The following is a 52,147-nucleotide window of genomic DNA, read 5'->3' on the forward strand; positions in this document are numbered from 1 at the left end:
AGCGCATCCACGCGGCGGAGCCGCAAAGTGTCACTGCGGGAAGGGGCGGGGTGGGGAAATGGCCCGCGCAGCGGCTCGGCCCGTGCCCCCGACGTACCCGCCGAGCACCCGCGCCAGGCAGACTGAACTCATGGCCATTCACAAAGATCTGCTCGGGGGCCCGCCCCCGACCCACCTGCCCGACGACCCGGAGCCGCGCGAGCTCCTCGCGAACGGATCCGCGCCGACCGACGTCGCCGCGAAGTACCCCGCGTCCTCCCTCGCCTGGGCCCAGCTCGCCGACGAGGCGTTCGAGAACGGCCGGGTGATCGAGTCGTACGCCTACGCCCGTACCGGCTACCACCGCGGCCTCGACGCCCTGCGCCGCGCCGGCTGGAAGGGCCACGGCCCCGTGCCGTGGGACCACGAGCCGAACCGCGGCTTCCTGCGCGCGCTGCACGCGCTCGCCCGCGCCGCGCAGTCGATCGGTGAGCAGGAGGAGTACGAGCGCTGCTCGACCTTCCTGCGGGACTCCTCCCCGGCGGCGGCCGAAACCCTCGGCTGAGCAGGCTCGGCTGAGCTGGGGTGACAGCCGTGGAGGCCCGTGCCGACCGGTGCGGGCCTCCCATGTTTCCCGGCTACGTCTTATGATGCCGGGAAGGGACCGGGGCTCCATGGCCACAAGGAAGGGGCGGACCGCTACCTGGAAGTTCGTATCGAGGAGACAGCGATGTCGCAATACCCCGATGCCCAGGCGGCAGGTTCGGACACCCCGAACCTCGATTTCGCGGGCACTACCCCCTACGAGGACTACGTCCAGGCGGACGTCCTCACCCACCTCCAGCACACCCTCTCCGACGACCCCGGAGAGATGGTCTTCCTGGTGACGACCCAGGTCATGGAGCTGTGGTTCACCGTCATCGTCCACGAGTGGGAGACCGCGGCGAAGGCGCTCGGCGCCGACGACCTGCCGGTCGCGACGGACGCGCTCAAGCGCTCCCTGCGCGAGCTGGAGGCCCTCAACGCCTCCTGGCGGCCGCTCGCCCACCTCACCCCCGCCCAGTTCAACTCGTACCGCAGCGCACTCGGCGAGGGCTCCGGATTCCAGTCCGCGATGTACCGCCGGATGGAGTTCCTGCTCGGCGACAAGTCCGCTTCGATGCTCGTCCCGCACCGCGGCGCCCCGCGCGTGCACGCCGAGCTGGAGAAGGCGCTGCACGAGCCGAGCCTGTACGACGAGACGCTGCGGCTGCTCGCACGGCGCGGCCTGCCGATTCCCGCCGCCGTACTGGACCGCGACCTGTCGCAGAAGTACGAGCCTTCGGCCGAGGTCGAGGCGGTCTGGACCGAGCTCTACCAGGGCGACCAGAACTCCGAACTGGTGCGCCTCGGCGAGCTGTTGACCGACGTCGGCGAGCTGGTCTGGCGGTGGCGCAACGACCACCTCGTCGCGACCCGCCGCGCCATGGGCTCCAAGGTCGGCACCGGCGGCTCCGCCGGTGTGGCCTGGCTGGAGAAGCGGGCCACCAAGAACGTCTTCCCCGAGCTGTGGACGGCGCGCAGCCATGTCTGACGCACTCAACGATCTTCAGCGGCGGGCCGTCGCCCTCGACTCCGCCGACCCGCTCGCCAAGCACCGCGAGCTGTTCGCGCTCGACGACGCCGGCACAGGCACCGACACCGACACCGATACCGCCACCGTGTATCTCGACGGCAACTCGCTCGGCGCCCTGCCCCGCCACGTACCGGAGCGAATAGCCGACGTCATCACCCGCCAGTGGGGCGAGCTGCGCATCCGCTCCTGGGACGAGAGCGGCTGGTGGACCGCGCCCGAGCGGATCGGTGACCGGATCGCGCCGCTCGTCGGTGCGGCCGCCGGTCAGGTCGTGGTCGGCGACTCGACAAGTGTCAATGTGTTCAAGGCGGTTGTGGGGGCTGCTCGACTCGCACCGGAGTCGCGGGACGAAATCCTCGTCGATGCCTCCACCTTCCCCACGGACGGTTACATCGCCGAGTCCGCCGGGCGGATGACGGGCCGGCGGGTCGTCCCCGTCGCCCCGGCCGACCTGCCGGCCGCCCTCGGTCCGCGTACCGCCGCCGTCCTCGTCAACCACGTCGACTACCGCACCGGCCGCCGCCACGACCTGCCCGGCCTCACCGCCGCCGCCCACGAGGCCGGGGCCCTGGCCGTCTGGGACCTGTGCCACAGCGCGGGCGCGCTGCCGGTCGGGCTCGACGCGCACGGTGTCGACTTCGCCGTCGGCTGTACGTACAAGTACCTCAACGGCGGGCCCGGTTCGCCCGCCTACCTGTACGTCGCCGAGCGCCACCAGGCCGCCTTCGACTCCCCGCTCCCGGGCTGGAACTCGCACACCGACCCCTTCGGCATGACGCCCGCCTACGCCCCGGCGGACGGCGCGGCGCGGGGCAGGGTCGGCACCCCCGACATCCTGTCGATGCTGGCTCTGGAAGCGGCGCTCGACGTGTGGGAGGGGGGCTCCGTCGAAGACGTACGCGAAAAGTCACTCGCTCTGACGGACTTCTTCCTGGAATGTGTGGACGCGTACGTGCCCCGGGGCCGGGTCACCTCGGTGACTCCCTCCGCGCATGAGGAGCGCGGCAGCCAGGTCTCGCTGCGCTGCGAGCCGGCGGCCGGTGGCATGGAAGCAGCCGAAGTCATGCGGGAATTGATCGCACGCGGTGTGGTGGGCGACTTCCGCCGCCCCGACGTGCTGCGTTTCGGCTTCACGCCCCTGTATGTCGGCTTCGCGGACGCCGAGCGGGCGGCGCGGGTGCTGGGGGAAGTACTGGTGAAGTCCTGAGTCGAGTTACGGGGCGGGACCTGGCGGAAGCGCAGGCCTGAGGGCTGGTAGCGTCCCGACAGCTAGATCAATTGGCTGTACGTACCGAAGGGTTGGTCCCCGCATGCCGGACCCCTCAGCCGAACGGGACGCTGTCGAGGCGGAGTCGGCCTTTTCCCACCCGGCCGTCGCGCCTGATGCCACTGCCGCGTACGGCGAACACCCCGACCAGGTGATCGACTTCTACGCGCCTCGCGACGGCCGGGACCGGGCCCCGCTGGTTGTCGTCCTGCACGGCGGCGCCTGGCGGGCCCGGTACGACCGGCAGCACATCTCGCCGTTCGCGGACTTCCTGGCCCGCCGGGGCTTCGCCGTTGCCAGCGTCGAATACCGGCGGGGCAGCGAGCCGGCCACGCAGGGTGGTACGGACCACGACCCGGCCGCGGGGCGCTGGCCGGAGACGTTCGACGACGTGGCCGCGGCGATGGACCTGCTCCCCGGTCTCGTACGGGAGGCCCTGCCCGGCGCCGACACGCGGCGCATCGTCGTCACAGGCCACTCGGCCGGCGGCCACCTCGCGCTGTGGGCCTCCGCCCGGCACGTACTGACCCCGGATTCGCCGTGGCACCTGCCGGCGGCGCCCGCGCTGCGCGGCGTCGTCGCGCTCGCGCCGATCGCGGACTTCGTGGTCGCGGACGGGCTGGGGGTGTGCGCGGGCGCGACCGCCCAGCTCCTCGGCGGCAAGGAGCACTTCGACGAGCGCCGGCCGTACGCCGATCCGGCCGCGCTGCTGCCGACGGGTATCGCGACTGTCGTCGTGCAGGGCCGCACCGACATCGTCGTACCGCAGGCCGTCGCGGAGGCCTACACCGAAGCGGCGGCGAAGGCGGGCGAGACGGTCGGCCTGACGCTGCTCGAAGACGTCGGGCACTTCCCGCTGATCGACCCGGCGGCGGACGCGTGCGCGGTGGTCGCGGAGGAGATCGAGCAGCTCGCGTACTGAGTAGTGGTTGCGGTGAGGATCGGGGACAGAACCTGTCCGCAAGGGTTCCTACGGTCGTCGTACCAAGCCGAGCAGAGGAGCCCGTAATGACGATTCTCGTAACCGGAGCGACAGGGACCGTGGGCCGCCAGGTGGTCGCCGAGCTGGTCCGCAGGGGCGAGCACGTGCGGGCACTGACCCGTGACCCGGCGAAGGCGGACTTCCCGGCGGGAGTCGAGACCGTACGGGGAGACCTGACCGACCCCGACACGCTGGTCCCCGCGCTCAAGGGCGTCACGGGCCTGCACCTGATCACCTTCGGCGGAGCGTACTTCGCGCCGCTGACCACCGGTGCCGAAATCGTCGCGCTGGCCGCGAAGGAGGGCGTACAGCGCATCACGGTCCTCAACGGGGGCGGACCGAGCCTGCTCCAGGACGCGGTGGAGGCCGGGGACGTGGACTGGACGCTGGTGATGCCGGTCGAGTTCATGGCGAATGCCCTGGAGTGGGCCGACGAGGTCCGTACGGCGGACAGGGTGGCGGAGCCCTTCGTCGACCGGCTGAGTGCGATGGTCCACGAGGCCGACATCGGCGCGGTCGCGGCGGTGGCGCTCACCGAGAAGGGGCATGAGGGGCGTACGTACACGATCAGCGGTCCCGAGACGCTGACCGTGCGCGACAAGGTGCGGATCCTGGCGGCGGCGCGCGGCCGGGACATCACGCTGAGCGAGCTGACCGAGGCGCAGGCGGCCGAGCGGTGGCAGCAGGCGGGGATGGACCCGCAGACCGTCGGCTTCCTGCTGGATGTGTACGGGAACACCCCGCCGGTGGGCCGCACCGTCGTGGACACGGTCGAGCGGGTCACGGGGCGCCCGGCGCGCACCTTCGCGCAGTGGGCGGCGGATCACGCGGACGCCTTCCGGACCCGGGACTGACGCGGGACTGGGAAGGGAGCGCGTAGTACCTGGGACGGACGCGGGAGGATCCCCATGGGGGCGGACGCCCGCGGCCGTCCCTGCGCCTACCGTTCTGTACGTGACCGAGAAGACCCGCAGTCCCGAGTTCCGCCTGGCCATGGGCGCCCTGAGCGGCCTCCGCCAGGACCTGTTCCACAACGCCTTCGCGTACCGGCCGCTGCCGCCGATGAGCACGGACGGACCGCTCACCCGGCGACTTCCGGAGCGGATACGGGCGTACGCGGCCTGGACGCCGCACGCCGTGGTGGTGGGGCTGGCGATGGTGGTGCTGCTCATGTCCATCGCCGTCAGCGGAGGCGGCGTGGAGGGCGTCGTGACCGGTGTTTTCCCGGCCGCCGCGCTGCTGATGACACTCGTCAGGCCGGCCGGCGCCTGGTGGGTCTCACTGGTGTCCACGCCCTTCCTCGGCTTCCTCGGCAACTCCTGGGACGGCTGGCCGTGGACGCCGCCCGCCTTCGTCGCGCACCTCGGTGTGATGGTGGTGGTCGCGGCGAGGACCCGGCCGCGCACCGCCGCCTGGATGTGGCTGGGCACAGCCGCGTATGCCTTGTTCGCCGAAGTGGTCCTGGGCGGTTACAACACCGACAGCCCGCAGATGCTGCTCGTCTCCGCGTTCGCGCTGCTCGTCACCACGGTGGTGACGGTCCGCCGCGAGGCGCAGCGCGAGGTCACCGTCCAGCGGACCGTCACCGCCGTCGAGCGCGACCGGCGCACGCTGCTGGAGGAGCGGACGACGATCGCCCGCGAGCTGCACGACGTTGTCGCGCACCACATGTCGGTCGTCGCGATCCAGGCGGAGGCGGCCCCGTACCGGGTCGAGAACCCGCCGCCCGAGCTGGAGCAGGCCTTCGTGACCATCCGCGAGAACGCGGTGGCGGCGCTGACGGAGCTGCGGCGCGTACTGGGCGTCGTACGGGCGGAGGATTACGCGGCACCGGACGCCCCGCAGCCCACGCTGGCCGAGCTGGACGGGCTGATCGCCAATGTCCGGGACGCGGGTCTGACGGTGGACAAGACGGTGACCGGTTCCGTACGGGAACTTCCGCAGGGCGTCGAGCTCTCGGCGTACCGGATCATCCAGGAGGCACTGAGCAACGCGCTGCGCCACGCCCCGGGTTCGACGGCGAAGGTGGAGGTGTCGTACGTGCTGGGGGGCCTGGGGCTCCGGACCGTCAATACCGCGCCGCAGGGCCTGGTCAAGCCGTCGCCCGGTGCCGGGCACGGGATCACGGGGATGCGGGAGCGGGTGGCGATGCTGAACGGCGAGATGACGGCGGAGGCGGCGGAGGACGGCGGCTACGAGGTGGCCGTGTTCATCCCTGTGGCGCCGGCCGCGCCTGTGGCGGCCCCGGAGCCGACCGCATGACCGCCGCCCACGACATCCGCGTACTGATCGTCGACGACCAGGTCATGGTCCGCGAGGGCTTCACGGTTCTGCTCAACGCGATGCCGGGGATCGAGGTCGTCGGCGAGGCGGTGAACGGCCGCGAGGCGATTACGCAGGTCGCGGCGCTGCGGCCGGACGTCGTCCTGATGGACATCCGCATGCCGGAGCTGAACGGCATCGACGCGACGCGCGAGATCGTCGCCGCCGACGCGGACGCGAAAGTGCTGGTCCTGACGACGTTCGACCTGGACGAGTACGTCTACCAGGCGCTGCGCGCCGGCGCGTCCGGCTTCCTGCTCAAGGACGCCTCGGCGCGGCAGCTGGCAGACGGGGTACGGGTGGTGGCGTCCGGGGAGGCGCTGCTGGCCCCGACGGTCACCAAGCGCCTGATCTCGGAGTTCTCGAAGCTGTCGGAGGGCCCGCGCCCGCCCGCACTGGCCCAGATCGGCGACCTGACGGAGCGCGAGACGGAGGTGCTGGTCCTGATCGCCCAGGGCTTGTCGAACGCGGAGATCGCGTCGCATCTGGTGGTGGCGGAGTCCACGATCAAGACGCATGTGAGCCGGATCCTGGTGAAGCTGGGACTGCGGGACCGGACGCAGGCGGCGGTCTTCGCGTATGAGGCGCGGCTGGTGACGCCGGGGTAGCTGATCACTCACACGGGTGATCAGGGAGGGAAGCCGATCCGAACGGGCCCGGGCGTGGCCACACTGGTGTCCGCACTGGAGGAGGTGCACCATGACGGTTATGGCAGAGCGCACGGTTCAGATGCCGATCGAGGAGTTCGAGAGGATCGCCGCACTCGTCGAGAGGGAGTCCGACTCCGTCAGGTTCGAGTTCATCGACGGACGGATCGGGGTCAAGGGGATGACGGACGGGGCTCACGGGGCGATCACTATGTGGCTGGTACGCCTGTGCATGCAGGCACGGCCCGATCTGGATCTCAACCCGACCCAGGGTCTCAAGGTCGAGGAGTACCGCAAAGGCCGCGCCCGTCCCGACGGCGTGCTCGCACCCGTCGACCACTTTGACGGGCAGGGGGACTGGGGTGAACCCGAGGGCGTGCTCATGACGGTCGAGATCACGTCGTACGACTCCGACACCGACCGACGGGACCGGCAGGAGAAGCCCCCCGCCTACGCCGTCGCCGGAATTCCGGTCCACCTGTTGATCGACCGTGACGCCTGCACCGTCACTGTGTTCAGCGAGCCGGACCCGGACGGCGGAGGCTATCGCGACAACCACACCGTGAGGTTCGGAGCGAGAGTCACGCTTCCGGATCCCGTGGGCATCGAACTCGACACCGAGCGCCTGAAGAAGTACGTCCGCTAGCGTCTCCCCATGGCAGAGACGTTCGATCCCTGGTCGCCCTCCTTCGTCGCCGACCCGTACCCCGCCTACGCCGAGCTGCGCGCCGGCGGCCGCGCTCACTGGTACGAGCCGACGCGGCAGTGGCTGATCCCGCACCACGCCGATGTCTCCGCGCTCCTGCGCGACCGCCGTCTCGGCCGTACGTACCTCCATCGCTTCACGCACGAGGAGTTCGGCCGTACGCCGCCGGCGCCCGGGCACGAGCCGTTCCACGTCCTCAACGACAGCGGCATGCTGGACCTCGAAGCGCCGGACCACACCCGGATCCGGCGGCTGGTCTCCAAGGCGTTCACCCCGCGTACGGTCGAACAGCTGGCGCCGGCCGTGCGGCGGCTGGCGGCGGAGCTGGTCGGGGAGTTCGTCGCGCAGGGCGGCGGAGACCTGCTGTCCGCCGTCGCCGAACCCCTGCCGGTCGCCGTCATCGCGGAGATGCTTGGTATCCCGGAATCGGACCGGGGGCTGCTGCGACCCTGGTCGGCGGACATCTGTGGGATGTACGAGCTGAACCCACCGGAGGAGACGGCGCGGCGGGCGGTGCGGGCGTCGGTGGAATTCTCGGCGTACCTGCGGGATTTGATCGCCGTACGCCGCGAGCAGCCGGGCCAGGACCTGATCTCGGCGCTGATCGCGGCGCACGAGGAGGGCGGGGACCGGCTCAGTGAGCAGGAGATGATCTCGACGTGCGTGCTGCTGCTGAACGCGGGGCACGAGGCGACGGTGAACACGACGGCCAATGGGTGGTGGACGCTCCTGCGCCACCCGGAGCAGCTGGCGGCGCTGCGCGCCGACCACGGCCTTCTTCCCACCGCCGTCGAGGAGTTGCTGCGGTACGACACCCCGCTCCAGCTCTTCGAGCGCTGGGTGCTCGACGACATCGAGGTCGGCGGGACGGTGATCCCGCGCGGCTCGGAGGTGGCGCTGCTGTTCGGTTCCGCGAACCGGGACCCGGCGGCCTTCGCCCGGCCCGAGGCGTTCGACCTCGCCCGGTCGGACAACCCGCACGTGTCGCTGGGCGCGGGCATCCACTACTGCCTGGGCGCGCCGCTCGCCCGGCTCGAACTGACCTCGTCGTTCGGCGAGTTGCTGCGCAGGGCGCCGAGCATGCGGCTGGCCGAGGAGCCGGAGTGGAAGCCGGGGTTCGTCATCCGTGGGCTGCGGGAGCTGCGCGTCGAGGTGTGACGGGCCGGCGTACCGGGGCTAGAGGAGCTCGATGGCGCCGACCAGGGGCAGGGGTGCGATGGCCAGAGCGAGGGCCGCCATCCCGAGTCCCGGACGGATGTCCCGCTTTGCCTGGAAGCCCAGGAACGCCGTCAGCGGCGGCAGCGCGCAGAACACGAGGAAGCTCCAGTGCCATCCCTCCTCACTGGTGAAGAACAACAGGAGCGCCAGGTACGCGGGGACAGTCATGAGGGTTCCGAAGCGGACCTTCGACAGGAACGTCTCAAGGCTGTCGATGTTGTCGTACGGGAACACGGGCCCGTCCTTCCTGGACCGCTTGGTGGTCGTAGCCGCTGGAGGCCACCTCGGGGAAGCCGTCCGCCGCGGAGAAGCCGTTCACCGCCGCGGACATCGCCAGGCCCAGCGTCGTCAAGGCCATCTGCAACTGGTTGAAGCTCCCCGCCGCGTCGGACCACATCTTCATGATCCGCAGGGCCTGCGCCGCGCCGCTGTCGCCCGGCGACGCACGACGTTCCTCGTCGATCCGGTTCTGCTCCTCGGCCATGGTCCGCTCGCCCTCGGCGGCGAGCGCCTCGCGCTCGGCCTCGGAGAGCGCCGCCCATTTCTCGGCCATGGGAGCCGCCTGTGCGACGAGCTGGTCGGAGTACGCCGACACATTCATCGCGTCCCGCAGGCCCGCGCGTCCTGAAAGAACCTCCTGGGCCATCTCCTTGAGTGCTTCACCGCCCCGCCCCGACGCGAGCTCCTCCAGGGACTTTCGCAGCACTCTCGCCTGCGCGGGGTCCTGCTGACTCATCTCAAGGAGCTCGGACTCATCGACTCGCCTGGCCGACTGTGGGTCCTCGGCCACGTGCCCTCCCGGTGTACAGACCGCAACCTCATTGCCGGTACGAAGCTACCGAGTCTCCGGCCACGCTCCCAATGCACTGCCGTCACAGAAGTGTCACAGGGCTCCTCGGCGCCGCTACGTCAGCATGTCGCGCCGCCGCAGACCCGCAAGCCCCGCCCCCACCAGCGCCACCGCCCCCAGCGTCATCAGCAGCCTCGGTGTCCACTCCATCTCCGTACCCGGCAGCTTCGGCAAGTGGCTGAACGGGGACAGGTTCATCACCGACCGGGGCAGCTCCAGCGCCGGCCCGATCCAGCCGAGCGCCAGCGCGAGACCGGCCACTGCCCAGGCCGCGACCGCCGCCCTCGGAAGCGCGCCGTACAGCAGCACCGCCAGCCCTCCGAGCAGCCAGATCGCCGGAAGCTGGGCGAGCGACGCGGCCAGCGTCGGGACGAGTTCCCTGCCGTGGCCGGCCGCCAGGCCCAGGCCGGCCACCAGCATGATCAGCGCCGCGCCGCCGAAGGCGATGGCGAGGTGGTCCGCCGCCCACCGCAGCCGCCCGACCGCGTTGGCGAGGACCGGCTCGGCGCGCTGGGACGTCTCCTCGGCGTGCAGCCGCAGCACGGACGCGACGACGTACAGCGCCGCGACCATCCCGAACATGCCGACCATCGAGGCGAGGAACGCCTGCGACATGCCGGTCTGCCCGCCCATGCGCTCGAAGATCGCCGCGGCCTGCTCGTTGCCGCCGACCAGATCCGCCGCGCCTTCCACCATCCCGCCGAACACGAGCCCGGCCAGCCCGAAGCCGGCGCTCCAGCCCAGCACGCTGCCCCGCTGGAGCCGCCGGGCGAGCCCGCCGGCCGTCGCGACGGACCCCGATGCCGGGCCCGGCCGCGTCGGCAGGAAGCTCATGCCGACGTCCCGGCGACCGGCCAGCGTGTACGCGACGACGCCCTGGACGAGCACCGCCGCCCCGATCAGAAGCAGCGCCCACCAGCGCTCGCCGGCGTACGGCCGCACGTTCTCCGCCCATCCGAGCGGCGACAGCCAAGTCAGCACCGAGGAACCGTCGTTCGTCGCGGAGTCCCCCGCCGCCCTCAGGACGAAGGCCGCGCCAAGTACCCCTGCGGTCATGCCCTTCGCGAACCGCGCGCTTTCGGTGAGCTGGGCGACGATCGCCGCCGTCGAGGCGAAGAGCATGCCGGTCGCGGCGACCGTGAGGCCTACCGCGAGTGCACCGGATGCCGATCCCGTGGGCCCCGCCAGGCCGGCCGTGACGAGCAGCGCCAGCGCCGTATTCGCGACGAGCGCCGCGAGCAGAGCGGCGGTCAGCGGGGCCCGGCGGCCCACCATCGCGGAGGAGATCAGTTCCTGGCGTCCGGTCTCTTCTTCCTCCCTGGTGTGCCGGATGACGATGATCAGGCTCATCACGGCGGCCAGTACGGCGGCGAAGCCGGCGAAACGCCAGGCGACGATTGCGCCGAGGGAGTCGCCGAAGGCCGGGCCGTACATGGCGCGCAGTGAGCCGTTGGTGGTGAGTGACTGGACCAGGTCGGCGCGCTTTTCCGGTGTTCCGTAGAACTTCTCGATCGAGCCGGTGCCGCTGGTGACAATGCCTGCGACGGCTGCCACCCAGACCGCCATCATGATGCGGTCCCGGCGCAGCGCCAGCCTCAGCAGGGGGCGGATGCCGACCAGTTGCACGGGCACGGGCGCGGGCACGTGCCGTGCGGCCGAGGCCACGTCAGTCATCGCGCCATCGCCTCTCCGGGTGCGTAGTGGCGGAGGAAGAGTTCCTCCAGGGTGGGCGGGGTGCTGGTGAGCGAGCGCACCCCGGAGTCGGTCAGCGAGCGCAGTACGGCGTCGAGCTTGTCCGTCTCGACCTGGAGTTTGACGCGCTTGCCCTGCCCCCCGTCGATCGACTGAAGGGCCACGTCGTGGACGCCGGGCAGCTGGGCCAGGCCGTTCGGTGCGGCCGCGAGCTCCGCCGTCACGCTGGTGCGCGTCAGGTGCCGCAGTTCGGTCAGCGAACCCGTTTCGACGGTCCGGCCCCTGCGGATGATGCTGACCCGGTCGCAGAGGCTCTCGACCTCGCTCAGGATGTGCGACGACAGCAGGATTGTGCGGCCGCGCCGGCGCTCTTCCCCGACGCACTGCTGGAAGACCTCCTCCATCAGCGGGTCGAGGCCGGATGTCGGCTCGTCGCGGATCAGTACGTCGACCTCCGACGCGAAGGCGGCGACCAGGGCGACCTTCTGCCGGCTGCCCTTGGAGTACGTACGCCCCTTCTTGGTGGGGTCGAGTTCGAACCGCTCGAGGAGTTCCGCGCGCCTTGTTTTGTCGAGTCCGCCGCGCAGCCGCCCGTACAGGTCGATGACCTCGCCGCCGCTCAGGTTCCGCCACAGCGTCACGTCACCGGGTACGTAGGCGACGCGCCGGTGCAGCTCGACGGCGTCCTTCCACGGGTCGCGGCCGAGCATCTGCGCGGCGCCGGAGTCGGCGCGCAGGAGCCCGAGGAGGACCCGGATGGTGGTGGACTTTCCGGCGCCGTTCGGGCCGAGGAAGCCGTGGACCTCGCCGGTCTCGACCGTGAGGTCGAGGCCGTCCAGCGCATGCGTCCTGCCGAACGACTTGTGCAGTCCGGCGACGGTGATTGCCTTCGTCATGATTCTGAACGTACGCGAGTTTCACAATGTTGTGAAGTTAAGGAAGCGTATAAACTCGTGGCGGACGGCAGAGCAGGGGAGACGATGAAACCGATGAGCAGCGAGGGCCCGGACAAAGAGCCGGAGCCGGACAAAGAAGCCGTGTCGCGCTTCGTGGAGCGCTTCGCGTCCGAGATGACCGAAGCGGGCATGCAGCGCATGGCCTCCCGCGTCTTCGCGGCGCTCCTCGCGTCGGAAACCGCCAGCATGACCTCGGCCGAACTCGCCGAGCAGCTGCGGATCAGCCCGGCCGCCGTCTCCGGGGCGATCCGGTACCTCTCCCAGGTCAACATGGTCAGCCGGGAACGCGACCCCGGCTCCCGCCGCGACCGCTACGTCCTGCACAACGAGCTCTGGTACGAGACCTTCACCCGCCGCGACCAGGTCCTGAGCCGCTGGGAGAAGGTCCTGCGGGACGGTGCCGAGATGCTGGGCCCGGACACGCCTGCCGGCGCGCGGGCGGCCGAGACGGCGGAGTTCTTCGAGTTCCTCCAGAAGGAACTGCAGCAGCTGATGGAACGCTGGAAGGAGCACCGCGCCGCGCTCGGCCGCCCGGTGTGACTCAGGCCGCCGGCGTCAGCGACCACGTCCCCGGTCTCACACCGCCGGCGTCAGCGCCCACGCCCCCCGTCTTACACCGGCAGCGTCAGCGACCACGCCCCCGGCCGCACCGTCCACGTCCGCGTCCGGACCGGGCCCGCCACCAGCGCGTCCGCCCGGTACCGGAAGTCCGCGCCCGACACCGTCACCGCGTCCGCCTCCACCCGCACCTCTTCACCGCCGTGCGGGCGGATCACCACCTCTGCGCGCCCGCCCCGCGAGCACAGCGACACGTCCTCGACCGGCCGGTCCAGGTCGTTCAGCAGAACCCCGTCCGCCTCGACGCGCAGCCGGTACGTACGGGCCGGCGGCGGCGCGGACTGCGGCACGGGCCGCACCAGCGTGCGTACCAGCGAACGGCACGTGCCCCAGACGGACGCGGCGGCCGCCACCGGCAACGGCGCGGCCGGGATCCGAAGATTGCCCAGCACCACCCCGTCGCTGTCGTCCACCAGCAGATCCAGCCGGCGCGCGGCCCCCTCCAGGACCGCGCGGGCCGCCGCGACCGCCCCTATCGGCACGCCGAGCGCCTGTGCGATGTCCACGGAGGCTCCGACCGGGATGAGTGCGAGCGCCCCGGCGCCCAGCTCTCTTTCCCGGTGCAGCAGTGCCACCGCGCGCAGCAGCGCCCGGTCGTCGCCGACCACCACGGGGCGGCGACTGCCCCGGCGGGCAAGGGCCCGCGCGAACTCCTCCGGCCCCTCGGGGAGGCAGATTCTGACGTTGGCGCCGGCGCACAGGACGTCCTTGGCGATACGTACGGACTCGCCGTCCGTACGCCGGGCGACCGGGTCGATGACCACCAGCAGCGGATGCGCGGTGTTCGCGGCGGGCTCTGGAGCCGACACCTCGGTCCTTCCTCGGGTAGCATCTTTGTGCAAGAGCCCCTTGCGCTATTGCGCCAGGGGCTTCGTCTATTCCGGGGCAACCGGTCCGACGGCTCAGTATCAGGTGTACGCCGTACGTACGCCCCCTGACCTTGGACATGCCCCGCCCGGAAGGGGTGTACGCCTGTGCCCGCACTTGTGCTGCTCGGTGCTCAGTGGGGTGACGAAGGCAAGGGAAAGGCCACCGACCTGCTCGGTGGATCCGTTGACTATGTAGTGCGCTATCAGGGCGGCAACAACGCCGGCCACACGGTTGTCGTCGGCGACCAGAAGTACGCGCTGCATCTTCTCCCTTCCGGAATCCTCACGCCAGAGTGCACGCCGGTCATCGGTAACGGCGTCGTCATCGACCCGTCGGTACTGCTCTCCGAGCTGAGCGGTCTGAACGAGCGAGGCGTCGACACGTCCAAGCTCCTGATCAGCGGCAACGCTCACGTCATCACGACGTACAACGTCACGGTCGACAAGGTGACGGAACGCTTCCTCGGCAAGCGCAAGATCGGCACCACGGGCCGCGGTATCGGCCCGACGTACGCGGACAAGATCAACCGCACCGGCATCCGCGTGCAGGACCTCTACGACGAGTCGATCCTGACCCAAAAGGTCGAGGCGGCTCTGGAGATCAAGAACCAGCTGCTCACGAAGCTGTACAACCGCCGCGCGATCGAGGCCGGCCAGATCGTCGAAGAGCTGCTGACGCACGGCGAGAACATCAAGCAGTACGTCGCCGACACGACGCTGATCCTCAACAACGCGCTCGACGAGGACAAGGTCGTCCTTTTCGAGGGCGGCCAGGGCACGCTGCTCGACGTCGACCACGGCACGTACCCGTTCGTTACGTCGTCGAACCCGACCGCCGGTGGTGCCTGCACGGGTACCGGTGTGGGGCCGACGAAGATCAGCCGGGTCATCGGCATCCTCAAGGCGTACACGACGCGTGTCGGCGCCGGTCCGTTCCCGACCGAGCTGTTCGACGAGGACGGCGAGGCGCTGCGCCGCATCGGTGGCGAGCGCGGTGTCACCACCGGCCGTGACCGGCGCTGCGGCTGGTTCGACGCGCCGATCGCGCGGTACGCGACGCGGGTCAACGGTCTGACGGACTTCTTCCTCACGAAGCTGGACGTGCTGACCGGCTGGGAGCAGATCCCGGTGTGCGTGGCGTACGAGATCGACGGCAAGCGCGTTGAGGAGCTCCCGTACAGCCAGACCGACTTCCACCACGCGAAGCCGGTGTACGAGAACTTCCCCGGCTGGTCCGAGGACATCTCCAAGGCGAAGACCTTCGACGACCTTCCCAAGAACGCCAAGGCGTACGTGAAGGCTCTGGAGGAGATGTCGGGTGCGCCGATCTCCGCGATCGGTGTTGGCCCCGGCCGCACCGAGACGATCGAGATCAACTCGTTCATCTAGGTCGTAGCGGCGCTACGAAGCGGGGCCCCGGCGGGTTTTTGCGCCGGGGCCCCGCTTCGTGTCATCTGTCGTACGTGAGGGACTCGCCGGTGGCGGGGTTCACGCGGCGCAGGCGGCCGTCGGGGAGCAGCGTCACCTCGGTGGCGGCGCCCGGGGAGCAGGAGCTCATCGGCTCGCCGGTGGTTACCCGGGAGGGGCCGATCCGGAGACTGCCGCTCGGGGTGGCGGAGAGCTCCGCCTGGAAGACGCAGTGGTACGTGCCGCCGCCCGTTGTCGGTCCTTCGGCGGTGAGGGACAGGACGGTGTCGCCCACCTCTCCCTGCTGGATGACCAGGCGGCGTGTGCTGTGGCCTGATGCGCCGTCCAGGCCGCTGTTCCAGGTGCCCAGATATTCGGCGGGGATGTCGCCGGTGGTGGGGGTGGGGGTGGGGGTGGCGGTGCGCGTGGGGTTGGTGCTGGTCGGTGGGGTCTTTTCTTGCTGCTGCTGGTTGCTCGCGGGTGGTGCGTTGTCTGTGCGGGGCGAGTCCGCGTGCGGCTTGTCCCCCGAGTTCATGAACGCGTACACAGAGCCGCCGGCACCTAGTGCTACGACCAGCGCCACGGCTACCAGTGCGGCGGTCGAGCGGTTGCTGCGGGGCGGCGGTTCCGGGGCGGGCGGCTGGTAGGCGTACTGCGGGGTGGGGTAGCCGTAGCCGCCGGGGAGGGTGTGCGGCGGGGGTGGAGGCGCGGCGTACGCGGACGGGGGCGTGACTACGGTCGGCGTCGCGTGCAGTGCGGGGGCTGCGGGATCGGTGCCGCGCCGCGGCGTCTCCTCGGGCGTCGAACGTTCGGGTACGGGGATTTCTTCGGGGTGGTCGCGTTCGACGCCCTGCGGGGAGCGCCCCGGCACGTCCCCTCCTGGCACCGTGGCCTGCGGGGCGGGGGGCGTGGTGCTGTCGGCCGGGTCCTCGGTGTCCAGGAGCTCTATCGCGTGGCGGCCGAGCTGGGCCACCAGGGCCGCCGGGAGCCAGGGGTCGCCGCCGTCGCCGCCCCGGGTGCGCTCCAGTACCTGGGCGAGGGTGGGGCGCGCCTCGGGGTCCTTGTGCAGGCAGGAGCGGATCAGGTCCTGGAGGCCCTCCGGCATCTGATCGAGTGTGGGTGGTTCTGTGGCGATGCGGTACATCAGTGCGTGGACGCCGCTGTCGGCCGTGCCGAAGGGGAGGCGGCCCGTTGCCGCGTACGCGAGGACCGATCCCAGGCAGAAGATGTCGCAGGCGGGTGTGATTCGCTCGCCGCGGACCTGTTCCGGGGCCATGAAGCCGGGGGAGCCGACCAGGGCACCGGTTCTGGTCAGGCCCGCGTCCGTGACCGTTTCCAGGGCGCGCGCGATGCCGAAGTCGATGACGCGGGGGCCGTCGATGGTGATCAGGATGTTGGACGGTTTCAGGTCTCGATGGATCAGACCTGCTGTGTGGATGTCGCTGAGTGCGTGGGCGAGGCCGGTTGCCAGGATGTGGATCGAGCGTTCCGGCAGTGGGCCGTGGTCGCCGGAAATGATGGAGTGGAGGTCCGGGCCTGCTACGTAACCCGTGGCCACCCACGGAACCACCGCTTCTGTGTCGGCGTCGAGCACCGGTGCGGTCCAGCGGCCCCCGACCCGCCTCGCCGCCGCCACCTCCTGGCGGAAGCGGGCGCGGAACTCCTCCTGCTCGGCGAGCTCTTGACGTACCAGCTTGACCGCGACCGTACGGCCACGGCCCGAGCGGGCCAGATAGACCTGCCCCATCCCGCCCGCGCCGAGCCGTGCCAACAGCCGGTAGGCGCCGATCTGTTGCGGGTCGTCCGGCCCCAGTTTCTGCATGGCAGCGCCACCCCTCCCCCCGGGACGTCCCCCAGTGGCCCGAGGATAATGCGCCGGTACGACAACGACGGGCCCCGAGCGCCCTACGGTTCCGGGATTCCGGCAGGTTCCGCCACTGCCTCCAGGGCCTGGGAGAGCCGCTCCAGTACGCGTACCGTCTCGGCAAAGGCCTCGTTGCCCAGCTCGGCTCCGAGGCGGGCCGCCAGTGCCGCGTGGCCCGGCTCGATCTTGCGGATGGCCTCCCGGCCCGCGTCTGTGGGGCGCAGCAGCTTGGCCCTGCGGTGGGCGGGGTTGGGGGCGTACTCCGCGAGTCCCTTGGTGACGAGCAGGTCGGCGATGCGCTGCACGCTCTGCCGGGTGATCCCCATGGTGCGGGCGATCCCGGCGACGGGCAGGGGCTCGTGAAGGACGGCGCCGATGACCTGCCACCAGGCGGCGGTCAGGCCGGCCGGGCGGGCCAGTTCCTCGGAGATCGCGAGGAACTGGCCGTTGAGGCGGAAGGTGCCGAGCGCGGTACGGCTCAACAGCTCCTGCTCCCGGGTGCCGCTCACGATTCCAGCACCTCGATGGCGGACGCGTCCGAGTCGTGGAAGAGGCGGTACCAGGCGTCCAGCTTCTCGCCCTCGTACACACCGAGGAGGGAGAAGACCTCGCGTGCGAGTGCGACCGGTTCGGTCGGGCCGGCGGTGATCAGGAGGCCGTCGTCGTCGGTCACGGCGTCCTCGTCGCGGTAGTGCTCGCCGCCCTTGTAGCCGGTGGCCGCCAGGTAGAAGGAGACGGCGCTGGTGTGCGCACGGCCGTCGAGCAGGCCCTCGCGTGCCAGGCCGGCCGTCGCGCCGCAGATAGCCGCGACCGGCACGCCCGCTTCGAGGAACGCGCGTGCCTTGCGGGCGAAGGGGGTGAGGTCGTCGGAGGTGTCCCAGAGGCCGGCGCCGGTGAGGATCAGCAGGGCGCTGTCTTCGGGGTCCATGTCGTCGAGCGTGAGGTCGGGCTGGATGCGTACGCCGCCCATGGTGGTGACGGGGGCGTCGGTCGCGGCGACGGTCTTGACGGTGTAGCCGTTCTGGGTGAGGAAAGCGGTGGTGTGGCCCGTCTCCCAGTCGGCGAAGGTGTCGTAAACGGCGAGGTGCACGGTCTTGGCTGCCATGGTGCTCTCTCCTCGGCTCGAAGCTTGATGACAATATGCTGTCGTAATGACAGCTTGCTGTCAATGGGTTTGGTCGACACCCTGCCCACCAAAGTGGCGCAGTCCATACAAGGTGGCCATGTCAGCCCCCACCTGCGCGTCTCTACCCTGGGGCCATGACCCCTCATGTCGACCCCCAGGCCGGCGCCGCCGTGAAGGCCGCCGACCGCGCGCACGTGTTCCACTCCTGGTCCGCCCAGGGCCTGATCGATCCGCTCGCCGTCGCCGGCGCCGAGGGTTCGTACTTCTGGGACTACGAAGGCAACCGCTACCTCGACTTCACCAGCGGCCTCGTCTTCACCAACATCGGCTACCAGCACCCCAAGGTCGTCGCGGCGATCCAGGAGCAGGCCGCGAAGCTTGCCACCTTCGCGCCCGCCTTCGCCGTCGAGCCGCGCTCCGAGGCCGCACGCCTCATCGCCGAGCGCACCCCCGGCGACCTCGACAAGATCTTCTTCACCAACGGCGGCGCCGAGGCCATCGAGAACGCCGTCCGCATGGCCCGTCTGCACACGGGCCGCAACAAGGTGCTGGCCGCCTACCGCTCGTACCACGGTGGTACGACGACCGCGATCAACCTGACCGGCGACCCGCGCCGCTGGGCCTCCGACAACGGCACGTCGGGGACCGTCCACTTCTGGGCGCCGTTCCTTTACCGGTCGGCCTTCTACGCCGAGAACGAGGCGGAGGAGTGCGCCCGCGCGCTCCAGCATCTTGAAGACACGATCGCCTTCGAGGGTCCTGGCGCCATCGCCGCGATCGTTCTGGAGACGATCCCGGGCACGGCCGGCGTCATGACGCCGCCGCCCGGCTATCTCGCGGGCGTACGCGAGATCTGCGACCGGTACGGCATCGTCTTCGTCCTCGACGAGGTCATGGCGGGCTTCGGCCGTACGGGCAAGTGGTTCGCGTCCGAGCACTTCGACGTCGTACCGGACCTGATGACCTTCGCCAAGGGCGTGAACTCCGGTTATGTGCCGCTGGGTGGCGTCGCGATCTCCGGCGCGATCGCGGAGACCTTTGAGAAGCGGCCGTACCCGGGGGGTCTGACGTACTCCGGCCACCCGCTGGCGTGTGCGGCCGCCGTCGCCACCATCCAGGTGATGGAGGAGGAGCGCGTCGTCGAGAACGCGGCCCACATCGGTGAGACGGTCATCGCCCCGGGCCTGCGCGAGCTGGCGGAGCGGCACCCGAGCATCGGCGAGATCCGCGGTACGGGCATGTTCTGGGCCCTGGATCTGGTCAAGGACCGCGAGACGCGGGAGCCGCTTGTGCCGTACAACGCGTCGGGGGCGGCCAATGCCCCGATGGCGGCGTTCGGCGCGGCCTGCAAGAAGAACGGTCTGTGGCCCTTCATCAACATGAACCGCACCCATGTTGTCCCGCCGTGCAACGTCACCGAGGCGGAGGCGAAGGAGGGCCTGGCGGTCCTCGACATCGCTCTGTCGGCGGCGGACGAACACACGACGGCCGCCTGACGGGTGTCGGCCGTGCGCGGCCGGGGCGCTCCCACCCCTGGCCGCGCACGGCCCTTCGGCGGGTTTCGGGCCGCACCGCCTAAGGTGTCCGGAACCATACGAAGGGGAAAGATTTCATGCCCGCGAGCGGACCTGTCACCCGCAATACCCTGCGGCAGCAGATAGCGGACGCGCTGCGTGACGAGGTGCTCGCGGGGCGTTTGCGGCCGGGGCAGGAATTCACCGTCAAGCAGATAGCCGACCAGTACGGGGTGTCCGCCACGCCCGTCAGGGAGGCGCTCGTCGACCTGGCGGCGCAGAGCCTGCTCGACTCCGACCAGCACCGCGGCTTCCGCGTCTGCGAGATCTCCGTGGCGGACTTCCGCGGCATGGTCGAAGCGCGTTCCCTGATCGCCGGCGGCATCCTCAGCAAGGTCGCCGAAGGCGGCGGGAGCGGCACGCGTGGCGACGTACTCATGGCCATCAGGCGCAGGGCGGACGAGGCGGCGCGGGCGGCCCGCGCGGGCGACCTGGACATCTTCATCGCGTACGACCTGCGCTTCTGGCGCGAGCTCGGCGCCCTCATCGAGAACCCGCACATCTCGGGCTTCCTGCATCAGCTGAGGCTGCGCTGCTGGGTCTTCTCGGTCCCGTACCTGCGCGGCGATCCGGACGCCGGGGACCTGGTGTGGAAGGACCACGCGGAGGTCGTGGACGCGGTGACGCGGGGGGACGCCGAGGCGCTGCGGGCGGTCATCGGGGCGTATCACGCGCTGATGCTGGCGTGGGCCGAGCGTCTTGAGGGCGGCGACTGCGGTTAGCGGCGAGCCTGCCGACGTGCGACGAGGACTGTGCGCAGCGACTTGGTAGCACTACGCTGCCTGGACTGTCGCACGAATCCAGTGGAGAGCGAGCCGTACGTGGCCTGTGACCTGTGGCTGGTCCCCCTCGTCGATGTGCTGTGCCACAGCCCCGACAACCCCTTCGCCGAAGAGATCGCGTCGTACGACAAGGCCCTGACCGACGCGGGCCTGCCGACCGTTCCCGTATTCGCCTACATGCCGGGCCTCTCGGGCGACGTCGCCCCGGTGGCCGGCTTCGACTACGACGCCCTGCACTTCCTGCGGCGCGCGTACCTGCTCCAGCTGTGCGGGCTGGAGGTTACGCCGGTGGACGCCCTGGGCGGCGACTACGAGCAGCTTCTGGAGATGTTCGAGCCGACGGCTCAGCAGTCGCACCTGGTCTGGCACTACGACCACGCGGGCGCGTACGTCCCCGTCGACTACGCGGCGCCCCTGTCCAACGAGGAACTCCTGGCGGGCGGCGGGCCGCTGGGCTCCACGCAGGGCCTCCTGCGGGAGCTGGAATTCGTCGCCCCTTCGATCGGCATCGACCCGGCGAACCCGCCGTCGGCGCCCCGGCCGCCCGAGCGCCCGACCACCCTGGAGGAGCCGGCCGACGCTCTTCCGTACGACGAGAGCCCCTTCGCCCGCGAACGCCACGTCTGGCTGGGCCTGCACGCGGCGGCGACCAGGAGCCTCGGCCAAGGCTCCATGATCATCTTCAGCTAGCCACCCACACCATCCAGCCCCTCCGGCGCTTGAGGAGCGGGGTCTGGGGCAGCGCCCCAGTTCGGGAAGGGGCGGGTCGGGGAAAGCCCGCCGCAGGCGCCGGTGAACGAGGGCCCCGGGGGACACCTCAGCGAGGCGACTCCGGGGGCCGCTGGCGCGGCATGTTCGGGCGGGTGCCGGGAGGCAGGATGTACCGCCCGGGCGACGCACCAAAGTCCGGCCGGGCCGCGCCCGGCCCACCCCCCGACTGCATCACCATCGGCGCGGGCCCCGCCCGGAACTCCACCATCCAGTCCGCCGTCTCCGAGCGCACCAGCTCCGAGATGTCCTCCGAGAACCGCCGCAGCACGCTCAGGCAGCGCTCGGCCGCCTCGCTCGCCGTCCCCTCGGCGGGCCCCAGCATCTCCCGTACGCTCTCCGAGGCCCAGTCGAACTGCAGCGCCTGCAACCGCCGCTGCACCGCCTGCGCCGTAGCCACGTCCCTCATCCACCCCGACGTCAGCCCGAAGTACCGGTCGCCGGCCGCGCACGCCGCTGCCAGCAGCAGCGGCAGGTAGCCCCAGCCCGCGGCGCCGTCCACCGCCCCCGCCAGGTCGACGAGCGGCAGCGCGGCCCCGACGATCACGCCGGCGGCCGTCCCGGTGCGCAGCGCGCGTGCCGCGCGGCGCTTGCGGGCCCGGTCGGCGAGGTACCAGTCGGCCGTGTGCAGGGCGCCCGCCTCCACCCACCGGTAGAGCTCGTCGAGACGCTCCGCCGGCTCGCCCCAGTCGCCGAGCGGGAACGGCCTGCCGGTCAGATCGTCCTCGTCGTGAGACTGCTCAGTGTCACCCCCGCCCTCCTTCCGGGCGGGCCCCTCGGGCTGCATCTCCGGCTGGCTCACCGGGCACTCCTCTGCGCTTGCGCTCTGTCCGTGACATCGCGTGAAGTGGTGTGACGTTGCGCAGGTCGCGACGCGCGCATACGCATGCCCTTCCTACCGCCGAATGGTGGGCCGTGCAGCCGATATACCGGTATTTCCGGCTGGAACCACGGCGTGGTCAGGTATAGGAGCCCGCAACTCTCACTCGAAAGAGTCGCTTCGTACGGCATGGGGCACGGTGCCCGGCGAACACGTAGGCTCGCCTTACCGAAACAATCGTCGTCGAAGTGCCAGGAGTGACCGTGATTCCCGGTGGTGGGCAGCCCAACATGCAGCAGCTGCTTCAGCAGGCCCAGAAGATGCAACAGGACCTCGCCAAGGCACAGGAGGAGCTCGCGCGTACCGAGGTCGACGGCCAGGCCGGCGGTGGCCTGGTCAAGGCGACCGTCAACGGCTCCGGAGACCTCCGTGGCCTGGTGATCGACCCCAAGGCGGTCGACCCGGACGACACCGAGACCCTCGCGGATCTGGTCGTCGCCGCGGTCCAGGCCGCGAACGAGAACGCGCAGCAGCTCCAGCAGGAGAAGCTCGGCCCGCTCGCCCAGGGGCTGGGCGGCATGCCGGGACTGCCCTTCTAAGGCGGCCCCGCAGCAACTACCGTACGTACCAGGCAAGACCAGCAGGGCAAGGAAGGCAATCCGTTGTACGAAGGCGTGGTCCAGGACCTCATCGACGAATTGGGCAGGCTGCCCGGCGTCGGTCCCAAGAGCGCGCAGCGGATCGCTTTCCACATCCTCCAGGCCGAGCCGACCGATGTACGCCGCCTCGCCCATGCCCTCCTCGAGGTCAAGGACAAGGTCCGTTTCTGTGCGGTGTGCGGCAACGTCGCGCAGGAGGAGCAGTGCGGGATCTGCCGTGACCCGCGCCGCGACCCGGCGGTCATCTGCGTCGTCGAAGAGCCCAAGGATGTCGTCGCGGTCGAGCGGACGCGCGAGTTCCGCGGCCGCTATCACGTCCTCGGCGGGGCCATCAGTCCCATCGAGGGCGTCGGCCCCGACGACCTGCGGATCCGCGAGCTGCTGGCGCGGCTCGCGGACGGTGCCGTCACCGAGCTGATCCTGGCCACAGATCCGAACCTGGAGGGCGAGGCCACCGCCACCTACCTCGCCCGGATGATCAAGCCGATGGGTCTGCGGGTGACACGCCTGGCCAGTGGACTCCCCGTCGGGGGAGATCTTGAGTACGCCGACGAGGTCACGCTGGGCCGTGCCTTCGAGGGGAGACGATTGCTCGATGTCTGACGTAAAGCCTGACGCCAGCGCAAAGCTGCTGCACGCGGTCGCGCAGGACCCGGACGATTTCGCCGTCCAGATCGCCGACCAGATCGAGAGCTTCATCGTCGCGGTCACGGAAGTGGCGAAGGGCGACGAGCCGGACAGTGCCATCCCGTTCCTGCTCCTTGAGGTGTCCCAGCTCCTGCTGGCGGGAGGCCGGCTCGGCGCGCACGAGGACATCGTTCCCGACGAGCGGTACGAGCCGGACCTTGGCCCGGAGCCGGACCCGGACGACCTGCGGCAACGTTTCGCCATCATGCTCGACCCGATCGACGTGTACTCCGAGGTCTTCGACCCGTACGAGCCGCGCAAGGCGCCCGTAGCCTGCCGCATCTCGGACGACCTGGCGGATGTGATCACGGATCTGCGCCACGGGCTGGCCCATTACCGGGCGGGCCGCACCACCGAAGCGCTGTGGTGGTGGCAGTTCTCGTACTTCTCCAACTGGGGCTCCACCGCCTCCGCCTGCCTGCGCGCCCTCCAGTCCCTGGTGGCGCACGTCCGCCTCGACCAGCCGTTGCAGGAGCTGGACGGCCTGGACACGGACGAGGACCTGGGCGAGGAGGACCTGGAGAAGGAAGCCGGCAAGGTCATGGCCGAGGAGCTCGCGGGCCCGCTGGGCCTGCGCACAGCGACCTGAGGGCGCTTGTGACCGTGTGAGGAGGGCCACGTTCCGCGTACCGTGAGTCGTCCGGGGCAGGCATCCTCACCGAGCGGGCAGGGCCGTCCCATGATCGGATCGTGAGCGGGACATCTCACCATGCGATATAGCGTGGGCGGTCCCGGCCCGCTCGGTAAACTGAGCCGACCGCAGTAATGACTAACGAGGAGCGCACGTGGGCCTTGTCGTGCAGAAGTACGGAGGCTCCTCCGTTGCCGATGCCGAAGGCATCAAGCGGGTCGCCAAGCGAATCGTCGACGCCAAGAAGAACGGCCACCAGGTCGTTGTCGTGGTTTCGGCGATGGGCGACACGACGGACGAGTTGATCGATCTCGCCGAGCAGGTATCCCCGATCCCTGCCGGACGTGAATTCGACATGCTGCTGACAGCGGGTGAGCGGATTTCCATGGCCCTGCTGGCCATGGCGATCAAAAACCTGGGCCACGAGGCCCAGTCGTTCACGGGCAGCCAGGCAGGTGTCATCACCGACTCGGTCCACAACAAAGCGCGCATCATCGATGTCACGCCGGGCCGGATCCGCACCGCCCTCGACGAGGGCAACATCGCCATCGTCGCCGGGTTCCAGGGTGTGTCCCAGGACAAGAAGGACATCACCACCCTCGGCCGGGGCGGGTCGGACACGACCGCGGTCGCCCTCGCAGCGGCGCTGGACGCCGAGGTCTGTGAGATCTACACCGATGTGGACGGTGTCTTCACCGCCGACCCCCGGGTCGTGAAGAAGGCCCAGAAGATCGACTGGATCTCCTTCGAGGACATGCTGGAGCTCGCCGCCTCCGGCTCCAAGGTGCTGCTGCACCGCTGCGTGGAGTACGCACGCCGATACAACATCCCGATCCACGTCCGCTCGTCCTTCTCCGGACTGCGCGGCACCTGGGTCAGCAACGAGCCGCAAGGGGACCAGCAGGTGGAGCACGCCATCATCTCCGGAGTCGCCCACGACGTCTCCGAAGCCAAGGTCACCGTCGTCGGTGTGCCGGACAAGCCGGGCGAGGCCGCGGCGATCTTCCGGTCCATCGCGGACGCCGAGATCAACATCGACATGGTCGTGCAGAACGTCTCGGCCGCGTCGACCGGTCTGACCGACATCTCCTTCACCCTTCCCAAGACCGAGGGCCGCAAGGCCATCGACGCCCTGGAGAAGACGAAGAGCGCCATCGGTTTCGACTCGCTCCGTTACGACGACCAGATCGGCAAGATCTCCCTGGTCGGCGCCGGTATGAAGACGAACCCGGGCGTTACGGCGGGCTTCTTCGAGGCGCTGGCCGACGCGGGCGTGAACATCGAGCTGATCTCGACATCCGAGATCCGCATCTCGGTCGTGACCCGCGCCGACGATGTCAACGAGGCCGTGCGCGCCGTCCACTCGGCCTTCGGCCTGGACAGCGACTCCGACGAGGCAGTCGTCTACGGCGGCACCGGAAGGTGACCCGCCAGTGACGGGCAAGCCGACGCTCGCGGTCGTCGGAGCGACCGGGGCCGTCGGCGCCGTCATGCTCCAGATCCTGTCGCAGCACGCCGACGTCTGGGGCGAGATCCGACTCGTCGCCTCCCCGCGTTCGGCCGGCCGCAAGCTGGTCGTGCGCGGGGCGGAGACCGAGGTTCTGGCGCTGTCGGAGGAGGTCCTGGAGGGCGTCGACGTCGCCATGTTCGACGTACCCGACGACGTGGCCGCGCGCTGGGCGCCGATCGCCGCCGCCAAGGGCGCGGTGGTGGTGGACAACTCCGCGGCCTTCCGGATGGACCCGGACGTTCCGCTGGTCGTCCCCGAGGTCAATCCGCATGCCGTACGGGTCCGCCCGCGCGGCATCGTCGCGAGCCCCAACTGCACGACGCTCTCGATGATCGTGGCGGTGGGCGCGCTGCACGCCGAGTTCGGTCTCGCCGGGCTCGTCGTCTCCTCCTACCAGGCGGTCAGCGGTGAGGGCCGGTCCGGCGTCGACACGCTGCGCACGCAGCTCTCGCTCGTGGCCGGTACGGAGCTGGGTACGAACCCGGGCGACGTACGACGGGCGGTGGGCGACGACACCGGGCCTTTCGCGGCGCCGATCGCACTGAACGTGGTGCCGTGGGCCGGGTCGCTCGTGGACGACGGCTGGTCGTCGGAGGAGATGAAGGTCCGCGCCGAGTCGCGCAAGATCCTCGACCGGCCCGGTCTGCCGGTCTCGGTCACCTGCGTACGGGTGCCAGTGCTCACGACCCACTCGCTGGCCGTGCACGCGCGGTTCGAGGACGAGGTGTCGGTCGAGCGGGCGCACGAGATCCTGGCGACCGCGCCGGGTGTGGTGCTGTTCGACAACCCGGCGGCGGGGGAGTTCCCGACGCCGGCCGATGTGGTGGGTACGGACCCGACGTGGGTCGGGCGCGTGCGGCGGTCGCTGGACGACCCGACGGCGCTCGAACTCTTCGTCTGCGGCGACAACCTCCGCAAGGGCGCCGCGCTGAACACCGCGCAGATCGCCGAGCTGGTGGCCGCCGAAATCGGGGCGGTGTAAAGCGGAACCCCGCATAGAATCTGTGAACGCCCTGTGAGCAAGTGGAAGACTGGACTACTTGAACTGGGGCGTTAGGCTGTTCGATTATTCGCTCCCCGCCTTACTGCAACCGGCAGTTGGGAGGGGAGCGTCTTTGCGGTCGCCCCGGCAAAGTGCCACGGCAAATGGGCCATTCAGGAGGGCAGGTACGCATGCGGGCGTTTGCGACACCGTCAAACGCGGTGCCTCGCGCGTACAACCCTGTCGGGGGGAAGCGTGTCCAACAGGCGTGGCAACAGAGGTTCTCGACATCACAGCGGTCCCGGCTCGTGGCGCGGCAGTGCGCCCGCTGCGCCGGCCCCGCACGCCCGGCGGCATGCCGGTGATCGCCCCCATGCCGACGGCTCGTACTGCCCGCATACCGTCCCCGCGCGAGGGCACTGAAGACGCCATGACCGCGGGCACCACAGTCGATCACCTGACCGAGACCTACAGAGCCCATTACCGCTCACTGCTCGGGCTCGCGGCCCTGCTCCTCGACGACACGGCCTCCTGCGAGGACGTCGTCCAGGAGGCGTTCATACGCGTGCACTCCGCCCGCAACCGCGTGCGCGACCCGCAGAAGACCCTGGCCTACCTGCGCCAGACCGTCGTCAACCTCTCCCGCTCGGCGCTCCGGCGCCGCATTCTCGGGCTGAAGCTGCTTTCGAAGCCCATGCCGGACATGGCGAGTGCGGAGGAGGGGGCGTACGACCAGCTGGAGCGCGACGCGCTGATCAAGGCGATGCGCGGGCTCCAGCGGCGTCAGCGTGAGGTGCTGGTCCTGCGGTACTTCGCGGACATGACGGAGGCGCAGTGCGCCGAGACACTGGGCATATCCCTCGGCTCGGTGAAGGCGTACGGCTCACGCGGTATCGCGGCGCTTCGCGTCGCCATGGAGGCATCGGCATGAGCAGCAAGCAAGAGCGGCACGGGCCGGACGGGCCGTTGAACGACCTGACTGGAAAAGCGATTGTGAACGACGGGCCGAACGACGAGCGCGACGAGCTTGGCAAGGGCGACGCCCCGGGCACGGAGCCGACCACCGAGGCGGGCATCGAGCCGACCGCCGAGGCGGGCACCGAATCGCGAATCGAGCCGGCCGCCGAGCCGATCATCGACTTGGGCATCGACGACGACGGGTTCGGCTCCGACGAGCTGGCCCTGCGCCGGATGCTGCGCGGCGCCGTAGAGGAACTGGAGCCCTCGCAGGACGCCCTGGACCACCTGCGCAAGGCGGTCCCCGCCCGGCGCGCGAGGCGGCGCCACACCATCGTCGGTATGGCAGCCGCCGCGCTCTTCGTGAGTACGGCCGTCCCCGCCTTCGTCCACGTGGCGAACTCCGGCGACGCGGCCGAAGACCGCCCTTCGATGGCGGGCCACGGGCAGGAGGCGCACGGTGGCACCGGCTGGGAGAAGGGCGTCAAGGACGGCAAGAAGGACGCGGACAAGCCCTCCGGCAAATCGACCTCCAAGAGCGACAAGAAAAAGCCGAAGGACGAGAAGAAGGGCCCAGGAAAGGGTCCTTCGGGCACCGGTACGAACGGTGGTACCGGCGGCGGCGACTCCGACACATCGGACAGCGTGCCCGCGTCCGCTCCCATGTGCGCCGCGAGCCAGCTCTCGGCCGTCTCGGCGGGTACGCAAGGGCCCGACGCCGAGGGCAAGGTGTACGGGACGTTCCGGGTCTCCAACGTCTCCGAAATGGCGTGCGTGGTCGCCGGCGCCGGCACGGTGACTCTCCAGGCGATGGGCGCGGCCGACCCCGCCCGCATCAACGTCGTCGATCACACTTCGGGTGACGCGGCGGCCGGTCTGCCGGACCCGTCCATGGAGACGACCGGTCTGCTGCTGGAGCCGGACATGGCGTATCAGGTGGAGTTCGCCTGGGTGCCTACGGAGACCTGCCCCACGACCGGCGGCCCGTCCCCCGACCCCACGCCCACGGAAGGCACCACGGGTAGTACGACGGACGGCGGCACGGGAACCGCTGCGGGCGGCGCCGACAGTGGCGCCGGCGGCGGCGACGGCGAGCGGGAACCACAGCCCGAGACCGAGCCGCAGCTCGGCACGGAGGACGGCGGTACGGCGGACGGCAGCGTCTCGGTGAGCCTCACACCGGAGGCGGGCGCGCTGTCCGCGGCGACGGTGGTTCCCAACGCGTGCGCGGGGACGATCTACCGCACGGGCGTGCTGGCGTAGCTGTAGCGACGGAGGGGCAAGGAAGCGGGGCGGGCGCAGCCGGAGACGGCGCCCGCCCCGTTGCCACAATCGTCAGCCGCGAGCGCCACCAGACCCGGCGCCGACACCCACAACTCCGTCGCCTACTTCTCCCTCTTCCTCGGGCAGAATCCCGAGAGCGAGATCCCGGGCGGCCTCCGCCTCGCGGCGCAGGAGCCGGAACCACATGAAGAGCACGAAGCCGGCGAAGACGAACCACTCGCCGGTGTAGCCGAGGTTCTGGAAGGCCTTGAGGTCGAGGCCGCTGCCCTGCGGCGCGACAGCGGGAACAGGCACCATGCCCGAATCGCTCTCGCCGAGGGTGACCCAGGCGTCGTACACGTCGTACGGAACGAGATTGACGAGCGAGGCGGCGCTGATCATCCCCAGCTGCCCCTGCGGCAGCCCGCCGCCCGCATGCACACCGTCGGTGCCCGCGTTCTCGGACGCCTGGAGCGCCCCGGTGACGGTGACTTCGCCGGAGGGCGCGGCGGGGACCTTGGCCCCGGCGGGCAGCCAGCCGCGGACGACGGGCAGTGCCTTGCCGCCGTCCGTACGCAGCAGGGTCAGCACGTACGAGCCGCGCTTGCCGTCGATCTCCCGCTCGGGCACGACGAACTGCTCGGCGTACCGTCCGGTCGCGGTGGCGGGCCGCCCGGAGGTCTCTGTGTCGACGGGAAGGAGCTCGTCGAGCGGTACGGCGGCCTGCTTGGCCGGGTCGGGCTTCTCCTCGGCGGCCTGGTGGGTCTCGACACGGTCTTCGAACCGCCCGAGCTGCCAGGACCCCATGAAGACGCAGAAGGGAATGGCCAGCACGACGAAGAGGTGGATCCCCCACCAGCGGGGCGTCAGCAGGAACCGGTACACCCCACCAAGGTACGGGCCCACCCGACCCCGGTCACAGTCCGGGTCCGCCACTTCCCGCTGACCGAGCCTGACCGGGCCTGACCGGACCCGGTCAACCTTCACTCCACGCCGAGCCGGCCCACATACCGCGCCGCGAAGTCGATCTCCAGCCGGACCTGCTTGATCCGCTCCTCCACCACCAGCGACCCGTGCCCCGCGTCGTACCGGTACACCTCGTACGCCGCCCCTCTGGCCGCCAGCCGGTCCACATAGTTCTCGACCTGGCGGATCGGGCAACGCGGGTCGTTGACCCCCGCCGAGATGTAGACCGGGGCCCGCACCGCGTCGACGTACGTCAGCGGCGAGGACGCCTCGAAGCGCTCCGGCACCTCCTCCGGCGTGCCGCCGAGCAACGTGCGGTCCATCGCCTTCAGCGCCTCCATCTCGTCGTGGTACGCCGTCACGTAGTCGGCGACCGGCACCGCCGCCAGCCCCACCGCCCACGCCTCCGGCTGCCTACCGAGCCCGAGCAGCGTCAGGTACCCGCCCCACGAACCACCGGCCAGCACCAGCTTCGCCGGATCCGCGAGTCCGGACGAGACCGCCCACTCACGGACCGCCGCGATGTCCTCCAGCTCGATCAGCCCGATGCGGTGCTTGAGCGCGTCCGTCCACTCACGCCCGTACCCCGTGGACCCCCGGTAGTTGACCCGTACAACGGCATAACCGTGATCCACCCACGCCGCCGGCCCGGCAGCGAACGCGTCGCTGTCGTGCCAGGTCGGCCCGCCGTGAATCTCGAAGACCGTGGGGAACGGCCCCTCACCCCGCGCAGGCCTCTGCACGAGCGCGTGGATCCGCCCACCGGGCCCCTCAACCCACGCGTCCTCCACCGGCACGGACCCCGGCGCCTTCATCCCCGGCGGATCGAGCACAACACGCCCCGAAGTCGACCGCACCACCGGCGGCTCAGCCGCCGAGGACCACAGAAACTCCACAGCCCCATCAGGCCGGGCCGTCGCACCCGACACCGACCCGGCCGGCGTCTGAACCTCCACCAGCTGCCGCGTGGCGAAGTCGTACCGCCACAGCTCGCTGCGCGCCTCGAAGCTGTGCACGACGAGCAGCGCGGACCCGTCCCGGTACCACTCGGCCGATACGTCGCCCGGCAGCTCGATCCCGAGCTCCGTTTCCGCGCCCGACACCACGTCCCACACCATCGGCTCCCAGCGCCCGCGCCGCTGGTGCCGCACGAGCAGCCGGGCGTCCCCGTGGACCGGCGCGAAACCGAGCACCTCCAGCCCCAGCTCGACCTCCCCGCCGTCGGTGTCGTCCAGCTCGCCCACCGCACTGCCGTCCAGCCGCAGCACCCGCAGCGCGGAGTGCATCGCGTCGCCGTGCTCGGTGTGCTCGATCGCGATCAGCGTCCCGTCGTACGACAGATCCCCCACACCCGCCGACTCCCGGTGCCGGTAGATCTCGACGGGCTCGGAGCCCGGCCGTACGACATGCACCGTGGACCCGTCCTCGTCGGTCGAGCGCCCCACGACCGCCGTCCCGTCCCGCCCGAGCGCGAGCCCGGCGGGGTACGACGCCTCAAGCCCCGGAGCCGCAGGCTCGTCCGCTCCACCTCCGAACGGCTGCCGCATCCAGAAGCCGAACTCGTCCCCGTCCGTATCGCTGAACCACCAGATCGACTCCCCGTCGGGCGTCAGCACCCCGTCGGTGGTCCCGTTCGGCCGGTCGGTGGCCTGCCGCTGGGCTCCGCTCGCGCGATCCCAGGCGTACAGCTCGTACGTCCCGGTCGCATTGGAGACGAACAACGCGCGGTCCGGCGCGTCCTCGGCCCAGTCGGGCAGCGAGACGCGCGGCGCCCGGAATCGCTTCTCCCAGTCGGGCATGGGCATGGGCATGTCCTGTGCGGCGGACTTGGTGTCGTTCTCAGTCATCCCCCCATTCTGCGCCGCCCCACTGACAGAGCTCCCGGGATTGTCAGTGCCGGGGTGGAAACTCGCCGTATGACCGAGCTGCGCAAGACAGTTGAGACGTACTGGTCCGCCGCGCAGGCGCGCGACTGGGCCGCATTCGCGGACACACTCAGCATCGACGTCCTCTACGACCTCCCCCAGACCCGCGAGCGCATCCGCGGCAGGGAGAACTTCCTCACCTTCAACCGGGACTACCCGGCCGACTGGCGCCTCCTGCGGATCAACCGCGTCGTCGCCGACCCCGAGAGCGCCCAGGTGGTCACGTGGGTGCATGTCGCCGTCGGCCTGGAGGAGATGTACGCGATCACCTACTTCACCGGCGACGCGGACGGCCGCATCACGACGATCACCGACTTCTGGCCCGAACCGTACGAACCCCCGACCGGCCGCGAGCACCTGGCGGAGCGCTACTGAACGCGCCCGCCCGCCACGCCGAACACTGCCTTCCAGGGTTGTCCCGTAGACATGCCGCGCCGCAGGGGCGCCTGCGGCGCGGGAGGGCGGGTTCACCAACGCGATACAGGGGCGCCGATTCCCTTGCGCGGGAGGATCACCCAGGACTTGGTGCCCCGGTGCGGCGGATGTGCCTCGGCTGAGCCCCACACGCCGCCGCAGTCCTCGACGAGCGCTGCGAGCAGCCACAGTGAACGCGTGCGGCGCTCCTCGCAGAGAGTGATCGCGGCTGGGTCCTTGTGCCGGGGGTGCTGGTCCCACAGGACGATCCGCAGCGCGGCATCGCGGTACCGGAGGGAAAGATAGAGATCCTCCCCCGGCGACAGCCTCGTTGCCGTACCGATCAGTTCACTGGCCGCGAGCGTGGCAATGTCGGTGTACGGGTCCAGGTCGTGCGCGTGGAGGGCGGACCGTACGGCGGTACGGGCGATGGCCGCGCAGTGAGGTTCGCCCGGGATGGTCAGGCTGTACGCGAGGGTCGAGGGCCGGGGCGGGCGCGGCTCACGGTGAAGCGCGGCAGCGGTGGATGGAGCGACGGGACAGAGCGCGGTGCGGAGGCTCGACGGCATTACGGACTCCCTTGTCCGGGTAGCGAGTTGAGTCGTTCGGCTCCGATCTCGGATGAGCAGTGGCCTGTCTCCCTGGCGCGGTACCGCCTCTCCCAGGGAAGGAGAGTGCGGGCAGGACCGCGCGATGCACTTCCAACTCATCTCCGTGAGCGGGGCATTACCCAAAGTAGAGGCTAAGGTGGCTCGTGTGCCACCTAGTCACGATTATTGCCCCCGATTGGATGGACCGGCAGCTCGTCCAGGAGGCAGACTGACCCGCACCAGGCGGGAGGAAGAAGCGCATGCCCACCAGAGCAACACCCACCGAGCGCCAGAAGCGACTGGGCGCCGAGCTGCGCAAGATGCGTACAGCCGCAGAGCTCACTACCGAGTACGCCGCCGGGCTGCTCGGGCTCGACCGTACGAAGGTCTCCAACATGGAGTCCGGCATCCGGGCCGCATCACCCGAACGCGTACGCATACTGGCCAGCAACTACGAATGCTCGGATGAGGACTACATCGCGGCCCTGGCCGACATGGCGGCCAATCGTCAGCGCGGCTGGTGGGAGCAGTACCGGGGAACACTCCCCCAAGGCCTTTTGGACGTAGCCGAGTTGGAGTGGCACGCAACTCGTCTGCGTACCCTCCAGACCGTTCACCTCCCGGGCCTGCTGCACCTGAGCGGTTACGCCCGCGCAGTCTTTAGCTCGGCGATCCCTCCACTGCCGAAGTCGGAGGTCGAGCTCCGAGTGGCTCACCGCATGCAGCGTCAACAGGTGCTGGAGCGCGACAATCCCGTCGACTACGTTGCGTACATCCACGAGGCCGCGCTCCGAATGCAGTTCGGCGGCCGACGCGCCACGCGAGAGCAGCTTGATCACCTGTGCGTGATGTCAGACCGCGACAACATCGAGCTGCGAGTCCTCCCGGTCGAAGCCGGCGAGTTCCCCGGCGCGGGGCACGCCATCCTCTACGCCGAAGGCCCCGTCCTACAGCTGGACACCGTGCAACTCGACTCAGCACACGGCCCCGAGTTCACACACGCCGAGGCGCAACTAGGCAAATATCGAGGCCACTTGGATTGGATGAACACGCATACGCTCGCCCCGCAGCGGTCCCGTGATTTCATCCACAGCATCGCTCGCGAACTATGAGGAAGGCCGACATGACAGAGATCCACTGGGAAGATGCGTTCTGCGCGGAAGGCAACAACTGCTTCCGCATAGGAACCGACAGCGAAGGCAACGCCTACATCGCCGTCCTCGGCGAGGAGGACCGTTACCTCACCGACAGCCAGGACGCCCTGCGGAATCTGATCCGGGACATCAAGGCCGGCAAGGCCGACCACCTGCTCTGACCCGGCCGCGCGCCGCTGGTCCCGGACGTTGGTGGAGCCGACCGCCACCAGCCAGTCGTTATCCCGGCCGCATCCACCTTCGCCCGGGCGGCGCGAAGTTACGGGGCCCCAGCAGTGATGGGCGCATCTCGTGCGCGATTCGTGTCTCAATCGAGCCTTCGGTGACGGAGGCGGCGGCAAAGACGCGGTCCCCACCTGCATGGCGGAGTCGAGTCGGTGGCATCCACGTGGCGAAGCGATTGCCGGTCAGGTTGACGGCCTGGTTCACCGGCACCTGCAGGAGTGCCTCGTTCAGTGCCACGCCGACGTTCGAGGGCGAGGAAGGACGTGCCGCTCCACCATCACCGTCACACCGTCCTCCCGCTACTGGTCTACGTCGGGAACTCGCCCGCCCAGGAACGCTCCAGGAGAGCGATGGGGAGGTACTCGGACTCCGTCTCGATGGGGAAGCCTGCGTCGTACGCAAGGCATGCGATGGCGAGGGGTGCGAGGGCGACAAGGCCCGTGGACTGGAGGGCCCGGTCCACGGTGCTCCAGTACTCCTTGTGCCACTGCAGGGCTTCGACCAAGGCCCTGTTGAAGCCCGCTTGGTCCTGACGGACCAAGCGGTGGAACAGCTCGATCGGAGGGTAAAGAATCTTCGCTACCCCCTCCGGATCGCCGATGGTGGCGACCTCGGGGTCGGTGCTGTCGACGGCGGCCACCAGCTTGGCGGCCAGGTCCGCACCGCCGAGCCAGTAGGTCTGGAGCGTCTCCACCCAGGCGTACTCGAACTCGTCATAGCGCGAACCGGATTCCCGGAGCAGGGACACCGGCACCTGGCACAAGGCCGTCAGCCGGTCCTTCTCCCGGCAGACCACCGCGAGGTAGAAGGCCGTGAGCCATGCGCCCGCATCCGTGTAAGGCTGCGGGCCGATGGTCCGAAGCGTTCGGTCCTTCTCCGCGATACGGCAATGCACATACTCCCCTGCGGTGTTCGCGGTGGCGAACACTGCGGAGCCGACCTGCATGGCGTTGATCCAGGCCTGCCACGTGGGAAGTAGAGCCGCCTCGGTGTCCAGCAGGCAGTGCGACTTCGCGAGCGTCAGCGTCAGCGTCAGGGCATCACCCAGATCGGTGGAGTCGGCGTCAAGTCCCTCGATCAGCCGCTCCGCGCTTTCGTGGAGTACTGCCAAGCCCGCCGCTGCATTTCCCGTGGGAAACGGGTGGCGGAAGACGGTCGCGACCAACGCACTCTCCCTTTAGAAGATTTTGATTACTTGAGCTCGGCTCCAGTATGGCGAAAAGGCTGTCGGGCATGCTCGACAGCCTCGCCAGAGCCGCCCGCGCCGGACTCGACCTCAGTCGGCATCTCGCCCCACTATCGGGAGGCGTTGGCCACGATCACCCCGATGAGCTTGGCGGCCGCAATCTCGTCGAGCTCGACCAAGCCTGCGTCCTTCGCCTCTTCTTCGGAGCCGGGGATCCGATCCGTCGGCTCCCAGCGCAGGTCCCGGCTGAACAACTCGTCACACTGCTCGTCTCGCAGTTCGCGGCGCCTCAGGAGCGGTCCCTGACCATCGGACGCGGTGTAGTACGAGATGCGCCCCTCGCCGTCGACGGCATCGAGGACGGTGTCGCTGAGCGTGATGAGGGGCGGGGTGCCGAGGTGGCCTCGCAGGGTTCCGGGCCGGAACAGAGCGCCTGTCAGATCGAGGAAACCGGCGTTGTCACGGAAGAACTCCCCACCCCGCTCGTAGAAGAGGACCAGCGGCTCGTAGAGATCAGGGAGGTCGGGAACCGCGGCCGGATTCTGCGCCCGGAGTTCCTCCATGCGCACCGCACCCGCGCAGGTACGCCTGACGGCCCCGCTGGGCACATGGCTCAGGTATTCCTCAACCTCTGCGGAGAATTCTGGGGGAAGCTGAAATTCCGGGTCCACATACTGGGTGACATCAAAGAAAGGCCACTCGCTCTCGACTGAGTAAGCCTGGACCCACACGGCCGCCCGCCGCATATATTCACGCATAAGAATTCGGCGTGACATGACATGCCCGAACGCGTAGTCCCAGTCACCCATCCATTCCACCGTGCGAAGACGATTCAGCATGGGGGATGACGCCCGGTTGGTCACTTCAACTCCATTCCCTTCGATCGCAGCTCCTGGAAGAGGGTTGCTGTCACCTCGTCGATGCCTGAGAGATTGGAACGCATCCAGGCTGGCCAGTTAGGTTGCGGCTACGCGTCGGCCGTGCGGGAGTTCCGAAGCGGTACAGGTCGAGGACACGAGGGCCAGAGAGAGTTTGCGGGCGGCCTCGCGGACCAGGTTGGTCTCATGCCTGGGCCCCCGAAGACCAGCGCGACGGGTGTGCTGATCATCAAGGCCGCCCTCCTGGCGTGGAGTCGGCGCGCTTACGGTGAGCCTCCTCGGAGGGCTACTCAGTGATGCTCTTGAGGGTTCGGCTACTTCCCCGGTGAAGGGCTCTCCGCGATAGAGCACTCGCTGAGCATTGTCCATGTCGATGTCCGGACCATCGACGTCGATTCGCATTACAGAAGTCATCAGGGGACTGTCAGGTCTCAGGTCAGCCACCTCCGCAGGCGCGGCATCGAGAGCAGAACCGACGCTCTCTCCCTCCTCCATTGCCACATCTCGCCGTTCAAGCAGCGGCTCTTCAACGGCATCGCGGTTGTGAGTGCGATTGAACCTTTGCCTTCGCCGGCCACAAGAACGAACCGACTCAAGGTGCCGCGCACATTTCGCAGAAGGGCCAGTGGCCTCACCGCGCTGTCCGTCTTGGTGTCGCGCACGGTGAGGTCCCAGAACCATTCGCCTACCGGCTCAGAAGTGATCAGTCTTCGCTCGCAAGTTCACGAAGAGAGGCCAGGTCCATGCTGCCGGGCCTGTCGGCCCCCGTGGAACCGGCCAATTCAGTGAGGGCCCTGGACGGGGACAGGCCACGTGAGTATGCAGAGTGCAGGCGGTCCAGCCAGAGGAGTCCGGTTTTGTAACCCTCCTCGAGGGCGTCATCCCGGGGTTCGAAGCTCGCGGCCTCCTCGGCGTCGGAGGCCCATAGGTAGCCGAGCACCCCATGCGCGCTCGACACAGGAACGTACTGCACTTCGCCGTTCGCGGAGCGCTTGTATCCGGGCTCGAAGGCGGGCGCATGATAGAAAATGCGGTTTCGGTAGGGGATTTCGAAGCTGGACCATACATCGGAGGCGCGGCCGTCGCTCTCGAAGAAATTCTCGACGCCAGACTCGGTCGGCTTGCCGAAGTACGTCGGATCTTCCGGGTCCGTCTCTGAACCGAGTGCCTCCGCGAGGCCCTGAAGGGCTGCGGACAGCCGCGGCGCGTTCGCTTCGTACACGGTCGGCTGAGCGTTGCCCTTGAGGTCGTAGCGCATCCACCCATCCGAAAACGTCACCAGTTCGATGGCGACGAAGTCGTCGAACGCGGAGGCTCCCAAGCGGAACATCCCCTCTTCCAGAACCTCAGCGGCTCCACCGGCACGCATGCCTGAGCAGTAGACATACGCATCCACGGATCCGATGTCACCAGGGGCTGCCCCAACGTCGCGGGCAAGCAGTTCGGCAGATTCGGCCGAGTCCCGCCCCGTAGACACCGTGAGGTCACCCTCGAACAAAAGGCTGTTCGGATTTCCCGACTCCCGGACGGTCAGATGTACCTTCGGGCCACCGATCGCGAGCCGGTGGGTGGCCAGGATGGAGTGGGCGGCCAGGACGTCACGTAGGCCGCTGAGGAGGGCATCAGCCGTTTCGCTGTCGCCTTCCCAGGTCCACCCGGCAACAGGTGTACTGGCGATCACGGCATTTACCTCCCGGCCTGAACTAACCGCCGCGCGGTACGAAAATGATTCCGTCCGGTGTGGCGGATGACTCGGGGAGCAGCAGGCGAACGAACCCTCCTCCGGCCGTGCTCGCGGCACCCCGTGATCAGCCGGAACCCGGTGATCCAGTTTTCCGGCTTGGCATGGAGCCGCCGCCCCGTCACCGACGGCTTCGCATCTCGTCCGCGATGCGGCACCCGACGCTTTTGGGTCGAGCACTGGCTCGCGAGCGGGGGTGGTGCGTGCGAAATGCATGCCGGAGGGCAGAGAGCGCCACTAGCGTCCTTCCCCGAGGTCTTCGGCTCCCCCGGTCACGACTGGGCCAGTTCCCGGAGCTTCCAGAACTCGTCCACCTCGATCGGCTCAGCTGAACCTGCATGGCCGGACACGCGGTCACCTGCATGCTCCATCAGCTCCGCCAGCGCGGCGGTGGGGAGCAGACCTCGGCCGTACGCCTCCTGCAACCGGCCCAGCCAGACCAGGCCCGCCTGGTAGGCGTCAAGATCCGCCGCGTCGCGTGCCTCAAAGCTCGCCGCGCCGTCGGTGTCCGAGGCCCACAGGTACCCCAAGACCTCCCGTTCACCTCGCACAGGCACGTACCGCACAGGGCCAGACGTTTGCCGCCCGTACCCGTCCGTGAACTTCGGGGTCTGGCTGAAGATTCCGTTTCGGTAAGGGATCTCAAAGCGTCCCCACACGTCGGACGGAGTGCCGTCATCGTCCTCGTAGTGGTTCTCGGCCCCCGATTCCGTCGGAATGCCGAACCAGGTCGCGTCCTCGGGGTCGATGTCCACATCAAGCGACTCGGAAAGCTCGGCCAGAGCCGAAGACAGGCGGGGCCGGTTCGCGGCGAACACAGCCTCCTGCCCACGTCCCCGCAGGTCGAACGGCATCCAAGCATCGGAGAACGTCGTAAGCCCCACCTGGAAGAAGCTCTCGGACACCTCGACGGTGAGCGCGAAAATCCCTTCCACCGACTCCGCGCCGGTCTGAGTCTCGGTCTCCACGATGCCGTCGCACGACGCGAACAGTTCCACACCGCCGATCTCGCCGGCGGCAAGACTTCCCTTGATCCGTGCCACCAGGGCTTCGGCGGCTCCCGATCCCTCCGCGGCCTCCAGAGCCAGCGCACCGACGGGGAAGTCTGCCCGGAGGAGGAAGTTCCGGCGGCCCGGCTCGGGGATCACTACGACCACGCGGCCGCCGTGCGGGGTTCCTAGGCGGTACCGGTCGAGGACCCCGAGCGCCAGAGCGAACCTGCGGACGGCCTCGCGGACCAAGTCGGTCTCATGCCCAGGCTCTCCCCAAGACCATCGCGCGACGGGTGTGCTGGCAATCAAGACCGTCCTCCTGGCATGAAGCTGGCGCCGGGCGGATACATGAGCGTTCCGTCCTCGACGCGGAGTACAACAATCACACCTTGCTCAGTGTGAATCCTGGCGAGGTCCTTCTGGATACCCGAAGTCAGCAAGTCCGACACGCTTCCCTTGGTGTCGACAACGAAGATCTTGACGTCGGCACCTGAGTCCGCGAGCTGCCCGATGTTCTGCCACATCTTGCTGGTGACCTTCTTAGGGTTCGCGACCTCCTTGAACTGGTACCCGTAGACGTTCCCGTCGGCGTCGCGTGCCATCACGTCCATGTCGGTCTTCGGTCCAGTGGTCACCCCGGGCTTGATGTCTATGTCCTTCTTGATCTCGAAGCTGATGTCCGTGACACCGCTCTTCTGTAGCCGGTCGGCCAGCCGGAGCTGCTCGACGCCGCCCGACATCGCGTTCTTCTGGCTGAAGCTGGAGACCACCTGGTCGAAGTTGGTCATGCCCTTGAACTGGCCGGACGCGATCAAATCGGCCACTTCCTGGCCTGCGGGGTGGTCAGCCAGGTTGGCGAGCGCCTTGTCCAGGTCGCCCGGCTTCACCTTCGAGCGACGCATATTTTCCCGGATCTGCTGCTCTGTCTCGCCTCCGCGCTCGAAGGGCCGGGGCTGTTCGGAGGACAGCGGGTCGGCGCCGTGGCCACCCGTCGGCGGCTGACCGCCATCTCGGCCCGAGCTGCCGTGACCACCACCACCCGGAGTGTGGTCTCCCCCCGCCGGGGTGGTATCCGTGATGTGGCCGCCACCGCCCGTGGGGGTGGGGTCGGTGTGGCTGTTGTGGAGGCCGTTGTCGGCGGTGCCGCCGATTGGGTCCGTGTGGCTGGCCGGGGACGGGGGCTCCCCGTGTCCGCTGCCTCGGGGGGTGTTGTCCGCACTGTTGTGGGGCGTGTTGTCGGCCGTGCCGCCCGGGGTGGTGTCCGGGCGGGATCCGGGCAGGTTGTCGGCGGCGCGTGCCGGGTCGGAGATGTCGCTGCCGACGCGGGTGACGTCGTCGCCGCCGCGGGCGCCGACGCCCACCGGTTCGCGGATCTCAACCTTGGCCGGGGTGTCCGTCCTGGGGCTGTCCACGACGTCGGTCTTGGCGTCCTCGGCGCGCTGGGTGATGTCGCCTGCGGCGTTGTAGACGTTGCCCGCCGGGTCCAGGTACTGCGGCGTGCCGTCGACCGACAGCCTGACCGTGCCTGGAGGCAGCGTCACCGTTCCCTCGGGGAGTTCGGTGTTGCCGTCGGGGAGTCTGGTCGCTCCGTCGGGGGTCGCGGTGCCCTTGGGTAGCTGAATCGTTCCGTCGGGCAGCATGAGGGAGCCCTCCGGCAGGCTGAACGCGCCCTCGTTGATCTTCGGGATCTCGATGTTGCCCATGCCCTTGAGGCCGGCCATCACATCGCCGATCTTCATCAGGCCGACGCCGGCACCCTTGAAGACGTACGTCATCGGGTCAACGGCCCGGCCGGCCTTGCCCGCCAATGAAATCGCCTTGGCGGCCGCGCCCGCCTTGCCCGCGCCCGATACCGCTCCGCCCGCGCCGCCGGTGCAGATCGTGGTCACCACGTTGAAGGTGGCCGCGCCCGCCGCCCGGCCGGGTTTCTCGCCCCACTGGTCCCAGGCCACCAGCGCCTTGCCTGTCTCCTTCATCGCCGTACGCGACTCCCGCAGCCAGGGGTGGAGTTTGTCGTCGGGCATCGCCAGGTAGATGCTGGCCAGGGGCGTAGTGAGCAGCACCACTCCGTAGACGAGTTTGGCCAGGCCGGTCCACGCCTGCTTGGCGGCGTCCCAGCCGTCGACGCCGACCAGCGTGCCCAGGCCCGCGAGGGTGCCCCCGAGGCCGTCGACGACGAAGCCCGTGGCGAAGTCCCAGGCGTGCTCCAACACCTGATACCAGCGCGTCGACTCCTGAACCGCGTCGCCCCAGGGCAGGCTCTCGGCCTGCTTGAGGGCTTCGGCGTCGTAGCCGTACATGCCCTTCTTGTTGGAGCCGTCGTCCGCCTTCAGCGCATCGCCACCGACCAGGGCAACGATTTTGGCGTGACAGGCGCGCTCCGCCTCCTGGAAGGCGGCCCACACCTCGGCGATCTCATTGCGGCGGCTGAGGTTCTCGTCGACCAGATCGCCGTCTTCGTTCCACTTGTCGTCGCCGTCGACCTTGGCGCGGAAATCGGCGGCATCCTGCCTGAGCTGGTTCAGCCTGGCCACCAGCGGGCGGATGTTACTCGCGTACGTGCCCAGCGCGCCCGCGATGACGCTCACTTCGGAGCTCACCGCGGTGGCTGTCTGTACGACCGGCCGAGTGGTGGCGAACAACTGCTCCGCCTCGGGAGCCTTGTAGAACGCGCGCAGCCCGCCGAACGCACTGTGGACGTCACCGGCGGCGGTCGCGATCTTCGTGCCGTCGCCGGACAGCGCCTTCACTTTCGCGTCGAGCACGGCCACATCGCCGGTGAAGACCGGCACCCCACCGGGATTGACCGGATCGTTGCTGCTCACTTGCTTCCCCCGGCGTCCTTGAGAAGGTCCAGACGTACGGATCGCGCCGCGTTCTGGGCCTGCGCGGCCGCCTCCAGGTCGCCTTCGATGTACTCATTGGTGGCTTTCGCCGCGCCCAGGACAGCTGCTTGGATGCGCTCGGCCATCGCTCCGAAGTCCCTCTGGCGTCTGTTCAAGTACTCACTTAGCGCCGCGGCGACCGGTCCTGTCGCCTTCTGCGGCGCCTGGTACGGCGAGGGCTGCCTCGGTGCCACCGGCCCCAGCGGCACCCCGGACCCGGGCTGCGAGCCGGGCACGGCCGTGCCCGCCGCCTGGGCAGCTTCCGACATGTCCGTGACCAGTTTTGTCAGGGCCTTCTCCAGGTCCCCGGCGTGCGTGCCAGTGACCTTCAACTGGCCTTGCACACCCTGCGGCTGAATGTCCCACGACGCCATGAACGCCCCCCTGCGTACTCGTCTTTTCCACCGCGGCCACCGCAACCAGAGCCCCCGCGGCCCGCGACGAACCCTCATACCGGCCGGGACCAGTCGATCCACCGGCCCCGCCGACCCCGTCGGCCTGCCCCAGGAGGATCGTTTCTCCCGGGAAGCCCAGAGGCGGTTCAGCCGATGTTGTCGACCGCTGCCTTCGCCCGCGCGATCGTCTGCTGAGCCGTCACATCGTTCTTCTCCAGCGTCGTCTTCAACAGCTGGATGATGTTGCGGACCTCCTGCGACGTACGGTCCCAGCGCAGCTCCTTGCCGTGGTACTCATCCGCCACGCCATCGGCCGCGAAGTCCGCCATCGCCGCCTTCACCTGCGCGTCACGCGCCGAGATCACCTGCTCCAGACGCCCGATCACCGCTTGGATATTGCCCTGCGCCTCCGTCGACGCACCCGTGTCGTACGAACGACGGTCAGTTCCAGCAGCCACCAAAATCACTCCCCGTAAGGTCCCAGTCCGAGCACTTGCGCCACACCGGCAGGTCAGCGACCCGAGAAACGCGCCGCGTCGAAGTTCGCCGCCGACATCTGCGACTTCGCGTTCTCGTCCTGCTCCTGGTCACCCGAGCCGAACGCCGTGTCCATCCCCGACTGGCCACCCAAAATCGCCGCCAGTGAAGCGTTCAGCGCCGCCGTGATCTCGTCCGAGCGCGACTTGAACAGGTCGAACGCCACCTTGCCGGACCCGTTGAACTTCCCCTCCAACGGCTGTGCGGCCTGGATCAGCTGACGGATCAACAGTCCCAGCTCGTTGCTCGACCCCTGCGACTGCGACTGCAGCGTCGACAGGGCTTGCGTCCCCATATCGAACTTCATCTGACTCCCCCGTCGGAACAAACGATCGATGACTGTCATACCTATCAACTCAGGCGTCACAGATGCAATCAGCAATCGCGCCACTGTGACCAACACACGACAAAGTCACACCACACAACCGCATGCAGGCCTTGGAGCGGCGGGGACTGGCAACGGAGCCGAAGTCACCGCGCCAGTCCCCGCCCCTGCTCAAGGAGCGTCTACTGCCAGGGGGCGGCAGGCTGTCGTGCAGGTCCGGCGTCGGCTCGGACGACGACCACGCTGGTGATCTTGTCGGCGAACGTCTGGCTCTTGGTGTCCCAGATGGCCCACCACCAGCCCAGCCCGAACACCGCGTAGTTGAGGAACTGGCAGAGTCGGCGACCGAGGGCCAGGCCTATGCCGGGCATGAGGCCGTCGCGGTCGCGGACGGCGCGGATGCCGAGAGCTCTCTTGCCCACGGTCTGCCCGGTCCGGCCCTCGCGCATCAGCTGTACGACAAGGGTGGCGATCATGGCAATGAGTCCTCCCCAACCCAGAATTGCGGCGGGGATCTCGCCACTGTCGCCGGAGCGTCCCTCGCCGATCGCGTTGGCGATGCCCATCAGCAGCCACATCGGACCGAAGTTGATCAGAATGTCAAGGAGGAAAGCTCCTGCCCGCCGCAACCACCCGGCGTATGGCGGGTGCTGCGGGGCGTACGGGGAGCCTGGCTGTGGGAACGGCGGATACTGGGCCCCGGCCATCTGCTGCGGCGGCGGGTAGCCGGCGGGCGCTTGTGACGCCGCGAAAGGGCCCTGCGGTCCTGGGTAGCTCACTTTGGACACTCCTCACTATTTCCCTTGACGGGAAGTCGTCTGTAGACCGCAAAAACTACGAATGCGTGCTTCACTCGCCCTTCAGATGCCGCATCAGGCGCTCGAAATCCCGCCACCCCGCCAGGTCCGACGGATTGCCCGGCAGCGGGTAGTACAGCGCGGGACGGGTCCTCGGGCCCAGCTGGACAGGCGGCTCGGACAGCGGCGTGCGGCGGGCGCGGTCCCCTGGCATCACGCGGACCTCCTCCGCACCGAGCACGAAGGCCAGCGGGACTCCGGGTCCCTCGAAGCGCGGCGGCACTGCCAGGTCGCGGCGGGCCTTGCGAAGCTGTACGAGCATCGACTGGAGGTGGTGGCGGGTGGTGAGCGCCTCCGCCGCCCTGGGCAGGGAGTCCAACGGCGGTTCCTCGTCAGGCCCGTAGCCGAATGCCAGCCTGACGTCTTCCTCCACGCCGGCCTTCGTGCGGCTGATACGGACGGTGGCGAGTCCGGGCCGGTCCGGGCTGCCGACCACGACGAACCACGTCGGCTCGGGCGCCCTGTCGTAGGCTACGTCGGTCAACTGGCGCACCGACCAAGGGACGTTGGCGGGCTCCGCCGTTCCCCACCCCGCCGGAGGCTCGCCGGTGAGCTCGCGCCACACCGATTCCAGGGCGCCGCCCAGTACCAGACGGTCGTCCGCAGGGTGGACCGTGCGGAACGAGATGGCCAGCTGGCGGTCGCCGGTGTCCGCGGCCTCCTTGTAGGAGGCGGCCACCGGAGTGCGCGGGTCGTCGGGGGTCGCGTCGGCCGCCTCGACCGTTGCGAACATCCCGTCCTGCCAGCGCAGTACGGCGCCGGTCCGGCCGTCGTAGTACCCCTCCCGCTCGTCCTGCACGATCCAGCGGGACGGCCAGCCGCTCAGGCTGTCGCGTACGGCGGGGGAGAGCGTGCTTCCTGCCGGGCTGACGATCTGGAGGCCCAGCTCGGCGCCGGCGGCAGCCCGGAACGCATCGGAGAGCCAGGCCGTCATGGCGACCACCGGCCGGTCCTGGATGACGACGACGACCTTGTCGGTGAGTACGTCGACGGCCGGCTGCGCGGCAGCGGGCGCGGGCACGACGCTTACGCCTTCGCTCTTCACGACGGCAAGGGAGCGCGCGGCCTCCGGTGGCCAGGCGGAGCCACCGGCCAGGGAGACCAGCCGGGCCGCGAAAGTACCCGCGAGGCGCTCGGCCTCTTCGACCCCGGTCGTGGCACGGGCTTCCGTCCACCAGAACGGAACCGGCGGAGCCGTGGCCCCGAGCAGCCGCTCGGCCTCGCCCGCGACCTGCACGAGCAGCGGTGCCTCGACGGAGACGAGGGGTCGGCCGTCCTCGTCGCGGAGCTGTACGACGGCGCCCTCTCCTTCCGTGCCCACCAGCTTGTCGGAACCTCCGGAGAGCAGGCCCGCGAGTACGGTCCACGGGTCGGGCATGCGCTGAGTAAGGGCTATGACGTCCTTGGTCATGTGGTCGTCCGGTCCTTCGTCATTCGTGGCATGGATGTGTACGTGGCATGGGTGTGTGCATTGGCATGGATGTGTACGTCGTCTGTTCGTGGCCGCCTTGCGCGGGCCCAGCGTCACTCGGCCCAGTACACGGTCTGGATCAGGCGGTTCGACTGTCCCCTGCGGACGAGCACACCGCGGCCCGCGGGCTGCTGGGACGCGTACACGCCGGGGAACAGCTGGCCCTCGCTGCGGTCGCCCGCCATGACGATCGCCGAGGCCCCCGACTCGCGCAGGCCCTGTACCAGCGGCTCGTACATGCCGCGCGACGCGCCCGCCACGCGACGCGTCAGGACGAAGTGGAGTCCGATGTCGACCGCGGACGGGATGTACGGCAGGAAGGGGGCGAGCGGCGACTGGCCCGCGGTGGTCAGTACGTCGTAGTCGTCGACGAGAACCACGATCCGCGGGCCCTTGCCCCAGCTGCCGGGCTCCAGGTCGTCCAGGGGTGCGCCGTCGTCGGGCAACCGCTTCTCCAGCTCGGTGGCGATACCGGCCGCGAGGCCCGCGCACATCTTGGCGTTGTACGCGTAGCCGCCGTTGAACTCCTCGGGGACCGCGCCGCGCAGGCTCCGCCGAGGATCCATGACGGCGAAGACCAGTTCGTCCTCCCCGTAGCGATCGATGAGGCCGGAGGCGACGGTCTTCAGGACATTCGTCTTTCCGCACTCGCTGTCACCCATGACCAGCAGGTGCTGGTCATGCCGGAAGAGGTCGAGCAGGACAGGCGCGAGCGCCGTCTGGTCCAGGCCTATAGGCACCCGGTCGGGTTCGGCGACAGGGCCCGGCAGCAGGTGGGGCTCCACGACCTGTGGCAGGACCCGTACCGGCTGCGCGACCGCGCCGCTCCAGGTGGCGCGGATGGTACGGACCGTTCGCTCCAGGACCGCGCCCATCTCCGATGTATCGGCGACACCGTCTGTACGGGGCAGCGCGGCCTGTGCGAAGAGCTTCCCGTCGGTGAGGACACGGCCCGGCTCGTCGGGTGACAGGGTCTCGGCGAGCTTGCGGTCGACACTGGATTCGCTGGGGTCGTTGAGGCGGAGCTCGACGCGGGTGCCGAAGTTCGACTGGGTGGCGATGCGGACGTCGTTCCAGCGGAGCATGCCCGCGACGACGTGGATGCCGTAACCGCCGCCACGCTTGAGGATGTCGACGACGGCGTCGTCCAGCTCCTCGAAGTCGTCGCGCAGCGCGCCGAAGCCGTCGATGACGAGCACGATCTCGGCGGAGGCGAGCGGGGGCAGTCTGCCCGCCGCGTGCAGGGTGCGCAGCTGCTCCACTGAGTCGATGCCGTGCTCACGGAAGAGGTCCTCGCGGGTCGCGAGCATGCTCCGTACTTCGTCGACGGTGCGTCCCGCGCGCTCGCGGTCGGCTCGGCCCGCGATGCCGCCGACGTGCGGCAGGCCCGACAGGGCCGCCAGGCCGCCGCCGACCAGGTCGAGACCGTAGACGCCGACTTCCTGCGGCGTGTGGGTCAGTGCGAGCGAGAGGACGAGGGTGCGCAGGAGCGTCGTCTTGCCGGACTGCGGCCCCCCGATCACGGCGGCGTGGCCGCCCGCGACCGTGAGGTCCAGGTACCACTGTCCCTGCCATTGCTTTGTCGGGTCGTCGAGCAGGCCGAGCGGCACCTGGAGCGGACCGCGGCGCTTGGTGAGTTGCATGCCGCGCGGGCCGACGTCCAGCGGCCCGGCGACCTTGTCCAAGGTGATCGCCTCGGGCAGCGGCGGCAGCCAGATGCGCCGCACCGGGCCTGCGGCGTTCTCCATCTGGTCGACCATGACGCCCATCTCGGTCGGCCCGGTCTCGCGGCGCCGCGCCGTCGGCTCATGCGCGCCGGAACCATCCGGCTGGGACAGGGTGTTGAAGGTTTCGTATGCGAGCGCGAGAGGTCCGGTGTCCTCTTCTTCGTCACGCCGCACGGGGCCGCGGTAGGCCCCCGAGACATAGCTCGCTTTGAAGCGTTCGTAATGACTGGTGTCGACCTTGAGGTAGCCGAAACCGGGCAGCGGCGGCAGGTGGAAGGCGTCCGTGGTGTCCAGGACCGTACGGGACTCGTCGGCGGAGAACGTGCGCAGTCCGAGCCGGTACGAGAGATACGTGTCCAGACCCTTTAGCCTGCCGCCTTCGATCCGCTGACTGGACAGCAGCAGGTGTACGCCGATGGAGCGGCCGATGCGGCCGATGGACAGGAACAGATCTATGAAGTCCGGCTTCGCGGTGAGGAGTTCACCGAACTCGTCGATGACGACGAACAGGTGGGGCTGCGGGTCGAGGTCGGGCCGTTTGCCGGCGCGCAGTGCGGCGTAGTCACCGATGTCGGCGATGTTGCCCGCGTCCTTGAGGACCTGCTGACGGCGCTTGACCTCGCCGGCGAGCGAGGCGTGGACGCGCTCGACGAGTCCCGCCTGGTTCTCCAGGTTGGTGATGACACCGGCGACGTGTGGCAGGTCCGCGAACGGAGCGAAGGTCGCACCGCCCTTGTAGTCGACGAGGACCAGGGCAAGGTCTTCCGGCGGGTGCGTGGCCACCAGGGCGAGGACGAGGGTGCGAAGGAGTTCCGACTTGCCGGAACCGGTGGCGCCGACGCACAGACCGTGTGGGCCCATGCCGAGCTCGGAGGACTCCTTGAGGTCCAGCAGCACCGGCTCGTGGGAGTCGCTGATGCCGATCGGTACACGCAGGAAGGCACGCTCACCGCGCGGCGCCCACAGGCGCGCAAGGTCCAGCTGCGCCACGTCGTCGATTCCGAGCAGGTCGGCGAAGTCGACCGGCCCGGCCAGGGGGGCGCCGGCGAGCGACTCGGCGGACAGGCGCAGCGGCGCCAGCATCCGCGCCAGACCCTCGGCGAAAGGGATGCCGGCCTCGTCCACGATGCCGTGGGCGCTGATCGGCTTCTGCTCGCGCAGGTCCTCAATGATCACCTCAGCGCCGTCCACGGTGATCCGTACGCCGACCTGTCCCGGCTCCTGGACTCGCTGTTCGAGCAGGTGCAGGACGGTGACGCCCATCTCACGCAGGCCGACCGCCTCGTCGGGGCGCGGCAGGTCGACCGCGTCCGCGCCGTGCCCGTCGGCGACGACAAGCAACCGGGACGTCATGGACAGGGCATCCTTGCCCGCCAGCCCGCGCCGCACCTCGGCGGCGTAGGACGCGCGGCGGCGCAGTTCGGCACCGATCTGCCGGGCGAGCTGGGGGGCGGAGGGGGCTGTACGCCGGGCGGCGACGGGACCGTCGAACTGCTCGGTGTCGAGCAGATGGGGCATCCACTTGGCCCACTCCCAGTCGGCGAGCCGGTCGCCGGGCACGGCGAGCGCCATCGCCACGTCGTCGGGGGCGTGCAGGGCAGCGGCCTGGACAAGCAGGGCGCGCGCGACACGCAGACAGTCCTCGCGAGCGCCGATAACGCTGACGTTGCCCACACGGTCGAGCGGGACGGTGAGCGGGAGCTCGGTGCCCGTGTGGAAACGGGCCATCAGTGCCGACGCCTCGTTGAGCATGAAACGGTCGGGCGGAGTGAGGACCGACGAGCCCTGCTCCGCGAGCTGCAAGTCGCGTACGGGCATCTCGCCGGTCCCGACGCGCACCCGCAGGAAGTCGCTGTCGACCCGGCGGCGCTCCCACAGGCGAGCCGGGTCGCGCACTATGTCGTACAGGGCGTAAGGCGGTGGGTTGAGTACCTCGGCTCGCTCGCGCCGCTCGCGCTCCTCGGCGGAGAGCTCCTCGCGCAGGTCCTCCAGATAGGCCAGGTAAGCCTCGCGCTGGGTGCGGCGCGTGCGCTGGGCCTTGCCGCGCTGGGAGAAGACGAGCGCGACGGAGCCGATGATGGTGACGACGAGGATCAGCGCCCCGAGCGCGGCGAACTGGCTGTTGCGTACGACCGTCATCATCACGACGGAGGACATGACCCCGGCGACCGGCAACAGCGACATCGCGATGTTGCCCGCCTTTCCTTCGGGCAGGTTGGGCGGGGCCTCGACGACGCGCGCCTCGGAGGCGTCCGGGGGCCGGGTGATCCTGGCCGGCCGGTGGATCAGTCGGGTACTCATCGGCGTCCGTCATTCCCGGTCGGGCTCGGCATCAGGATCAGTGGCGCTTCTGGGAGAGCTGAAAGACCTCTGCGGCGAGGCGGGTGGCAGCTTCCCTGGTCGAGTGAGCGAGCAGTTCGGTACGTATCGGACCGCCGGCGGCCAAGTGCCTGTCGTACGGCAGGATCCGCACGCTCGCCCCGGTGGACCTGAGTTTCTGGGCTGCCTTGCCGAGGTCGAGTCCCGAATGCGGCACCTGCTCGGTGAGCACGACGACCGTGCCGTCGATCACCTGCCGGGGCAGCCCTTGCATCCACTGGAGCACCGCGTACGTGCTGTTGATGCCTTCCAACGTGGCGGGGGCGGTCAGTACGCGTGCCTGGGCGGCGGAGAGCGCGACGCGAGCGACCTCGGCGGGCAGCGTCTCGCAGTCGACGACCGTCACACCGAAGTACCGGCGCAGCGCGACCATGACCCGCCCGTACGCCTTTGTGTCGAGCATCGCGCCGATCCTGCCCTGGCTGCCGGGCAGCAGCCAGGCGTTGTCGGGGAGTTGGACGAGATAGCCGGTGATGTCGAGCAGCGACATCTGCGGCTCGACGATGTCCGCCACATCGGCGGTGGTCCAGCGCAGCGTCTCGACACCGAGCCGCAGCGGCAGCGAACCGAGCGCCGGGTCGGCCTCGACGAAAAGGACCGGGTCCTGTCGGTAGTGCGCGTACGTGGTGCCGATCAGCGCTGTGACGGTCGATTTGCCGGCGCCGCCCCGAATGGAAGTGACGGCGATCTGCCGGCCGGTCGTCACGGGCTGCTGGAGCACCTCGGCGGTACGGGTGAGCTCTGCGACCTCGCGCGCGGCCGACGACGCGACGCAGCGGCGCAGGGCGCGCGCGGCGCGCGAGGCCAAGGACTCGCCGTGCCGTGGCTTGCCTCCCGCCCCCGCCAGGTCCGTGTCGACCACGGGCAGGGAGTCGGGGGTGATGCGGTGCGAGCGGGCCCCTGGGGTGTACGGAGCCGGCCCCTGGCCTTGTTGGGCAGGGGCCTCATGGCCGGTCTGTTGGGGGCCGGCCTGCTGCGGCGTACCTTCCCCGTGGGCGACGGCCGACGCCTGGGCGCTCTGCGCGAGCGGCGCGGCCGGACCCTGCGCGGGGAGGGCTGCTCCCGGCCCGGGGACGCCGTACGCCTGCCCACCGGTGCCGGGTGCGCCCTGCTGGTCGCCGCCACCTCTCAGGTCGCGCAGCACATCGCCCTGCCAGTTGTCTCCGTTCGGCATGTCTGCCCTTCTCTTGCGTCCTGCCGCGCCACCCGGAGCGCTTGCGCGTTGACTCAGAACTTGTTGAGCAGCTGTCCGTACACGCCGAACACCCCGACGGCGAGCGGAAAGAGGCCCACCATGCCGATGGATTCGACCAGATCGGCCGTACGCCGCAGCCGCACCTGTACATGCTCGGGCGGCTGCACCGCCAGAACGACCAGCGGCAGCACCGCGGCCGCACACAGGACGGCCAGCGGCCCGGTTCCCCCGGCATGCTCCATCCACAGCATCACGAGGCGTACGACGAGGCACGCCGCGGCGGCGAAGAGCGCCACCACCTCGGCTACCAGCGGGAAGGCCCGCGCCCTCGACAGGAGCACCACCGCGACGAGTGACGGCAGAGCCACGGTCCATACGGTCGGCTTCGCAGCCAGCGTGAGCAACCAGCCGGCGGAGGCCGCCGAGACCGCGGCAGCCATCGTCGCGAGGGCCAGGCCCCGGTGCGTGGCCGCGAGGGCGTTGCCCACCTGGTGACGACTGACGGAGGCTCCGCCCGAGCGGTGGTCGTCGAGTGCGGTGAGCCCCGACGCCATCAGGGCGAGCCGTGGCAGCAGGCCGAGCAGTACCACGGAGAAGACGGCCATGACGGCGCCGAGTCGGACCAAGTCGCCCTGGAGGGCGGCGACACCCTCCCACACGACGGTGATCACGGCGATGGCGAGGGCGCCGATGAGACCGCCGCGGCCGAGCGGCGAGAAGTACCCGAGCATCACCATCGTCAGGGTCAGCATGGCCGCGACGGAGGCGAGCCGCAGGGTTCCCGACCAGTCGTACGCGTCGGCGGCAGTCCACGCGCTGAGGATGCCCAGCCCGCCGGAGGTGACCATCAGCGCGGTAGCCAGGCCGCGGTTGCCCTGCCCGATCCTGGCGACGAGCGCACCCGCGGCGAGGAGGAGAATCGTTACGGCAAGGAGGGCGCCGGCCAGGGCGTCGAGAGCGAGCTCACGGCGGGCGAGCAGGGCGGCGATCACAGCGAAGGCCACAGACGCCACACCCGCGCCGGCCCGGCGCGCGGCCGGGCGCCAGCGCCAGGCCCGCAGGTCGAGGTCGTCGGCCACCTGGTCGGTGACGTCGTGCACCACAGGGGCGGGCGGCGCCGAGTGGATTCTGACAAGCCGGAGCACGGCGCCGTCGGCAACCTCGGCAGACGCCAGCGTGCTGTCGTGCGGCAGCGCGGAGCCGTCCGACGTGATCAACTGTCTTGTCATGGGGCGCGATGCGGCACGGTCGTCCAGCAACCCCAAGATGTCGGGGAGCAGTTGACCGATCGGAGCATCGGACGGCAGGACGATGTCGGCCCGGCGTCGCTCGCCGACGAGGGTCACCCGGCTCAGTTGCGCCCGTGAAGTCGTTGCTGTGCTCACCACTTACGGGAACCTATCATCGCGACGTTGAAGACCTCGGGCCGATGGTCGTGCCTGTACTTGCGCCTTCCACCCATGGCCTCAGAGGGAAATGCCAGGGCCACCCTTCACGATTGCCCGGCGTCTGCGACATTTCCGGCCGACAGGTTTCTACCTCTGATCTTGGCCA

49 protein-coding genes are annotated in these 52,147 nt (G+C 69.5%); 24 read left to right on the plus strand and 25 right to left on the minus strand.

Going from position 1 to position 52,147, the window contains the following annotated elements; translation table 11 throughout:
* Positions 1 to 130 precede the first annotated feature (130 nt).
* The 9 genes from J7E89_RS26465 to J7E89_RS26505 all read left to right on the plus strand — a co-directional run bounded on the left by J7E89_RS26465 (position 131) and on the right by J7E89_RS26505 (position 8,676).
* Positions 131 to 544: a DUF3151 domain-containing protein gene (locus J7E89_RS26465; protein ID WP_214976950.1), complete on the plus strand. Its 414-nt coding sequence runs from the start codon at positions 131 to 133 to the stop codon at positions 542 to 544.
* Positions 545 to 709: 165 nt separating this feature from the next.
* A complete protein-coding gene (locus tag J7E89_RS26470; RefSeq protein ID WP_214976951.1) occupies positions 710 to 1,552 on the plus strand; it encodes a tryptophan 2,3-dioxygenase family protein in 843 nt (280 codons plus the stop codon).
* A complete protein-coding gene (gene kynU / locus J7E89_RS26475) occupies positions 1,545 to 2,801 on the plus strand; it encodes a kynureninase (RefSeq protein WP_214976952.1) in 1,257 nt (418 codons plus the stop codon). Before J7E89_RS26470 ends, kynU begins: the two co-directional genes overlap by 8 nt.
* Positions 2,802 to 2,904: 103 nt before the next feature.
* On the plus strand, positions 2,905 to 3,783 hold the full coding sequence (locus J7E89_RS26480; protein ID WP_214976953.1) for an alpha/beta hydrolase: 879 nt from the start codon (positions 2,905 to 2,907) through the stop codon (positions 3,781 to 3,783).
* An 86-nt stretch (positions 3,784 to 3,869) separates the two neighbouring features.
* Entirely contained in the window at positions 3,870 to 4,697 is an 828-nt protein-coding gene (locus J7E89_RS26485; RefSeq protein ID WP_214976954.1) for an NAD(P)H-binding protein, read from the plus strand.
* 100 nt (positions 4,698 to 4,797) lie between these two features.
* Positions 4,798 to 6,105 (plus strand): histidine kinase, encoded by a 1,308-nt coding sequence (locus J7E89_RS26490; RefSeq protein WP_308315611.1) that lies wholly within the window; start codon positions 4,798 to 4,800, stop codon positions 6,103 to 6,105.
* Positions 6,102 to 6,773 carry a response regulator transcription factor gene (locus J7E89_RS26495; protein WP_214976955.1) on the plus strand — a complete coding sequence of 224 codons (672 nt, stop codon included), beginning with the start codon at positions 6,102 to 6,104 and terminating at the stop codon, positions 6,771 to 6,773. Before J7E89_RS26490 ends, J7E89_RS26495 begins: the two co-directional genes overlap by 4 nt.
* A 91-nt stretch (positions 6,774 to 6,864) precedes the next feature.
* Complete coding sequence (locus J7E89_RS26500; protein WP_214976956.1) at positions 6,865 to 7,458, plus strand: Uma2 family endonuclease; 594 nt, start codon at positions 6,865 to 6,867, stop codon at positions 7,456 to 7,458.
* A gap of 9 nt (positions 7,459 to 7,467) precedes the next feature.
* Positions 7,468 to 8,676: a cytochrome P450 gene (locus J7E89_RS26505; RefSeq protein WP_214976957.1), complete on the plus strand. Its 1,209-nt coding sequence runs from the start codon at positions 7,468 to 7,470 to the stop codon at positions 8,674 to 8,676.
* A gap of 18 nt (positions 8,677 to 8,694) precedes the next feature.
* Here the strand turns inward: J7E89_RS26505 and J7E89_RS26510 are convergent, their stop codons facing one another.
* The 4 genes from J7E89_RS26510 to J7E89_RS26525 form a co-directional block, all read right to left on the minus strand.
* Complete coding sequence (locus tag J7E89_RS26510; protein WP_214976958.1) at positions 8,695 to 8,970, minus strand: hypothetical protein; 276 nt, start codon at positions 8,968 to 8,970, stop codon at positions 8,695 to 8,697.
* Positions 8,939 to 9,526 carry a hypothetical protein gene (locus J7E89_RS26515; protein WP_214976959.1) on the minus strand — a complete coding sequence of 196 codons (588 nt, stop codon included), beginning with the start codon at positions 9,524 to 9,526 and terminating at the stop codon, positions 8,939 to 8,941. The genes J7E89_RS26510 and J7E89_RS26515 overlap by 32 nt, the downstream gene beginning before the upstream one ends.
* Positions 9,527 to 9,640: 114 nt before the next feature.
* Complete coding sequence (locus J7E89_RS26520) at positions 9,641 to 11,260, minus strand: ABC transporter permease (RefSeq protein ID WP_374196888.1); 1,620 nt, start codon at positions 11,258 to 11,260, stop codon at positions 9,641 to 9,643.
* On the minus strand, positions 11,257 to 12,174 hold the full coding sequence (locus tag J7E89_RS26525; protein ID WP_214976960.1) for an ABC transporter ATP-binding protein: 918 nt from the start codon (positions 12,172 to 12,174) through the stop codon (positions 11,257 to 11,259). Before J7E89_RS26525 ends, J7E89_RS26520 begins: the two co-directional genes overlap by 4 nt.
* A 93-nt stretch (positions 12,175 to 12,267) precedes the next feature.
* Here J7E89_RS26525 and J7E89_RS26530 point away from each other — a divergent pair, with 93 nt between their 5' ends.
* The gene (locus J7E89_RS26530) at positions 12,268 to 12,774 is read left to right on the plus strand and encodes a GbsR/MarR family transcriptional regulator (protein ID WP_214976961.1); all 507 of its coding nucleotides are present in this window, start codon (positions 12,268 to 12,270) and stop codon (positions 12,772 to 12,774) included.
* Positions 12,775 to 12,845: 71 nt separating this feature from the next.
* On the opposite strand, the gene J7E89_RS26535 is transcribed toward J7E89_RS26530, so the two are convergent.
* The gene (locus J7E89_RS26535) at positions 12,846 to 13,661 is read right to left on the minus strand and encodes a diacylglycerol kinase (protein ID WP_214976962.1); all 816 of its coding nucleotides are present in this window, start codon (positions 13,659 to 13,661) and stop codon (positions 12,846 to 12,848) included.
* A 165-nt stretch (positions 13,662 to 13,826) separates the two neighbouring features.
* On the opposite strand from J7E89_RS26535, the gene J7E89_RS26540 reads away from it, so the two are divergent.
* Positions 13,827 to 15,110 (plus strand): adenylosuccinate synthase, encoded by a 1,284-nt coding sequence (locus tag J7E89_RS26540; protein ID WP_214976963.1) that lies wholly within the window; start codon positions 13,827 to 13,829, stop codon positions 15,108 to 15,110.
* 61 nt (positions 15,111 to 15,171) lie between these two features.
* Here J7E89_RS26540 and J7E89_RS26545 read toward each other — a convergent pair whose 3' ends face one another.
* From J7E89_RS26545 to J7E89_RS26555, 3 genes are all read right to left on the minus strand, one after another.
* Positions 15,172 to 16,950 (minus strand): serine/threonine-protein kinase, encoded by a 1,779-nt coding sequence (locus J7E89_RS26545; protein ID WP_214976964.1) that lies wholly within the window; start codon positions 16,948 to 16,950, stop codon positions 15,172 to 15,174.
* An 83-nt stretch (positions 16,951 to 17,033) separates the two neighbouring features.
* A complete protein-coding gene (locus tag J7E89_RS26550) occupies positions 17,034 to 17,501 on the minus strand; it encodes a MarR family winged helix-turn-helix transcriptional regulator (RefSeq protein ID WP_214976965.1) in 468 nt (155 codons plus the stop codon).
* The gene (locus J7E89_RS26555; RefSeq protein ID WP_214976966.1) at positions 17,498 to 18,097 is read right to left on the minus strand and encodes a DJ-1/PfpI family protein; all 600 of its coding nucleotides are present in this window, start codon (positions 18,095 to 18,097) and stop codon (positions 17,498 to 17,500) included. Before J7E89_RS26555 ends, J7E89_RS26550 begins: the two co-directional genes overlap by 4 nt.
* 155 nt (positions 18,098 to 18,252) lie before the next feature.
* Between J7E89_RS26555 and J7E89_RS26560 the strand changes: the two genes are divergently transcribed.
* The 3 genes from J7E89_RS26560 (at position 18,253) to J7E89_RS26570 (ending at position 21,164) form a co-directional block, all read left to right on the plus strand.
* Positions 18,253 to 19,614, plus strand: a complete 1,362-nt coding sequence (locus J7E89_RS26560; RefSeq protein WP_214976967.1) for an aspartate aminotransferase family protein — start codon at positions 18,253 to 18,255, stop codon at positions 19,612 to 19,614.
* A 116-nt stretch (positions 19,615 to 19,730) separates the two neighbouring features.
* Complete coding sequence (locus J7E89_RS26565; protein ID WP_214976968.1) at positions 19,731 to 20,414, plus strand: GntR family transcriptional regulator; 684 nt, start codon at positions 19,731 to 19,733, stop codon at positions 20,412 to 20,414.
* A gap of 99 nt (positions 20,415 to 20,513) precedes the next feature.
* Positions 20,514 to 21,164, plus strand: coding sequence for a hypothetical protein (locus J7E89_RS26570; protein ID WP_214976991.1), 651 nt, complete (start codon positions 20,514 to 20,516; stop codon positions 21,162 to 21,164).
* 127 nt (positions 21,165 to 21,291) lie between these two features.
* On the opposite strand, the gene J7E89_RS26575 is transcribed toward J7E89_RS26570, so the two are convergent.
* Positions 21,292 to 22,044, minus strand: a complete 753-nt coding sequence (locus J7E89_RS26575) for an SLATT domain-containing protein (protein WP_214976969.1) — start codon at positions 22,042 to 22,044, stop codon at positions 21,292 to 21,294.
* A 281-nt stretch (positions 22,045 to 22,325) separates the two neighbouring features.
* Here J7E89_RS26575 and J7E89_RS26580 point away from each other — a divergent pair, with 281 nt between their 5' ends.
* The 7 genes from J7E89_RS26580 to J7E89_RS26610 all read left to right on the plus strand — a co-directional run bounded on the left by J7E89_RS26580 (position 22,326) and on the right by J7E89_RS26610 (position 28,751).
* Positions 22,326 to 22,661, plus strand: a complete 336-nt coding sequence (locus J7E89_RS26580; RefSeq protein ID WP_214976992.1) for a YbaB/EbfC family nucleoid-associated protein — start codon at positions 22,326 to 22,328, stop codon at positions 22,659 to 22,661.
* A gap of 63 nt (positions 22,662 to 22,724) precedes the next feature.
* A complete protein-coding gene (gene recR / locus J7E89_RS26585) occupies positions 22,725 to 23,324 on the plus strand; it encodes a recombination mediator RecR (RefSeq protein WP_028810454.1) in 600 nt (199 codons plus the stop codon).
* A complete protein-coding gene (locus J7E89_RS26590) occupies positions 23,317 to 23,997 on the plus strand; it encodes a DUF5063 domain-containing protein (protein ID WP_214976970.1) in 681 nt (226 codons plus the stop codon). The genes recR and J7E89_RS26590 overlap by 8 nt, the downstream gene beginning before the upstream one ends.
* Positions 23,998 to 24,193: 196 nt before the next feature.
* Positions 24,194 to 25,465: an aspartate kinase gene (locus J7E89_RS26595; RefSeq protein WP_214976971.1), complete on the plus strand. Its 1,272-nt coding sequence runs from the start codon at positions 24,194 to 24,196 to the stop codon at positions 25,463 to 25,465.
* 7 nt (positions 25,466 to 25,472) lie between these two features.
* Positions 25,473 to 26,531: an aspartate-semialdehyde dehydrogenase gene (locus J7E89_RS26600; RefSeq protein WP_308315612.1), complete on the plus strand. Its 1,059-nt coding sequence runs from the start codon at positions 25,473 to 25,475 to the stop codon at positions 26,529 to 26,531.
* A gap of 355 nt (positions 26,532 to 26,886) precedes the next feature.
* On the plus strand, positions 26,887 to 27,462 hold the full coding sequence (locus J7E89_RS26605) for a SigE family RNA polymerase sigma factor (protein WP_069933897.1): 576 nt from the start codon (positions 26,887 to 26,889) through the stop codon (positions 27,460 to 27,462).
* On the plus strand, positions 27,459 to 28,751 hold the full coding sequence (locus J7E89_RS26610) for a hypothetical protein (protein ID WP_251061117.1): 1,293 nt from the start codon (positions 27,459 to 27,461) through the stop codon (positions 28,749 to 28,751). The genes J7E89_RS26605 and J7E89_RS26610 overlap by 4 nt, the downstream gene beginning before the upstream one ends.
* Positions 28,752 to 28,823: 72 nt before the next feature.
* On the opposite strand, the gene J7E89_RS26615 is transcribed toward J7E89_RS26610, so the two are convergent.
* Together J7E89_RS26615 and J7E89_RS26620 are read right to left on the minus strand one after the other, a co-directional pair.
* Positions 28,824 to 29,636 (minus strand): SURF1 family protein, encoded by an 813-nt coding sequence (locus J7E89_RS26615; protein ID WP_214976974.1) that lies wholly within the window; start codon positions 29,634 to 29,636, stop codon positions 28,824 to 28,826.
* A 98-nt stretch (positions 29,637 to 29,734) separates the two neighbouring features.
* On the minus strand, positions 29,735 to 31,564 hold the full coding sequence (locus tag J7E89_RS26620) for a prolyl oligopeptidase family serine peptidase (protein ID WP_251061118.1): 1,830 nt from the start codon (positions 31,562 to 31,564) through the stop codon (positions 29,735 to 29,737).
* A gap of 69 nt (positions 31,565 to 31,633) precedes the next feature.
* On the opposite strand from J7E89_RS26620, the gene J7E89_RS26625 reads away from it, so the two are divergent.
* Positions 31,634 to 32,017 (plus strand): nuclear transport factor 2 family protein, encoded by a 384-nt coding sequence (locus J7E89_RS26625; RefSeq protein WP_214976975.1) that lies wholly within the window; start codon positions 31,634 to 31,636, stop codon positions 32,015 to 32,017.
* A 92-nt stretch (positions 32,018 to 32,109) separates the two neighbouring features.
* Here J7E89_RS26625 and J7E89_RS26630 read toward each other — a convergent pair whose 3' ends face one another.
* Positions 32,110 to 32,625: an ATP-binding protein gene (locus J7E89_RS26630; protein WP_214976976.1), complete on the minus strand. Its 516-nt coding sequence runs from the start codon at positions 32,623 to 32,625 to the stop codon at positions 32,110 to 32,112.
* A gap of 281 nt (positions 32,626 to 32,906) precedes the next feature.
* Between J7E89_RS26630 and J7E89_RS26635 the strand changes: the two genes are divergently transcribed.
* Together J7E89_RS26635 and J7E89_RS26640 are read left to right on the plus strand one after the other, a co-directional pair.
* Positions 32,907 to 33,758 carry a helix-turn-helix transcriptional regulator gene (locus J7E89_RS26635; protein ID WP_214976977.1) on the plus strand — a complete coding sequence of 284 codons (852 nt, stop codon included), beginning with the start codon at positions 32,907 to 32,909 and terminating at the stop codon, positions 33,756 to 33,758.
* 11 nt (positions 33,759 to 33,769) lie between these two features.
* Positions 33,770 to 33,961, plus strand: a complete 192-nt coding sequence (locus J7E89_RS26640; RefSeq protein ID WP_214976978.1) for a hypothetical protein — start codon at positions 33,770 to 33,772, stop codon at positions 33,959 to 33,961.
* A 371-nt stretch (positions 33,962 to 34,332) separates the two neighbouring features.
* Here J7E89_RS26640 and J7E89_RS26645 read toward each other — a convergent pair whose 3' ends face one another.
* The 13 genes from J7E89_RS26645 to eccD form a co-directional block, all read right to left on the minus strand.
* Positions 34,333 to 35,136 (minus strand): immunity 49 family protein, encoded by an 804-nt coding sequence (locus tag J7E89_RS26645; RefSeq protein ID WP_251061119.1) that lies wholly within the window; start codon positions 35,134 to 35,136, stop codon positions 34,333 to 34,335.
* 185 nt (positions 35,137 to 35,321) lie between these two features.
* A complete protein-coding gene (locus tag J7E89_RS26650; protein ID WP_214976980.1) occupies positions 35,322 to 35,774 on the minus strand; it encodes a hypothetical protein in 453 nt (150 codons plus the stop codon).
* A gap of 1,018 nt (positions 35,775 to 36,792) precedes the next feature.
* The gene (locus J7E89_RS41115; protein ID WP_251061120.1) at positions 36,793 to 37,770 is read right to left on the minus strand and encodes a hypothetical protein; all 978 of its coding nucleotides are present in this window, start codon (positions 37,768 to 37,770) and stop codon (positions 36,793 to 36,795) included.
* A gap of 332 nt (positions 37,771 to 38,102) precedes the next feature.
* Positions 38,103 to 39,071 carry a hypothetical protein gene (locus J7E89_RS26660; protein ID WP_251061121.1) on the minus strand — a complete coding sequence of 323 codons (969 nt, stop codon included), beginning with the start codon at positions 39,069 to 39,071 and terminating at the stop codon, positions 38,103 to 38,105.
* 56 nt (positions 39,072 to 39,127) lie between these two features.
* Complete coding sequence (locus tag J7E89_RS26665; protein WP_251061122.1) at positions 39,128 to 41,647, minus strand: hypothetical protein; 2,520 nt, start codon at positions 41,645 to 41,647, stop codon at positions 39,128 to 39,130.
* Positions 41,644 to 42,081 carry a DUF6507 family protein gene (locus tag J7E89_RS26670; RefSeq protein WP_214976982.1) on the minus strand — a complete coding sequence of 146 codons (438 nt, stop codon included), beginning with the start codon at positions 42,079 to 42,081 and terminating at the stop codon, positions 41,644 to 41,646. The genes J7E89_RS26665 and J7E89_RS26670 overlap by 4 nt, the downstream gene beginning before the upstream one ends.
* A gap of 167 nt (positions 42,082 to 42,248) precedes the next feature.
* Positions 42,249 to 42,560, minus strand: coding sequence for a pore-forming ESAT-6 family protein (locus J7E89_RS26675; RefSeq protein ID WP_214976983.1), 312 nt, complete (start codon positions 42,558 to 42,560; stop codon positions 42,249 to 42,251).
* A gap of 53 nt (positions 42,561 to 42,613) precedes the next feature.
* Positions 42,614 to 42,946, minus strand: coding sequence for a hypothetical protein (locus tag J7E89_RS26680; protein ID WP_214976997.1), 333 nt, complete (start codon positions 42,944 to 42,946; stop codon positions 42,614 to 42,616).
* 200 nt (positions 42,947 to 43,146) lie between these two features.
* Positions 43,147 to 43,743: an RDD family protein gene (locus tag J7E89_RS26685; RefSeq protein WP_214976984.1), complete on the minus strand. Its 597-nt coding sequence runs from the start codon at positions 43,741 to 43,743 to the stop codon at positions 43,147 to 43,149.
* A gap of 70 nt (positions 43,744 to 43,813) precedes the next feature.
* Entirely contained in the window at positions 43,814 to 45,232 is a 1,419-nt protein-coding gene (locus J7E89_RS26690; RefSeq protein ID WP_214976985.1) for a DUF6177 family protein, read from the minus strand.
* 113 nt (positions 45,233 to 45,345) lie between these two features.
* Entirely contained in the window at positions 45,346 to 49,320 is a 3,975-nt protein-coding gene (gene eccCa / locus J7E89_RS26695; protein ID WP_214976986.1) for a type VII secretion protein EccCa, read from the minus strand.
* A gap of 37 nt (positions 49,321 to 49,357) precedes the next feature.
* Positions 49,358 to 50,572, minus strand: coding sequence for a MinD/ParA family protein (locus J7E89_RS26700; RefSeq protein ID WP_214976987.1), 1,215 nt, complete (start codon positions 50,570 to 50,572; stop codon positions 49,358 to 49,360).
* A gap of 53 nt (positions 50,573 to 50,625) precedes the next feature.
* Entirely contained in the window at positions 50,626 to 51,981 is a 1,356-nt protein-coding gene (eccD, locus tag J7E89_RS26705) for a type VII secretion integral membrane protein EccD (protein WP_214976988.1), read from the minus strand.
* Between the last annotated feature and the right edge of the window lie 166 nt (positions 51,982 to 52,147).

It is taken from the genome of Streptomyces sp. ISL-100, assembly GCF_018614615.1.
Taxonomy (GTDB): domain Bacteria; phylum Actinomycetota; class Actinomycetes; order Streptomycetales; family Streptomycetaceae; genus Streptomyces.

Coding starts and splice junctions, on each gene's coding strand:
- J7E89_RS26465 (WP_214976950.1), top strand. CDS start 131: ATGGCCATTCACAAAGATCTGCTCGGGGGCCCGCCCCCGACCCACCTG.
- J7E89_RS26470 (WP_214976951.1), top strand. CDS start 710: ATGTCGCAATACCCCGATGCCCAGGCGGCAGGTTCGGACACCCCGAAC.
- kynU (WP_214976952.1), top strand. CDS start 1,545: ATGTCTGACGCACTCAACGATCTTCAGCGGCGGGCCGTCGCCCTCGAC.
- J7E89_RS26480 (WP_214976953.1), top strand. CDS start 2,905: ATGCCGGACCCCTCAGCCGAACGGGACGCTGTCGAGGCGGAGTCGGCC.
- J7E89_RS26485 (WP_214976954.1), top strand. CDS start 3,870: ATGACGATTCTCGTAACCGGAGCGACAGGGACCGTGGGCCGCCAGGTG.
- J7E89_RS26495 (WP_214976955.1), top strand. CDS start 6,102: ATGACCGCCGCCCACGACATCCGCGTACTGATCGTCGACGACCAGGTC.
- J7E89_RS26500 (WP_214976956.1), top strand. CDS start 6,865: ATGACGGTTATGGCAGAGCGCACGGTTCAGATGCCGATCGAGGAGTTC.
- J7E89_RS26505 (WP_214976957.1), top strand. CDS start 7,468: ATGGCAGAGACGTTCGATCCCTGGTCGCCCTCCTTCGTCGCCGACCCG.
- J7E89_RS26520 (WP_374196888.1), bottom strand. CDS start 11,260: ATGACTGACGTGGCCTCGGCCGCACGGCACGTGCCCGCGCCCGTGCCC.
- J7E89_RS26525 (WP_214976960.1), bottom strand. CDS start 12,174: ATGACGAAGGCAATCACCGTCGCCGGACTGCACAAGTCGTTCGGCAGG.
- J7E89_RS26530 (WP_214976961.1), top strand. CDS start 12,268: ATGAGCAGCGAGGGCCCGGACAAAGAGCCGGAGCCGGACAAAGAAGCC.
- J7E89_RS26545 (WP_214976964.1), bottom strand. CDS start 16,950: ATGCAGAAACTGGGGCCGGACGACCCGCAACAGATCGGCGCCTACCGG.
- J7E89_RS26555 (WP_214976966.1), bottom strand. CDS start 18,097: ATGGCAGCCAAGACCGTGCACCTCGCCGTTTACGACACCTTCGCCGAC.
- J7E89_RS26560 (WP_214976967.1), top strand. CDS start 18,253: ATGACCCCTCATGTCGACCCCCAGGCCGGCGCCGCCGTGAAGGCCGCC.
- J7E89_RS26565 (WP_214976968.1), top strand. CDS start 19,731: ATGCCCGCGAGCGGACCTGTCACCCGCAATACCCTGCGGCAGCAGATA.
- J7E89_RS26590 (WP_214976970.1), top strand. CDS start 23,317: ATGTCTGACGTAAAGCCTGACGCCAGCGCAAAGCTGCTGCACGCGGTC.
- J7E89_RS26605 (WP_069933897.1), top strand. CDS start 26,887: ATGCCGGTGATCGCCCCCATGCCGACGGCTCGTACTGCCCGCATACCG.
- J7E89_RS26610 (WP_251061117.1), top strand. CDS start 27,459: ATGAGCAGCAAGCAAGAGCGGCACGGGCCGGACGGGCCGTTGAACGAC.
- J7E89_RS26620 (WP_251061118.1), bottom strand. CDS start 31,564: ATGACTGAGAACGACACCAAGTCCGCCGCACAGGACATGCCCATGCCC.
- J7E89_RS26625 (WP_214976975.1), top strand. CDS start 31,634: ATGACCGAGCTGCGCAAGACAGTTGAGACGTACTGGTCCGCCGCGCAG.
- J7E89_RS26630 (WP_214976976.1), bottom strand. CDS start 32,625: ATGCCGTCGAGCCTCCGCACCGCGCTCTGTCCCGTCGCTCCATCCACC.
- J7E89_RS26635 (WP_214976977.1), top strand. CDS start 32,907: ATGCCCACCAGAGCAACACCCACCGAGCGCCAGAAGCGACTGGGCGCC.
- J7E89_RS26640 (WP_214976978.1), top strand. CDS start 33,770: ATGACAGAGATCCACTGGGAAGATGCGTTCTGCGCGGAAGGCAACAAC.
- J7E89_RS26650 (WP_214976980.1), bottom strand. CDS start 35,774: ATGGAGGAACTCCGGGCGCAGAATCCGGCCGCGGTTCCCGACCTCCCT.
- J7E89_RS26670 (WP_214976982.1), bottom strand. CDS start 42,081: ATGGCGTCGTGGGACATTCAGCCGCAGGGTGTGCAAGGCCAGTTGAAG.
- J7E89_RS26680 (WP_214976997.1), bottom strand. CDS start 42,946: ATGAAGTTCGATATGGGGACGCAAGCCCTGTCGACGCTGCAGTCGCAG.
- J7E89_RS26690 (WP_214976985.1), bottom strand. CDS start 45,232: ATGACCAAGGACGTCATAGCCCTTACTCAGCGCATGCCCGACCCGTGG.
- eccCa (WP_214976986.1), bottom strand. CDS start 49,320: ATGAGTACCCGACTGATCCACCGGCCGGCCAGGATCACCCGGCCCCCG.
- J7E89_RS26700 (WP_214976987.1), bottom strand. CDS start 50,572: ATGCCGAACGGAGACAACTGGCAGGGCGATGTGCTGCGCGACCTGAGA.